Origin of the sequence: Rhodococcus gordoniae, assembly GCF_001646655.1 — a bacterium.
Taxonomy (GTDB): domain Bacteria; phylum Actinomycetota; class Actinomycetes; order Mycobacteriales; family Mycobacteriaceae; genus Rhodococcus; species Rhodococcus gordoniae.
This window is the reverse complement of record NZ_LPZN01000071.1, coordinates 1-42,810: the sequence shown is the minus strand read 5'-3', so window position 1 is coordinate 42,810 and position 42,810 is coordinate 1. Positions and strand designations below refer to the sequence as shown.

Genomic DNA, 42,810 nt, shown 5'->3' with positions numbered 1-42,810 from the left:
CGGCGCCATGGCTATCCCGATCACCACCGCCGGTGCCCTGACCGACATCCCCGCCACCGAGATCGCCGCCGTCGTGGGCCGTCAGACCCCGGTCCTGGCGCTCTTCGTGCCGCTGTTGCTGCTCTTCCTGGTCGACGGTCGTCGCGGTGTCCGGCAGGCCTGGCCGATCGCGTTGGTCACCGGCACGACGTTCGCGCTCGCCCAGTTCTGGTGCTCGAGCCACTTCTCGTACGAACTCACCGATGTCGTCGCCTCGCTCGCCGGTCTCACCGCCGCCGTGCTGATGCTGCAGGTCTGGAAGCCGCGGACCCCCGAGGACCAGCTCTCGCGTACCCGCACCGATGTCATCGCTGTCCAGGCCGGCAAGGAGGGCCCCGGAGCCGCTCGTGCGCCGCAGCGTCCCGTCGCCGACGAGTCGCTGACCACCTCGCGCGTCGTCATGGCGCTGTTCCCGTACCTGCTGGTCATCACCGTGTTCGGCATTGCGAAGCTGTGGACCGTCGGTGTCGATCTGCCGGAGCGTCTCGCCGCCACCGACGTCGAGATCGAGTGGCCCGGCCTGTACGGCAATCTGCTCACCGGCGGGGGCGACGCATCGAGCAGCGCGGTCTACACCTTCTCGTGGCTGTCGTCGCCGGGCACACTGCTACTGCTCAGCGGCGCGATCGTCACTCTCGTCTACGCGCGGCGGGACAGCGGCGGCATGTTCCCGCTGACCGTCCGCCGAGCCGTGGCCACCTTCGGCACCACCGTCGTGCGTATGAAGCTCGCCATCGCCACGGTGGCCACCGTGCTGGGTCTGAGTTATGTGATGAATCAGTCCGGCCAGACCGTCGCGATCGGCACCTGGCTCGCCGGCACCGGTACGATCTTCGCCTTGTTCTCCCCGATCCTGGGCTGGCTCGGCACCGCCGTCACCGGCTCGGATACCTCCGCCAACGCCCTGTTCGCCCGCCTGCAGCAGGCAGCCGGGCAGACCGCCGGCATCGACCCGACCCTGCTGGTCGCGGCGAACACCTCCGGTGGTGTGGTCGGCAAGCTGATCAGCCCGCAGAACCTCACCATCGCCGCCACCGCGGTCGATCAGCCGGGCAGCGAATCGGTGTTGTTGCGCAAGGTGATCGGCTACAGCGTCGCGATGCTCGTCATCCTCTGCGTGCTGGTCTACCTGCAGTCCACACCGGTGCTGTCCTGGATGCTCCCCTGATCCGGAATCGACTAGGCTCTGAAGTCATGTCGTCGTCCGAGGGTCGTGCGTGGGAGCAGGTGCTGAACCACCTGGAGCAGATGCTGGTCTCGGGAGAACTCGGCCCGGGCCAGCATCTGCCCCCGGAGCGCACGCTCGCCGCACAACTCGGCGTCGGCAGGTCTTCGGTTCGTGAGGCACTGCGCGTGATGGAGGCCCTCGGACTGCTCAGCACCCACACCGGTTCCGGGCCGAACGCCGGCGCAATGATCGTCTCGCGACCCACCGGCGGGATGTCGATGCTCATGCGCCTGCAGGTCGCGGCGCAGAACTTCCCGGTCTCCGACATCGTCCGCACACGTCTGGTACTCGAGACGGAAGTGATGCAGACACTGGCCAACCGAACCCCGGCACCGGAACTCACCCAGGCCGAGGAACTCCTGGACGCGATGGACGCTCCGGAGTTGGCCGCACCCGAGTTCCTGGTTCTCGACGCCCAGTTCCACGTCGCGATGGCCGACGCGGCCGGCAACCTCGTCGTCGCGGCGATGATGGCCGGTCTGCGCGACTCCATCGAGAGCTACGTCCTTGCGGGCGCGCCGCACACCGACTGGCCCGCGACCTGCGTGCGGCTGCGTCACGAGCACCGCGGTCTCGTCGACGCGGTCCGCGCCGGCGACGCCACGCTCGCACGCAAGCGCATCGTCGAGCACATCCGCGGTTACTACGCTCGAAGTTTCGGCGCCGACGCGTTCTGACTCCGCTCCCGCACGCCTGCACGGTCGACCCGGTCCGACGAGACAAACTGTCGGGCCGGGCTTTTCGGATGTTCGATCACTGCTCTTGCAACTGCCGGATGGCGTCGACCAGCGGCGCCAGGACGGGTTCGGTCGCGGCCTCGTCGAGCGCCTCCCGCAAGGCGGTGTTGTGGGTGGGCCGGGCCTCTTCGAGCAGGCGCCGACCGGCGTCGGTGACGTCGGTGTAGATGCCGCGACGATCGGTAGGACACAGATAGCGCGAGAGCAACCCACGATCCTCGAGCCGCGTGACCAACCGCGTCGTCGCGCTCTGACTGAGAACCACAGCATCGGCGACCTGACGCATCTGCAGGTGCCCGCCCTCCCCGTCGTGCTGACGGTTGAGCACATCCAGCAGCGAGTACTCACGCACGCTCAACCCGTGGCCGGACTGCAGGGCGCTCTCGATCCGGTTCTCGATCCGCCCGTGCAGGAGCGACAGCGCCGACCAACTGTTGGCCAGCGCGGTCATCGAGGGGTCCGTGGCGGTCATGGTCGGCTCCTGGGTCGGCTCGTACGAACAGGTGACGCCGACGACATGCCGACGTTGTCGCAACGCTCACTATACCCGCGCTTGCAATTAGTCGGCGCCTGCAATTATTGTCTACGCCAGTAAAGCGCGTCTGCGTCTCTTCTCGATCGAAGGATCGTTCTCATGCCACTCGCTCTGCTGGCCCTGGCCATCGGCGCCTTCGGGATCGGCACCACCGAGTTCGTGATCATGGGGCTGCTCCCCCAGGTCGGATCGGATCTCGGCGTGTCGATCCCCACGGCCGGATATCTGGTCACCGGCTACGCCCTCGGCGTCATGATCGGCGCCCCGATCATGACGGCGCTCGGCACCCGGATCTCCCGTAAGAACATGTTGATGCTGCTCATGGGCCTGTTCGTCCTGGGCAACGCCGTCTCCGCCCTCGCGCCCACCTTCGCCGTCATGCTGATCGGCCGCGTCGTCGCCTCCCTCGCCCACGGGGCCTTCTTCGGCATCGGCTCGGTCGTCGCCGCCGAACTGGTGGCACCGCAGAAAAAGGCGGCTGCCATCTCCCTGATGTTCACCGGACTGACGGTGGCCAATGTCGTCGGCGTGCCGCTGGGCACCTTCGTCGGCCACACCGCGGGCTGGCGCGCGACATTTCTGATCGTCGCCGCGCTCGGCGTCGTCGGCCTGGCCGGCGTCGCGAAGCTCGTTCCCGACGTCCCCCGACCCGCAGGCGTGCGGCTGCGCCACGAGATCGCCGCGTTCAAGAACGTCCAAGTCGTACTGGCCATGACCATGACGGTCCTCGGCTTCGGTGGCGTGTTCGCCGCGATCACCTACATCGCACCGATCCTGACCGATGTCAGCGGTTTCGCCGAGTCCTCCGTCCCCTGGCTGATGGCCGTGTTCGGAACCGGCATGGTGGTCGGCAACCTCGTCGGCGGACATTTCGCCGACCGCAATCTCATGCCGATGCTCTACACCGCCCTGGCCGGCCTGGCCATGGTGCTCGGACTGTTCACCTTCCTGTCCTCCGACAAGACCGTGTCCGTCGCGGCGGTCTTCCTGATCGGCGCCCTCGGTTTCGCGACCGTGCCGCCCCTGCAGAAGCACGTCCTCGACCATGCGCACGGCGCCCCGACCCTGGCTTCCGCCGCCAACATCGGTGCCTTCAATCTCGGCAACGCCCTGGCCGCCTGGCTCGGCGGCACGGTGATATCCGCCGGATTCGGGTACACGGCACCCAACGCCGTCGGGGCCGTCCTGGCCGCGTCCGCTCTGGTCCCGGCGGTCCTGTCCCACCGACTACAGCGAAAGGACGACCACACCAACGCAACTCACACATCCACAGAACCCGACCTCCACAGCACCTCCCGTGCTGCCGTCGACCCCGTCCGACTCTGATCCCGAACTACGCGAACACCCCCGAAGGAGCACCATCTCGTGACATCGTCCACGATCCCCACCGTCACCCTGAACAACGGCGTCGAGATCCCCCAGCTCGGCTTCGGCGTCTTCCAGATCCCCGAGGACGAGACCACCGCGGCCGTCAGCGCCGCACTCGAGACCGGCTACCGCCACATCGACACCGCCGCGATCTACGGCAACGAAGCCGGCGTCGGCCGCGCGCTGGCGGATTCCGGACTGTCCCGCGACGAGCTGTTCATCACGACGAAGGTGTGGAACTCCGATCAGGGTTACGACGCCACCCTCCGCGCCTTCGACACCAGCCTCACCGCGCTCGGCCTCGATCGTCTCGATCTCTACCTGATCCACTGGCCGACCCCGGCCCGCGATGTCTACACCGACACCTGGCGTGCCCTCGAACGCCTCGTCGAGGAAGGACGCCTTCGCGCTGCGGGCGTGTCGAACTTCCAGCCGGCCCACCTCCAGCGCCTGCTGGACGGCAGCTCGCTCGTCCCGACGATCAACCAGATCGAACTGCACCCCGGTCTGCAGCAGAGCGAGCTGCGCGCCTTCCACGCCGAGCACGGCATCGCCACCGAGGCGTGGAGCCCGCTCGCCCAGGGCGCCGTGCTGGACGACGAGGCGATCACGTCGATCGCCGGGCGCACCGGCAAGTCGCCGGCCCAGGTGGTGCTGCGCTGGCATCTGCAGCTCGGCAACGTCGTCATCCCGAAGTCGGTCACGCCGTCCCGGATCCGGGAGAACTTCGAGGTCTTCGACTTCGAGCTGACCGACGAGGACATGTCCACCATCACCAACACCGATCGCGATCTGCGCACCGGACCCCATCCGGACCAGTTCAACTGACAGACCTCACCACTCCGGTTTCTCCGCCCGGGATCGGATCCGGACGCAGATCCTGGCTCATGGTGGATGCCTCTTTTCACCCCCATCCGTTCCCAGTACACCACCGGTATCGGGCGGCATACACCCCTGACCAGGGTGAAACCTGTCGTCTCACGGGTGAATGACGCAGCCGAATCCGATATGGCACGTCGCGGTCTCCTCGGTGTCACCCTGGCGGGCCGCGGGTCGGTACCGCAGACAGTAGTTCGGGGCGCACAGGTGCGAGCCGCCCTTGATGACGCGGCGCGGATACGCTTCGCGCGGATCGTGTTCGGCCTCGTCGACGCGGGGATTCGTCGGGATGCACCACGATGAGGCCGGCGCGACGTTCCTGCCGCTCGAAGCATGGTTCGCGGTGAAGTAGTCGGCGGTCCACTCCCACGCGTTGCCCGCCATGTCGTGGAGGCCGTATCCGTTCGGCCGGAAGTGTCCGACAGGTGAGGTTCCGGCGAATCCGTCCGTTTCGAGGTTCTGCCACGGGAATTCGCCCTGCCAGACGTTCCCGCCGGGCCGGCCCTTCGGTTCGCGCTCGTCGCGCCATGTGAAGGCCTTGCGGTCGAGTCCGCCGCGGGCGGCGAACTCCCATTCGGCCTCGGTCGGCAGTTCCTTGCCGGCCCACTCTGCGTAGGCGCGGGCATCGAACCACGAGACGTGGGTGACGGGATGGCGTTCCCGCCCGCCGACGGTGCTCCCCGGGCCTTCGGGATGACGCCAGTCCGCACCCGGGACGAACGACCACCACCTCGTGTAGTCGTCGAGCGGTACCGGCCCCGGAGGAGGAGTGAACACGAGCGAGCCGGGCACGAGCAGGGACGGATCGGCGCCGGGATAATCGGCCGGGTCCGGCGCGACCTCCGCGGTGGTGACGTGTCCGGTGTCCTTCACGAAGCGCCGGAACTCGGCGACGGTCACCGGGTGCGTGTCCATCCAGAACCCGTCGACCGTCACCTGGTGGACCGGTCGCTCCTCCGGATAGAAATCCTCCGACCCCATCCAGAACGTGCCCCCGGCGACGAGAGTCATGTTCTGTGTCGCAGCACGCCTCATGACGTCAGCCTCGCACGGCCCGGGTCGGGGCGCGAAGGACGCACCGCCGCGAGGAGACCGCGCATTCACCGGTCCCGTCCCGCCCCCGTACCGCAGACTCGGGACATGCCCTCCACGACGACGGAACTGTCCCCGATGCTGGCGACCCTCGGTCCGCCGCCGACCGGGAATTGGGCGTTCGAGATGAAATGGGACGGCCAGCGCACCCTCGCCACGGTGACCGACGGACAGTGCCGGCTGACCAGCCGCACCGGCAACGACATCACCCGGAGCTTCCCCGAGCTCCCCCACCCGCTCACCACTGCGACGGACGGCCGGGACTGCATCGTCGACGGCGAGATCGTCACGCTCGATTCCGAGGGTCGGCCGTCCTTCGCCCGGTTGCAGCGCCGGATGCACGTCCACCGCCCCACCGAAGAGCTACGTGCCGAGCTACCGGTCCTGATCTACCTGTTCGACGTCCTCGCTCTCGACGGAGAATCCACGACGGAGCTGTCCTATCTGGAGCGCCGGGCCGTCCTCGAGGACCTGATCGTCCCCGGACCTCGGGTTCAGCTGTCGCCCTACTGGACCGATGTCGACGCACCGACCATGCTCACGGTCGCGCGCGAACACGGCCTCGAAGGGATCGTCGCCAAGGACCCGGACGCACCGTATCTACCCGGGACCCGTAGCGACGGCTGGATCAAGACGCCGCTGCGTCGGAACACCGAGGTGGTCGTCGTCGGGTGGCTCCCCGGATCCGGCAAGGCTGCCGGCGGCATCGGTTCGCTACTCCTCGGAGCGCACGACGACGAGGAACGGTTGGTGTTCATCGGCCGGGTCGGGACGGGATTCACCACCGCGACCCGCCGCGAGCTGCGATCGCAGTTGCGTCCGCTGGAGCGGCCCACCACCCCACTGGCGGTCGCTCCGCCGGCACGGGAGACCCACGGCGCCCACTGGGTGGAGCCCATCCTCGTCGGAGAGGTCGAGTACCGGGAGTACGCGGGCGGAAGCCTCCGGCATCCGAGCTGGCGAGGACTACGCACCGACAAGACGGTGCCGGAGGTCGATCTCCCGGGCCGACACTGACCGTCCGGTTACCGTGAGGCGCATGGACGTCCGTCGCAGTGTCGCCGATGCCCGAGTGGCCCGCCTCGCCACCGCCGACGGGTCCGGCGAGCCACACCTCGTCCCCATCGTGTTCGCCCTCGACGGCGACGTGATCCACACCTGTGTCGACGACAAGCCGAAATCCACCCGGCGCCTGCGTCGACTCGCCGACATCGCCGAGAACCCGCGGGTGTGCGTGCTCGTCGACCACTACAGCGACGACTGGTCGCAGCTGTGGTGGGTCCGCATCGACGGCATCGCCACGGTCCACGACGCCGACACTGCCGAGGGAACTGCGGGCATCGACGCGCTCGTCCGCAAATACCCGCAGTACCAGGCGAAACGACCACCGGGACCGGCCATCACCATCGACAGGCTGCGCTGGCGATCCTGGTCGGCGTGAGCAACTACCGGTCCAACGTGAGCATCGCCTCGGCGATCTCGTCGACCACCGCAACAGGGACCGCGGTGCCGGCATCGTCCAGGACGAGCAACCGCGCTCTCGGGATCTCGCGTGCGATGGCTTCTCCGTTGCCGACGGGGAAGAACGGATCCCGGCGGCCGTGCACGACGAGGGTCGGGACGTCGATCTGGCGCAAGCGTTCCCGCCAGCGGGGCGTGCAATCGAGTCTGGCGAAGACCATTCCGAGCTGATTCGCGGACTGGACCGACGGCTCGTCGTTCGGTGTGCGGTCCCAGATGCGCTCGGCAACCACGCACGCGGCGTCGGGATCGTCCCCGAGGACCGCGGCGCGAGCGGCCGCGAATTCCGCCACGGCCGTGCGATCGGCCCAGTCGGGCATCGGGAGCGCGAACATGCGCTTCATCGTCGCCGCGCCGTGATCGGGAAGGTCGGGATCGCACGGGCCCGGTGCGACCGGACGCGTCCCGACCAGAGTCAGGGCCCGGAACGCGGCTGGATGGTCGAGCGCAGCGACCTGGGCCACCATCCCGCCGACACCGATGCCCGCGAGATGCGCCGGCCTGCCATCGAGCGCGTCGACGAGGGCTGCCGCATCGTCGGCGAGGTCGCGCAGGGTGTAGCCGGGCGCGTCCGGGTCCTTCGTCGTCGACTCCCCACAATCCCGCAGGTCGTATCGCACGACACGACGCCCACCCGCGGCGAGCCGTGTGCACAGTTCGTCGGGCCACGAGAGCATCGTCGTGCCGCCGACGAGCAGGACGAGTGGTGCGTCATCGTCGCCGAAGAACTCGACGCCGAGGTCGACCCCGTTGGCGCTGATGGTGGTCATGGCTCACTCGAGCTTCCGGTGTGCAAGGTCGAGTCCTCGTAACGGGTGCCGTCGAGCCGTGGTCGATGTCCCATGTTCTCGTCTCCTTCTCGATCGGGTTCGGTCTTCTCCGAATCTGCGTGAACGAAGTCCGCGACAGTGGCCACGAGTGGTGGCGTTGAAAGGACAGACCGGAGCAACTCCCCGATCTCATCGGTCCGGCCGTCCAGATCCCCTTGCCGACGAGGACCTGGTCGAGACACAGTGGGTCGCACTGCGCCTCGCCGAACGCTCCGACGGTTCGCCAGCGCTTCCCGCACTGCTCCACGACACCACCTACGTACCGGACACTGCGGAGGTCGTCGATTCCCTGATCGCTCGGAGCCTGATCCGCGACGACCGGCTCAGCGAATCCGGACGAGAAACCGTGGCAAGGATCGAACATCGCATCGAGGAGCTGACGTCCGGTATCTGGGAGGCCGTCCATCCGGCCGACCGTGTCGCCGCCGAACGTGCGCTGAACACTGTGCTCGACCGTGCCCGAGCGGTCCTTGTGAGTCGGTAGTTGTCAGCGCATCAGTCCTGTCGATTGCCGCGAGCGAGGCACCTTCTCGACGAGTTTGCAGGACGGCCCGTCGACGTCGAGAGCCACGATCGAGATCGTCCTGGATGTGCTGTTGTCGGTCGTCGGTGTCCGGCAATGGTTCACCTCCTCCGTTCGAGCGTCGGACCCTTCGAGGGTGTCTTCCACCTTGACACGCCCGACCTACCCGGAGGGCACATACCGGGGTGCGACAGCGGTCAGTTCACGTGTGCGCGCAGCACATCCACCACCCGGCGGACCGCCGGCGCCGGGTTGTCACGACGCCACGCGAGCGCGATCGGCAGCACCGGACTGTTCCGCAGCGGGACGTACCGAACGCCCGTCACAGTGATGTCGGTGGTCGACGCGACGACGACCGCAACCCCCACCCCGGCACCCACGAGGGCCAGCAGGCTGTAGGGGTCCGGTGCCTCCCGGGCGATCACGGGGGTGAATCCGGCGGAGTGGCACACCGTGAAGGTCATCTCCCGCACGCTCGACCCGTGGGCGGCGGGATAGACGACGAACCGCTCGCCGGTCAGATCGGCGGCGTCGAGTTCCTCCCGGGTCGCCAATCGATGATCCGCCGGCAGCGCAACCATGAGCGATTCCTGCCGCACCGTCTCGGTGGCGACGTCCCGGGGCACCGGGAGGCCGACGATCCCCATGTCGAGCAGTCCCTGCGAGACGAGATCGAGCACTTCCCCCGTATAGGTCTGCGGACGCAGATCCAGCTCGATCCCGGGACAACGCTCCTCGAGGCGCCGGGCCAGCTGTGAGATCACCGTGTAACCGCTCGCGCCGCCGAATCCGACGCTCACCACGCCGGTGACACCCGAGGCCGTCGACCGCACGACCGTCCGGGCGATCTCGATCTGGGCGGCGATGACGCGCGCGGGACCGAGCAGCGATTCACCGGCGGCGGTGAGCTGCACCGAACGGGTGGTGCGGGCGAACAGCTCGGCGCCGAGGTCGCGTTCGAGGGCGCGGATCGTCTGGCTGAGCGGCGACTGGGCGATGTGCAGTCGCTCCGCCGCGCGTCCGAAGTGCAACTCCTCGGCCACCGCCAGGAAGGCCCGCAGCTGCCGAAGTTCCATGCCGACCTCGACTTTATAAGTTGATCTACACAATCGTGCTCGATTAGGTCTTGGACTTTACACGGTTGCGCCGGTGATAGTGATCCACGACTCATTCATCCGCGGATCGACTCCGCTCGACGCCCTCGGAAGTGCAGCGTGAATACTCCTCCAGAGCACACCGCGACCCCGCCGCCACGTCCGATGCACGACACCCGGGCCGCACGCCGCGCCGGTGTGACCGCCTTCGTCGGCACCACCATCGAATGGTTCGACTTCTACATCTACGGCACGGCCTCGGCTCTCGTCCTCGGGGCACTGTTCTTCCCCGACGCCTCGCCCGCGGTCGGCACACTCGCCGCCTTCGCGACCTTCGCCGTCGGTTTCATCGCCCGGCCTCTCGGCGGGATCGTCTTCGGCCACTTCGGCGACCGCTTCGGACGGAAGAACGCGGTCATCATCACCCTCGCGCTCATGGGCGCCGGCACCGTCGGCGTGGGCCTGCTGCCCACCTACGACCAGATCGGAATCTGGGCGCCTATCCTCCTCGTCGCCCTGCGAGTGCTGCAAGGCATCGCGATGGGCGGCGAATGGGGCGGAGCAGTCCTCATCGCCACCGAGTTCGCCCCACCCGGCAAGAAGGTTCTCTACGGTGCCTTCGCCCAGCAGGGTTCGCCGGTGGGCAATCTCCTTGCCACTCTTTCCTTCCTCGGACTCACCGCGATGTCCGATGCCACCTTCGAAGACTGGGGCTGGCGCATTCCGTTCCTCGCATCCGCCGCGCTGGTGATCGTCGCCCTCTACATCCGCGTACGGATCCAGGAAACGCCGGAGATGCGCGTGGCCGCCGCTGCACAGGAACGCACGAAACTACCGTTGGTCGAAGTCCTGCGTTCACACCCGGCGGCGCTGCTCCTCGGTGTCGGTGCCGTGGTGGCGGGCGTGGCGATCACCTACGTCAAGACGACCTTCGCCCTCGCCTGGGCCACCACCGACCTCGGGTTCACCCGATCGGACTTCCTGCTCGTGATCACCCTCGCACTGGTCGCGCAGGTGCTCGTCCAACCCTTCGGTGCGGTTCTCGCCACCAGGATCGACGCGCGGCGCGCCGTGCTGTGGATGCTCGGACCCGAGCTCATCGTCCTGCCGCTGATGTTCGTGCTGATCCGCACGGGCTCGCTCACCTGGGCGATCATCGGCATGGTGCTCGCCACCGCGCCGCACGCGATGTACTACTCGGCGCTGGCCGGCATCCTCGCGCAGGTCTTCCCCACCCACGTGCGCTACACCGGCATCTCGTTGTCGTATCAGATCTCGACGGCGATCTTCGCCGGCACCGCCCCGATGGCGAGCCAGTTCCTCCTCGAGCGCGCCGGCTCGATCTGGCCGGTCGTCGGACTCGGGATCGGATACGTGCTGATCTCCCTGATCTGCATGACCGCGCTGCTCAAACGCTCACCGACCAGCACCGAGCCCGACGAACCACGCCCCGCCCCCGCCCGGACGACGGCCGACGCCTCCTGACACCGAACGGATGAAAATGAACTACGCCCATACCGACCCGGCTCTGGATGCGGTACTCGACCGCTGGATCTCCGACGCCGACCGGCCGCTCACCGACCGTCTCCTCGCGTGCCTGGGTGCCGATGCCGCCGACCGTCTCGACGCGCTCGCGGCCACGGCGAACGCCCATCCGCCGGTGCTGCACCGGTACGACCCCGACGGCGAGCGCATCGACCGCATCGAGTACCACCCCGCCTATCTCGAACTGTGCCGCGCCGCCTACAGCGAATACGGTCTCTCGGCACTGTCGCACCGCCCGATCCACGGTTGGACGGACACGCCCCCGCATCTCGTCAAGTACCTCGCGTCATATCTGTTCGTGCAGGCCGAGTTCGGCCTCGCCTGCCCGGTGTCGATGACCGATGCCGCCGCGCGCACCCTGCGGATGTTCGGCGACCCCGAGGTGTTCGGCCCGTGGATCGACGGCCTGACCTCCACCGATCCGGCCACCGCTCTGACGGGGGCGATGTTCATGACCGAGACCCAGGCGGGCACCGATATCGCGAAGACCGAGACCCGCGCCGAATTCGACGGCAACGCATGGCGCTTGACCGGACGCAAGTGGTTCGCCTCCAACCCGGACGCCGATGTCGTGATCACCCTCGCCCGGTTCCCCGGCGGCGACGAGAACTCGACCCGCGGCGTCGGAATGTTCATGCTGCCCGAGCGGCTTCCCGACGGGAGCCGGAACTCGTACACGATCGACCGTCTCAAGGACAAGCTCGGCACGCGATCGATGCCCAGCGGCGAGGTCACCCTGCACGGGGCGTACGCGCTGCAGGTCGGCGACCTCGACCGTGGATTCCGGCAGATGACGGAGATGCTGAACACCTCCCGCCTGTCGAACGCGATGCGCTCGAGCGCCCTGATCCGGCGCGCCGTGCGCGACGCCGTCGCTCACACGAGGGATCGGGTGGTCTTCGGGAAGTCCCTGTTCGACCAGCCGCTCATGCGCGCCACCCTGCTGCCGCTGCTGCTCGACGCCGAGGCCGCTCTCGCGCTCGTCGCCTACAGCGGTGCGACCCTCGATCGCGCCGACCACGGTGACGCGCAGGCCCGCAGTGTCGTCCGGATCCTCACGCCCGTCGCCAAGCACTACATCTGCAAGCGCGCCCGCACCGTCACCGGTGAGGCGATGGAGATCCGGGGTGGCAGCGGCTACATCGAGGACCGGGTGTTCGCCCGCCTCGTGCGCGACTCACACCTCGGATCGATCTGGGAGGGTTCGAGCAATGTCATCGCGCTCGACGTGCTGCGGTCGATGCGCAAGAACGGCGCGCACCGGGTCCTGGCCGACGCGCAGCGCACACTGCTCCACGCGGCGCATCCGGAGTGCGCCCCGGTCGTCGCGGCACTGCGGGAACGCTGGGATGCGCTCGAGGCGCGCGGCGAAGACCTGCTCGCCGGCGACGACACGCACGCGCAAACCCGCTGCGCGACCTACACCGACGATCTCGCACGGACGGTGATGGCGACCCTGCTCGTGGACCTGGCGTCGCACCGCATCGCGCGCGGTCGCGGCCACCGGTCGTTGCTCGTCGCCCATGCCTACCTCGACGGCCTGGCCGGTGAACCGAATGCCGTCGCTCTCGACCACCTCGCCGTGATCGCCGACGGCACGGACGTCGACCCGTCCGTCGCGGCCGCCGCGGCGCCGAGCACCGCCGCCGATGCGGCACCGACTGCACTGACAGGAGCCCGCTCATGAGCACGCATCCCACCGGCCCGGCCCCGCTCGCCGGCATCAAGGTCCTCGACCTGTCGAAAATCCTCGCCGGACCGTACGCGACCATGTCGTTCTCCGACCTCGGCGCCGATGTCACCAAGGTCGAGCACCCCCAGGGCGGCGACCCCACCCGGGTGTGGGGGCCACCCTTCGTCGGCGACGACGCCACCTACTACCTCGCGGTCAACCGCGGCAAGAAGTCGGTGACGATCGACCTCAAGTCGGAGGAGGGACAGCGGATCGTGCACCGGATGCTCGCCGACGCCGACGTCGTGGTCGAGAACTTCAAACCCGGCAGCGGCCTGCAGAAGATCTTCGACTACCGCGCTCTGTCCGAACAGCACCCGCACCTGATCGTCCTGCACATCTCGGCCTTCGGTGACGAGGGACCGCTGGCCGACCAGCCCGGCTACGACATGGTCGCTCAGGCCGCCGGCGGTCTGATGTCGCTGACCGGTGAACCCGGTGGCGCGCCGATGAAGGCCGGATACGCGATGGGCGATCTCGGTGCAGCACTGTTCGGGGTGATCGGGGTACTCGCCGCGCTGGTCGAACGCACTCGCACCGGTCGCGGCCAGTACGTCACCACGTCGCTGTTCGAATGCCAGCTGGCGATGCACGTCAACTGGGCCACGAACTATTTCGCCACGCGGGAGCGACCGCACGCTCTGGGCTCGGCGCACCCCAATCTCGCTCCCTACCAGGCATATCCGGCGAGCGACGGATACTTCGTCGTCGCGGTGGGGAACGACGGGCTGTGGGAGAAGCTGTGCGTGGCGCTGGGCCGACCCGAGCTCGTGACCGATGCACGGTTCCTCCACAACCGTGATCGCATCGAGCATCGCGACGAACTCGACGAGGTCCTCACCGAGGCATTCGCCATCGGGACGGTCGAATATTGGTGCCGGGTCCTCGAGGAACATGGCGTGCCGGTATCCCCCATCCGGCATCTCGACGAGATCTACAGCGATCCGCACACCGCCGCGATCGGCATGGTCGGCACCGTCGACCATGCGTCCGGGCCTCTCGAACAGATCGCGTTCCCGGTCAATTTCGGGGGGGCACGACCGCCGCTGCGGTCGGCACCGCCGCTGCACGGAGAACACACCGACGAGATCCTCGCGGGATATCAGGAGGTCTCCGTTCCGTCCTAGCGACGAACGCCTCGAATATCGCTGACCTACGGCCGTTTCCGATCGATCGGGAACGGCCGTAGGTCTGTCCGGCCATGGACGGCGGTGGCGGCATCCCACTGCGGTGTTGCCGGGGTCACGCAGTGCGGCAGCACTTCTGAGGTCGATACGTCCGGATTTCTCCGCGATACGCGGGGGTAACGTCCGCGAAACAAGAGCCGCGCATGATCGGCATCGAGTGCACGACCGCCGACTCGCACGAAAGAACGACATATGCAGCTGACTCCCGCCGATACCGAGAAACTCCTTCTGGCCGTCGCCGGCATGGTGGCGCGCGACCGGCGGGACCGCGGCGTCCGACTGAACTACCCCGAAGCCGTTGCCCTGTTGTCCACCTGGGTGATCGAACGGGCACGCGAAGGCGCCGACGTCGCCGACCTCATGGTGAAGGGCCGCGAGCTCCTCGCCCGCGAAGAGGTCATGGACGGCGTCACCGAAATGCTGACCGACGTGCAGGTCGAGGCCACTTTCCCGGACGGACGCAAGCTCGTCACGATCCACCACCCGATTTCCTGAAAGGAGCCCGACATGGCATCCGGACCGACTTCGGGACCCGGAGCGATTCGCGTCGCCGAGGGCTCCCTCACCCTCAACGCGGACCGCTCCGACGACGAGCGCATCACCCTCGTCTTCCTCAACACCGGTGATCGTCCCATCCAGATCGGCTCACACCTCCACCTGCCGGACGCGAACGCGGCCCTCGAATTCGACCGTGAACGCGCGCAGGGCTTCCGCCTGGACATCCCGTCGGGGACGTCGCAGCGATTCGAACCCGGCAGCAGCCGCGAACTGGACGCCGTCGCCCTGCGCGGGCGACGCGTCGTACCCGGTATCCAGGTGCGGAAGCAGGAGGACTGAGAACGTGGAGATCACACGCGCCGAGTACGCGGCACTGTACGGACCGACGGTCGGCGACCGGGTACGCCTGGGCGACACCGACCTGTGGATCCAGATCGAGGAGGACCGCACCTTCGGCGGCGAGGAAGCCGTCTTCGGTGGCGGCAAGTCCATCCGCGAATCGATGGCCCAGGGCGTGACGACGCGGGCCGAAGGTGCTCCCGACACCGTCATCACGAACGTGATCGTGCTGGACTGGTGGGGCATCGTGCGCGCCGACGTCGGTATCCGCGACGGTCGCATCGTCGCCCTCGGCCGCGCCGGCAACCCGGACATCGCCGACGGCGTGCACCCGAAGTTGCAGATCGGCCCGTCCACCGACGTCATCTCCGGTGAAGGCCGCATCCTCACTGCCGGCGCGTTCGACTCGCACGTGCACCTGCTGTCGCCGTCGCAGATCGTCGAGGCACTCGCCACCGGCATCACCACGATCGCCGGCGGCGGAACCGGTCCGTCCGAAGGATCGAAGGCCACCACCGTCACGCCGGGCCCGTGGCATCTGATGCAGATGCACCGCGCGCTCGACGCGCTGCCGGTGAATGTGCTGCTGCTCGGCAAGGGCAACACCGTCTCCACCGAAGGGCTGCGCGAACAGGCCCTCGCCGGTGCCGCCGGGTACAAGGTGCACGAGGACTGGGGCTCCACACCGGCCGCGATCGATGCGGCGTTACGCGCGGCCGACGAGCACGGACTGCAGGTCGCGCTGCATTCGGACTCACTGAACGAGGCGGGCTTCGTGGAGAGCACCTTGGCCGCGATCGGCGGCCGCTCGATCCACGCCTTCCACGTCGAAGGCGCCGGAGGTGGGCACGCCCCGGACATCCTGAGCATCGCCGGGTTGCCGCACATCATTCCCGGCTCGACGAACCCGACTCTGCCGCACACGGTGAACACCGTCGAGGAGCACCTCGACATGCTGATGGTCTGTCATCACCTCAACCCGGCCGTCCCGGAGGACCTCGCGTTCGCCGAATCCCGGATCCGGGCCACCACCATCGCGGCCGAGGACATCCTGCACGACATGGGTGCCCTGTCGATCACCTCGTCCGACGCCCAGGCGATGGGACGGATCGGTGAGGTGATCACCCGCACCTGGCAGGTCGCGCACGTGATGAGGAACCGCCGCGGGGCGCTCCACGGCGGCATGCCCGCCGACAACGAACGGGCCCGTCGCTACGTCGCGAAGTACACGATCAACCCCGCGATCGCGCACGGCATCGACCACGAACTCGGTTCTGTCGAGGATGGCAAGCTCGCCGACCTCGTGCTGTGGGACCCGAAGTTCTTCGGCATCCGGCCGTCGCTGGTCATCAAGGGCGGATCGATCGCCTGGGCCGCGCTCGGCGACCCCAACGCGTCGATCCCGACCCCGCAGCCGGTGCTTCAGCGTCCGGCGTTCGGCGATGCGCTGGCCCCCCACACGTCGGTGTCGTTCGTCTCCCCCACCGCCCTCGACGACGGCCTGGAGGAACGACTCGGGTTGCGCCGCAGGTTGTTGCCGCTGCGGCCGACCCGGCACATCGGCAAGGCCGACATGAAGCAGAATGACGCGTTGCCGCGCATCGGGATCCGCCCCGACACCTTCGACATCGACATCGACGGCGAGCGGGTCGTTCCGGCGCCGGCCACCGAACTGCCGCTCACGCAGCTGTACTCGATGTTCTGATGGTGCCCGGCACTCTCTCCCCCACCACGGTGCTGCTCCTCCTGGCGGACGGGCGCGCACCGGTCGGCGGGAACGTCAACTCGGGTGGGCTCGAACCAGCGCTCCAGGGTGGGATGTCACCGACCGAGGTGCGCCGCTTCCTCGTCGCACGGTTGCGCACCTCGGCGGCAGTCGAGGCCGGCGTCGCCGTGGTCACCCGACACGCGGTCGACTCCGATGCCGGAGCCGCCCTGTCGCTCCGGATCGACGAGATCGAGGACCACTGGGCGGCGCGCACTCCGGGCCCGGCCCAGCGCGACGCGTCCCGGTTGCTGGCCCGCGGTTATCTGCGACTGGCCCGGAACCTGTGGCCCTCCACCGTTCTCGACGACCTCGACGCCCGGACCCCGCGACCGTCGCGGGGACTGGTGGTCGGGGCCATCGCGGCGCTCGCGCGCATCCCGGCGATCGACACCGCGCGACTGGTGCTGTACGAGGAGGCGCAGGCGATCGTCGCGGCCTTCCTCAAACTGCACCCCTCCGACCCGGCCATCGGTTCGCGATGGACGCTCGAGGCCTGCGCCCATCTCGAACCGCTCATCGCCGAGCTGTCCGCTCTCACCGACCCGGCGGGCATCCCGGCGACCGGTGGTCCCCAGACCGAATTATGGGCCGAAGCCCACGCATCCGCTCCGGAAAGGCTGTTCCGTGCCTGAACACATCACCACCCGTTCGCTCCGTCTCGGCGTCGCCGGTCCCGTCGGCACGGGCAAGAGCTCGCTGATCGCGACCATCTGCCGCACCCTCGCGTCCGAGCTGCAGCTCGGCGTGATCACCAACGACATCTACACCGACGAGGACGCCCGTTTCCTCCGCTCGGCCGGCGTGCTCGATCCCGAGCGCATCCGCGCGGTGGAGACCGGTGCGTGCCCGCACACCGCGATCCGCGACGACGTGACCATGAACCTGCTCGCCGTCGAAGATCTCGAACGCGACTTCGCGCCGCTCGACGTCGTCCTGGTGGAGAGCGGCGGTGACAACCTCACCGCGACCTTCTCCCCCGCGCTCGTCGACGCGCAGATCTTCGTGCTCGATGTCGCCGGTGGTGGCGACGTCGCCCGCAAGGGTGGTCCCGGCATCAGCCGCGCCGACCTGCTCGTGGTGAACAAAACCGATCTCTCCCCCTATGTGGGTGTCGACGTGCCCCAGATGGTCGCCGACGCCGAGAAGGCCCGCGAGGGCGGACCGGTGCTGGCGCTGTCCCGGACCGACGCCGCATCGGTGCAGGCGCTCGGTGACTGGGTGCGCGAGATGCTGGCAGCCCACCGCGCCGGGTCGCACACCCCGGTCGATCCCGGTCCGATGGCTCCGCACTTCCACGCCGACGACGACCACGGCCACAGCCACAGCCACGCCGTCGCACACACGCACGACTGATCATGTCCCGCACCATGATTGGTATCGACCGCGCACCGGGCCGGGCACGCCTGACCCTGCGGGCGGGCATGCTCGTCCCCCGCACCGTCGAGGTCGGTCCTGACCGCGCGCGGGTCGCCCTCGTCGCCGCCGGCGCGTTGTTGCTCGGTGGTGACTCGGTGACCGTCGACGTCCACGTCGACGCCGGGTGCACGCTCGAACTGCAGGACATCGGTGGCACCGTCGCCTACGACGCCGACAACCGGCTGTCCCGGTGGGACGTGCGGATCACCGTCGCCGAGGGCGGCACTCTCGTCTGGGACACCTACCCGTTCGTGATCGCCACCGGCGCCCGCGTGCACCGCGACACCCGGATCGAACTCGCCTCCGACGCCGCCGCGGACATGCGGGAGACGCTAGTCCTCGGGCGCCACGGAGAAACCGGAGGTGCGATCCGCAGCCGCACCTCGGTCACCCTCGATCGTCATCCCCTCTTCGTCGAGGAGTTGTACGCCCACGGCGCGTTCCCCGAACCCGGGATCCTCGGTTCCACGCGGGTGCACGACGTCATCGCGACCTACGGGCGACGCGCCGAGGGCGACGGCGTCGTCCAGCTCGAAGGGCCCGGCAGCCTGCTGCGGTTCCTCGGGGCCGACGCCCACTCCTCGCCGCTCGAATCGACCTGGCGCTCCTGGCGCTCCACACCCGTTCACCCGTCCACCCTCGAAGGGAGTCTCACCCATGCACGTCCCTGACCATTTCCTCCCCATGAGCGCCACCGCGCCCGCTGCGGCGATCGCCACCGGTGCGGTCGTCCTCGCCGCCACGGCCGGGCGGCCGCGCATCACGATCCGGGACACCCTTCTCGCCGGCACCACCGCCGCCATGATCTTCGGCGCTCAGATGGTCAACTACCCCATCGCCGGCGGCATCAGCGGCCACCTCATCGGCGGCGCTCTCGCGACCGCGCTCCTCGGGCCCCGGCTCGCGCTTCTCGCGATGACCGCCGTGGTCGGCGTGCAGGCATTGCTGTTCGGGGACGGCGGGATCAACGCCCTCGGGGTGAACGTGCTGCTGATGGCGGTGCTGCCCGTCCTCGTCACCGCCGCCATCCGTACCGGCGCCGAGCGACTCGGCCTCGGGAAGCTGACGCGGACCACCGCCGCTCTCGGCGCAGGTCTGTCCGTGCCGGTGAGCGCCGCGGTTCTCGGCGCCGCATACTCGGCGACCGTCGGTACGGGCGCCGCCGCAGCGTTCATCGGCGATCTGACCGCAGTCCATCTGGCCATCGGTGTCGGTGAAGCCCTCATCACCGCCGCGGTGTCGAGCGCGGTGATGGCGTTCGCGCCCGGCGTGGCCGTGTGGGACGAGCGGGCCACCGTCACCTCGGTCGCCGTGCGACGGGGAGTCGCGGCACTCGGTGGTCTGGCCGTGACCAGCGCCTGCGCGCTGGCCCTCGTCGCGTCCGGCAGCCCCGACGGTCTCGAGCACATCGTCGGCGCCTACTCACTGCCGGTCGGGGATGCCACCTTCGCCGGTGTTCCCGGCCTCGCCGCCTACGGCACGATCAGCGGCACCGAGTTCCTCGCGGCGCTGGCCGGGCTCGCTGCGACCGCGGTGATCGGCGCCGGCCTCGCTGCGCCGGGCCGCCGCACGCCGGTCCGTCAGGGCGCGTAGCGGTCACGGCACGCGCCTCGTCGAGCCCCTCGGTCGGGACACCTCCGATCGAGGGGCTCGATGAGTTTCGGGCCTGCCCCCGGTCGACATTCGTGAACGGATCCGTCCGACTCCGGGAGACGTCATGACCCAGCAGACCACCCGCGCCCTTCCCCCGATCGTCGACGAGCAGACCTGGCGGTCGGCTCTCGCCGACCTGCGGCGTCGAGAGAAGGCCGCCACTCGCGAACTCGACGCCATCGCGGCACAACGTCGCCGACTGCCGATGGTCGAACTACCCGACTACACGTTGATCGGCGTCGGCGGCCCGATCCGGCTCGTCGATGTGTTCCAGGGCCGCTCGCAGCTCATCACCTATCACCACATGTGGTCCGACGGCGCCGAATGGCAGTGCGGTGGATGCACGAGCCTCACGACACAGTGGACCCGGCTCGGCATCCTCGACAACTACGACGCCCGCATGGTCATCGTCACCGACGGACCGATCGACGAAGCCCTGGCCTACAAGACGAAGGTCGGCAACACGATGGAGTGGTACTCGTCGTCGGAGAGTTCGTTCGGTGCCGACGTCGACGCACCTCCCGGTGGAGGGTTCGCGGTCAACGTGTTCCTTCGCGACGGCGACAAGGTCTACCGCACCTGGCACACCACCGGCCGCGGAACCGAACAGCTCAGCTACACCTTCGCCCTGATCGACCTTCTTCCGTGGGGTCGTCAGGAGGAATGGCAGGATTCGCCCGAGGGCTGGCCGCAGTCGCCGACCTATTCGGGGTGGCTCGATTCGCCCGACGTGGCGCGGCTCTACGGCCCGGGCACCGGCGCGCGGTGAAGGCGGGTGACATGGCGGACGCGACCCCGTCACGCGCCTGGTAGGTGGGAACCGGTGTGTCACAGGAATTCAGTCGGCAAGGTAGCGCAACATCACTGCGGTGGCGAAGTGACGTGTCTCGACCAGGCGCAGATCCACGCGTTTCTCCAGGGGCGGGAACATGGGTGTGCCACCACCGAGCAGGACGGGTGAGACGAACACCTGGTACTCGTCGACGAGACCGTGGGGGATCAGCGACGCGGCGAGGTTCGCCCCACCGACCTCCATGACTCCGTCGCCTTCGGCTTTGAGTCTGCGCACCTCCTCCACCGCGTCGTCGCTGACGAGGCGACTGTTCCAGTGGACTTCGGTAAGTGTGCGGGAGAAGACGACCTTGGGCGTGGTCGTCCACAGTTCGGCGAAGTCGCGCTCGATGGGCGAGGCATCGTCGGGCAGGTGCGGCCAGTACTTCGCCATCAACTCGTACATCCGCCGGCCGTGCAGCGAGAGCTCGAGCTGACGGAACCGGTCGTTGTGGAACCGGTGCAGTTCGTCGTCGGGGTCGGTCCAGTCGATGTTGCCGTCGCGGTCGTTGATGTAGCCGTCGAGGGACACGCCGAAGTCGTAGATCAGTTTTCTCATGATCCGATAGACCGTCGGCGCGCCCCGAACTCATCGGCCCGGTGCGACTGTGTGGCGCTTACGGCTGAAGCAGCACGTCCAGACCACGCTTGAAGTCGTCGATGCGGCGACCGAGCGCGTGGTGACCGCCGTTGACGAGCTCGGACACCCGGACGATCCCCGCGGTGTCCGCGACCTCGTTGAGGTTGCGCGAGGTCCAGTACCAGGCGGCGGTGGTGAAGGCGTTCTCCGGCGCAGCGAGCAGCTCGGGGTGCGCGACGAAGTCGACGCCGACGTGTTCGCTGACCTTCTCGTAGTTGTGACGGCCCGTGATCTGGATCGCGCCGCGCCCCTTGTAGCGTTCCCCGTCGCCGGGCTGGGTGTTGCCGAGGTCGGCTCGCCCCTCGTAGGCGCGTCCGGACGCGTACTCCTCGAAGGTGCGGAAGGAATCGGATTCGACGGCGAGCTGGGCGATGAACGCCGCCTGACGGACCGGGTTGTCGATGCCGCTGCGCGTCATCGCATCGTTCAGCGGCGCGATGTACTGCTCGATCTTCTCTGCCGGGATACCCGGCACGATGCGGGTCAGCTCCTCGGGTGTGACCGCCGGCGGTACAGGAGGCGGAGCGATCTCCGTCGCGACCTCCACCACCTCGGCCGACTCCGTGGAGGTGGCGTCCTCCACGGAGTCCGTCACGGTCCAGCCGTCGGCGGACAGTGCGTCGAAGTCCAGCGCCCGGATCAGAGCGCGGGGCTCCTGGAATCCGGTCGGTGCGGAGGTGGCGGTGTCGGCATCGGCGGCGGACGTACCGACGCCGATGGCGGTGGTGAGAACGGCAGCCGCGGCGAAGGCGGCACGGAAACGGCGCAATGATGAAACGGACAAGGTCGTGCTCCAAAATCGGCCGAATCGTGTCCGGCCCTCAACGGGGCCGCGGGCATCGCCGGCGGGATCTGGACCACCGCACGGAGCGTCATCACGCGACCTTCAGGTCACAACCAGGTAACGTCGCAGCTAGAGAGGTTTTCAAGCGATCGTGGCCGACGCCATCTGAACCGAGGTAAGTGAGTCACGCCATACTCGAAAGTCGATCATTGCGGCCCTCGCGTTCGGCCGGCCCGATAAGAACCTGCCGTAACGGCACCTGGCCGATCCTGCCCCTCGTCCACGGAGGATCGACGTGCTCTCACCGAATTCCTTGTGCATCAATACCTTCGATGACACGACCGCACGCGCCGAAGGTTCGCCTCACAGATGATCGAATCAGGCAGCGATGGGTCGCCCCCTCGAGAACAGACCGGTTCGATTCGACCGAGAAGGTGTACACCCCCGAGCCGGGTCGTAATCATTTCGTGTCCGACGACACACCTCGATAACGCGCTGCCGCAAGCAGAGGAGTCCATCCGCGTTCACGGTGTAACGGACCCGAAGGGGAAGTACCGACCGGTATGTTGACGCAGGTCGAAGGCCCCAACCATTCGGTCGGGGCCGTCCATGATCAGCGCGCCGAAACGGGGTCGACGCGGCGCGTTGCGGTAGCGAGCCCCGGTTCATCGCGCGACCTGCACTGAGGGGTACCGACCGCCCTGTATGCCGCGCCGAGAACTTCAACGGTCGCGGTAATACGCCCGGATCGCGCGGCTCATCACCTTGATCTCGCGGGTCCGCTCGTGCCGCAATCGGGCATCGGACCGGGCCGCGATCCGCTCGTTCTCACGCCGCAGTTTGCGATGGCTCTCCACTCGCCGGGCATCGAGGTCGCCGCGGTCGACGGCGGCACGCACCGCGCATCCCGGCTCGGTCTCGTGCGCACAGTCCGTGAAGCGGCAGTACTGCGCGAGCTCGTCGATCTCGGGAAAGGCGGACGCGATGCCGGCATCGGCATCCCACATCCCGACGCCCCGCAGGCCCGGCGTGTCGATGAGGGTCACGCCGCCACCCAGAGGGAACATCTCCCGATCGGTCGTGGTGTGCCGACCCTTGCCGTCCCCCTGCCGCACCGGCGCCGTCGCCTGGATGTCGCGACCGCACAGCGCGTTGACCAGCGTCGATTTCCCGGCGCCGGACGCTCCGACGAACACGACGGTGCCGTGGAGCAGCGCGCGCAGTTCTCTCAACCCGGATCGGTCCGGCGCGCAGACCTCGACCACACTCGCTCCGGGTGCGAGCACGGCGACCTGCTCGAATACCGGTTCGGTGGCGAGGTCGACCTTCGTCAGGGCGACCACCGGCTGCGCGCCGCTGTCCCAAGCCAGCGCCAGCAGACGTTCCACGCGACCGAGGTCGAGAGTGTCGGCCGCGACCGTCACCACGACCGTGTCCACGTTGGCGGCGAGGACCTGCTCTTCCGAACGGCCCGACGCGTCGGCACGACGAATCGCGCCGGTACGCGGCAGCACCGCACAGACCGTGCCGGTCATATCGCCTTCGGTGGGCGGTTCGCGCACGATCACCCAGTCGCCGGTGCAGACGTGGTGGCCCGCTGTCCGTACCCGCAGCGGACCGGCGGAGGTCACGGCGTCACTGTGACCGCGACCGACCCGCACGATCCTGCCGGGGGATTCCTGGATGCCGTTGTCCGCGAACCGTTCCGCGATCTGCTCGGACCAGCCGTACTCGACCAGCGGATCGGTTCCGGGTGGGACATCGGGGTGCACGGTGACTCCTGGATCATGACGAGGCGCGGGTGGTCCGCTCCGACAGATCCGATGGTGAACTTCGCACCCCGGCAATGCAATCGAATTTCCGCGTGCACCCTCAACCGCGGTGGGCCGACAGCAACCAGGCCGGGAGCATCGAACGGCCCTTGTCGTCGCGTTGCCACGCGGCAGCCTCTTCGTCGCCGAGAAATGCGTGGATGAAGGCCGGCCGCACGTCGTCGACGGTCCAGAACTCGGCAACCACGTCGCGCAACTCGTCGTCCGTCACGGGATTCGGTCCCTGGCCCTCTTCGGGGAAGGCGTCCTTCGAGAAGGCAAGGACGAAGAAGGACGCACTCGGTGCAGCGGCACGGGTGACGGCGCTCAGGTAGGCGCGGCGCCGGTCCACGGGCAGCGAATGGAACAGGGTGCTGTCGACGATCGTCGCGAACCGGCCGTCGAATCCCGTGAACGACGTGATATCGGCGACCTGGAAGGTCGCGGTCGTCAGACCCCGCTCCGACGCCGCGGCTCGAGCTGCCTCGATGGCTGTGGGCGACAGATCGAGACCCACCACCGTGTACCCCTGTGCCGCCAGGTGGAGGGAGGTCTCGGCATGTCCGCAGCCTGCGTCCAGCACATCGCTGCGGAATCCGCCCTCGTCGATCGATCGGGCGATCTCGGGTTGGGGTTCGCCGATGTTCCACGGTACGGGGCCCGAAAACCCTTCGGCGACTCCCCGGTAGATGTCGTCCCACGGTGCAACCTGGCCGTCCTCGGTCATGGATCCGACGGTACGCCCGCCGCCGGATCCGCCGCACCGATTCCGAATTCGACACCGGTAACCGGTTCACTCGACCGGGTTCGTGAGGAAGGATCGACAAGCGCCACCGCTCGAGAGGGGAACTCACTCGTGACCGAAACTGCTGCCTCTGCACCCGCCGGCCCCGGCCGGGAACGTCAGGGGGTCGTGTACCGCAACGGAGCGTTGGGCCGGCGTCCGGCCGTTCCGACCTCCTTCGGCGACCTCGAACGCGCCGCGCGGCGTGCGAGTTCGAAGCGGGCCTGGGCGTATGTCGCGGGCGGTGCCGGCGAGGGACGCACGATGCGCAACAATCGGCGTGCGTTCGACCGCTGGGCGATCGTCCCGCGTATGGCCCACGGCGTCACCGAACGCGACCTGCGTACGACTGTGGCGGGCACCTCGCTCTCCTCGCCGCTGTTGCTGGCCCCGGTCGGAGCGGGAGCGTTGATGGCCGCCGACAGCGACCTGGCGATAGCGCGGGCGGCCGCCGCGACCGGCGTGCCGTACATCTTCTCCAATCAGGGCTGCAATTCCATGGAGGACTGTGCTGGCGCGATGGGCTCTGCGTCCCGCTGGTTCCAGCTGTACTGGAGTTCCGACGAGGATCTCGTCGACAGCCTGCTGCGACGGGCCGAAGCAGCCGGCGCCGAGGCCGTCGTCGTCACCCTCGACACGACGATGCTGGGATGGCGTCCGCAGGACCTGAATCTCGGGTCGTTGCCGTTCGCGCGCGGCGAGGGCATCGCCCAGTACACCTCGGATCCTCGCTTCCTCGACATCGTCCGGCAGCGGATCGACGCCGCCCGCGAGATGGTGACGGAGCGACCCGATGTCACGTTCGGCGCGATCCGCACACTGGTGTCGATGACCCGTAACCATCCGGGCCGATTCCTCGACAACCTCCGTTCCCCCGTGCCGCGCGCCGCTGCGGAGACCTTCCTCGACATCTACTCCAATCCGGGACTGAGCTGGGGGCATCTGGCGACGTTGCGTGAGCGGACGCGCCTTCCCATCGTGCTCAAGGGAATTCTGCATCCCGACGATGCGCGTCGCGCCGCGGATCTCGGCGTCGACGCGATGGTGGTGTCGAACCACGGTGGACGCCAGGTCGACGGGTCGATCGCCTCGCTCGATGCTCTGCTCGACATCCGTGCCGCGATCGGCCGGGAGCCGACCGTGCTGCTGGACAGCGGGATTCGCAGCGGTGCCGATGTCTTCGTCGCGCTCGCGCTCGGCGCGGACGCCGTGCTGCTCGGCCGGCCCTACATGTACGGCTTGGCGATCGCGGGTCGGCGCGGTGTCGAGGAGGTGGTCCGCAACGTGATCGCCGAGTTCGATCTCACCATGGCGTTGACCGGCGCCCGATCGGTCGCCGATATCGACGAGCGGTTCGTCCGGCCGAATCCCTCCTTCTGAGACAGGATCAGCCCTTGCGCGCACGCACCTTGCGGTACGGGGTCTCGTCGATGCGCGTGGTGATCTCGGCGACCATCTTGTCGTACGACTCGTTCTTGCGGGCGATGCCGATGAGCCGCTCGGTGGTGCGCGCGGCGCGGAGGTTCATCGGGCGTCCTTCGACGCCGTACATCAGGCGCGCCACTCCGGCAGGCGCGACAACATGCCGTCCTGCACCACGACGAAGGTGAACACCTTCACCGGATTGCCCCACAGGCTCGGCTTCCGGAGCGCGTGCGTCGCCTCGGCGACAGCGACAACCAGTGGCGCTGCTCGTCGACGTACGCCACGAGGTCGGTACGGGTCGCGGGCGGTCCGGAACTGCGCGACGAGTTCTGCGGCGATGCGCTGTTCCCGCCATGCCCGCGACGCGAGAGGACGGATCGGCGTACACCCTCCACGAGACGGAGCCGGGGCCGCAGTAGCCGTCGTCTTCACGCGGCGCGTTCCGGGCAGGGTGGGGGGTAATTGCGGTTACGGGTAGGGCTCCTTCAGCACCGGGGGAAGTGCATATCGGGAGAATGTCATTTCCGTGTGCGAAGTTTCGCGCGCCGCTCAGACCCCTCACCCCACACTCACCCCGGAAGATCACCTCATGTCTTCAGGTACGCCAACGCCGACCGGGCGGCGTGGTACCCACACATGCCGTGCGCCCCGGCACCCGGCGGAGTCGCCGCCGAGCACAGGTACACGCCGGAAACGCCGGTCGCGTACGGGTCCAGAGCCGGGCGGGGCCGGAGCACGAGCTGCACCGCACTGTTGGCTCCGGTGACGATGTCCCCGCCCACGTAGTTCGCGTTGTGGACCGACATCTCGGTCGTCGTCCGCACGTGCACCGCACGGATCGTGTCGCGGAAGCCCGGGGCGAACCGTTCGATCTGAGCGGTGATCAGCTCGGTCGCGTCGCCGGTGTACCCGTGCGGGACGTGCGCGTAGGCGTAGAGCGGGTTCAGGTTCCCTGCGGAGCGCGACGGGTCGGCGAGGAACTGCTGGCCGACCAGGACGTAGGGGCGATCGGGCATGGTCCCCCGGTTCACCTGACGCTCGACCGCCGCCGTCTCGGCGTACGAACCGCAGACGTGGACGGTGCCGGCGCGGCGGGACGGTTCGTGCTCCCACGGCACCGTGCCATCGACGGCGTACTCGACCTTGAACGCCCCAGGCCCGTGCTTGTACCGACGGTAGGCGCGGGCGGTGCGGCGAGGCAGCCTGGCGCCGACGATCCGCACGGCGTCGGCGGGTGAGGTGTCGAGGAGCACCAGATCGGGGTTGCCGAGTTCGTCGAGGGACTCCACGCGCACCCCGGTTTCGACGGTGCCGCCGTTCTTCTCGATCAGCGACGCCATCGCTGCGGCGATCGCGCGCGATCCGCCCTGCGCGACCGGCCACCCGTAGGCATGCGCGGCCGTGCCCAGCGCGATGCCGATGGCCGAGGACATCGGCGAGCCGAAGGGCCGCAGCGCGTGCGCTGCGACCCCACCGAACAGGGCGCGCGCCTCGGGTGTCGACCAGGCGCGCGCGAGCACGTCGGCGGGCATCGCGGCGAACATCCCGAACCTGGCGAGCAGCACCGGATGGACGGGCACGTGCAGCATCGGGCGCAGGAAGTCCTCGGTGATGCCGCCGAATCGTTCGGTCAGCGCACCGAAGATCCGGCGCCACACGGCCCCGTCCGTCCCGAGCTCCGCGGCGGTGTCGTCCACCGATCGATAGGCCGCGCCACCACGTCCGCCGTCGAGCGGATGGGTGTACTGCACCTCGGGCCACGACCAGATCAGACCGTGTTCCGCGAGGTCGTACCGCCGGCTGAAGGGTGTGTCCACGGCCAGCGGGTGGAAGCCGCTGCATTCGTCGTGGAGCAGACCCGGCAGGGTCAGCTCGCTGCTGCGCGTACCGCCACCGATCGTCTCGGCTGCCTCGAGCACTCGCACCCGTACGCCCTCGGAGGAGAGGACGACGGCGGCAGCGAGCCCGTTGGGTCCGCTGCCGACTATCACCGCGTCGGTCATGCTCCAACCTTGACACGATCGGGCCGGACCTGCGGGTGGAGGTAGGCCGTCCCGGCCGGTTCGTAGCCGGCCATCCGCCAGGTGACGGTGTGCGGGATCGGGCCGTCGGGCAGCCACGGCTGCGCCGAGACCGCGTCCTCGATGTGATAGTGACCGCGCTCGACGACACCGAGCGCCGCGTCGATCACCTTGTAGTCCAGCGTCTTCCGATGGATCGGCTGGGATTCTATCCAGACGATGACGCATTCTCCCGGTTCGAACCGGCACCGCGCCTGGACCGCACTGATCGTCTGCTCGTTGTGGAGGTGGCCGTCGCCGAACTGCCAGCCCACCAGGGTGGTGCAGGTGAACTCACCTTCGCGGATGCGGTAGTTCTCGAGCTTGTCGAGGTGCCGCATCATCAGCGACATCAACCCGCGGCCCTGGCTGTGCATGGTGCGCCATGCGACCGCCTTCTGCATGAAGATCTCGGCGACCTCCTTGCCGAACGCCCCACTCAGCTGGTCGATCTGGTTGTCGTTGAACTTGGTGAGGTTCTCGTTGAGCTTGTTCTCCGCCTCGTCACCGCGGAAGGCCCACAGCGCCGACGCCCAGTTGCCGGCGTACTGACGCATCGACGGCAGGAAGGAGACGAGGTCGGGGCGCACGTTGCCGAGGATCGGGAACAACAGGAAAGCGACGAGGATCGGTGCGAGGATCCAGACGGAACTCACGTCGCCCACCCCGTAACCGGCGCCGGTGGGGAATCCACCGAAGAGCCAGACCGCGGCGAACATGTAGAAGACGTTCCACTCGAGCGGGACCGCCAACGGGAAGGTCGAGGTGATGAAGATGTGGAACATGACCATGCCGATGATGGCGAGCCAGGTGATCGCCGTGTTCGTGGAGAACAGCAGCACCAGCGGGACGACGAGTTCGACGACGGTGCCGCAGACATGGGCGAGGAACCAGCTGACCTTGGACGGACGCAGGTCCTGCGGGAAGTTGCGGTAGAGCGAGCGCTTGAACCGCTTCGAAGTGATCCACGGGGTGTTGCTGAGCATCGGCGGGATCACATTGGTGAAGTGGTGGCCGAACTTGGAGACACCTGCGCCGAACCACACGGTGACCAGCGCGATCTTGGCTGCCAGGATCATATCGACGTGGTTGCTGAAGATGCCGAAGAAGAACATGACTGCGACGTACTGTTCCGAGCGTGCGGCCAGGAAGACCACGCGGTCGCGCAGGCCCATGACGATGATGAGGCCGACGTAGGTCAGCAGCGCCCACTGCGGGAGCAAGCCGACCTCGCTTCCCGGCAGGGCAGCGGTCGTGACGCCGGGTCCGAGCAGCAGGAACAGCAGCGTGGCCAGGAGCGCGAAGTAGATCGCGACGTCGACGACGGTGCGATGGTCACCGCGGGTGAACGGCACCACCTTCGGCCAGGGTGGGAGCCGCAGGGTGCCGCGGCGGGTCCAGTAACGCCAGCCACCGGTGAACGGCTTGAACTTGAACGCCAGCGGTCCGGAGGACGACGCGTAGCCGGTGATCTCGAACAGGATCGTCCACACCATCAACTTCTGGTAGACGATCGGCTCGCCCCACCAGCCGGCGAGATCGGCGAAACCCAGTCCGGGCGTGGTGAGTCCGACGACCGCCACCCCACCGAGAACGTAGAAGATCAGCTTGCACACGTACAGCATGTGCATCTGTTTGGGGCTGCCGAAACCGTATTCGGCCCAGTGGGTCGCCAGCACCCGCATGCGCTCCATGAAGGGCATGTCGTCGTAGGTGGCCGGGTCGACCGGTGGCATGTCTGCCGTCTTGAATCCCATTGTTACTCCTGAAGGTGGGCAGGGCTCATCACCGCGAGGGGAACTCGCGTCGAGGTAGGACGAGAGATGGGGTCAGGCGTGTTGCAGTGTGCGCCTGAGCGAGGGCTTGTCGATCTTGCCGACGGGGTTCTTCGGTAGTGCGTCGAGGATGTCGATCCGCTCGGGCACCTTCGCGCGCATCAGGTGCCGCCGGCAGTGCTCGAGGAGGCCCTCGGCGGTCGTCGTCGCATCCGGGTACAGCACCACGTAGGCGACGGGAACCTCGCCGAGGACCGGGTCGGGCCGGCCGACGACCGCGGCTTCGAGAACGTCGTCGATCGAGGTAAGGACGGTTTCGATCTCCTTGGGGTAGATGTTCTCGCCACCACGGATGATCATGTCCTTGACGCGGTCGACGATGCGCAGATAGCCGTCCTCGTCCAGGATCCCGATGTCCCCGGTGTGCAACCAGCCGTCGCGGACGGTCTCGGCGGTCGCATCGGGGCGATCGAGGTAACCGCGCATGACCGTCGGCCCCGCGATGACCACCTCTCCTGTCTCGCCGGACGCCAGCAGTTCCCCGTCCGGCGACATGATCCCGATCCGCTGCCCGGGCAATGCCGGTCCCACCGTTCCGAGCTTGCGGACGCCGTCGACGGGATTGCAGGCGGATGCGCAGGTCGCCTCGGTGAGGCCGTATCCCTCGACCATGACGAACCCGAAGCGGTCGTGGCACCGCTGCAGCAGTTCCTTCGGGACCGGAGCCGCGCCGCACACCACGAACCGCAGCGACGAGGTGTCGGGCCGGACGGTGTCGGGCAGCGCGGCAAGCATCGCATAGATCGCGGGTACAGCGGAAAAGTATGTGGGGCGGAGCTTTTCCACGTGGTCGAAGAATCGGCTCGCGGAGAACGATCCGATCACACTGAGCTGTCCGTGCGAGCGCCAGACCGCCAGTGCGCTCACCATGATCGCGTTGACGTGGAACAGCGGCAGGACCAGCATGCAATGGTCATCGGCTGTGAGACCGAAATGGTGCGCCATCGTCGACGACATGGCCTCGGCATTGTCGTGATCGAGTATCACGCCCTTCGGCCGGCCGGTGGATCCGCTGGTATAGATGACCAGGCTCGGTTCGTCACCGCGCAGGGCCACGGGTTCGGGGCCGTCGCCCTCGACGGCGAGATCGTCCACGGTGATGCTCGACCGGCCGCCGTCGGGCGCGTCGGTTCCGTTGTTGACGACGAGGACAGCACCGGAGTCCGAGATCTGATAAGCCGCTTCCGATTCCGTGAACGCCGGATTGACGGGTGTCGCGGCAGCACCGAGACGCCACGCCGCGAGCATGGCGACCAGCAGTTCGACCCGGTTCGGCAGCATGATCGCGACGACGTCGCCCGCACCGACGCCGTGTCGCGCGAACTGCGCTGCGACAGCGCGGGTTCGGTCGTCGAGCCGGGCGTAGGTGAGTTCGAGCCTGTCGTCCCGGACCGCCGTGCGAGCGCGATCCTCGGCGGGGACATTCCAGGGGAGAAAGGGAAAGCGGGAGAAGGGCATCTACAGCTCCTCGGTCCGACGAGCACGTATCGGTTGTGATGCACGACACTATGCGGCCGGCGTGATCCAAGACACGTCCCCGCGAGACCAACTTCGACGCTGCCGTTGTCGAATCTGCACAAAAATCGGGTCAACGACGGGACGCGCGCTTCCCCATGGGCATCAGCACGGGTCGTCCGAGCACGTGACAGACGTGCAGAGCCAACTCGAGATCCAACCGGTTGTCGGAGATGGGCCGTCCCCGTTCCTCCTCCGCCTTCTGCAGCCGGTACTTCACGGTGTTCCGATGAAGGACGAGTTCCTCGGAGGTCTGCACATAGCTTCCGCCGGTCCGCAGGAACATCCGCGTCGTGTCCCGCAGACGCTCCGCGGCCGGGTTGTCGATCGCGAGTCGGCCCAGCGTATCGGCGACGAAACGCCTGGTCGTCGCGAGGTCGCGTGCCAGCACCGCCGTCGCGGACATGCCGTCCTCTCCGTAGTACACCGCTCGGCTGTGCGGAACGGTCGCGGTGCTCGCGACGATCCGCACCGCTTCGGCCTGCTCGTGGCTGCGCCGGAACCCCGCGACCCCGACCCCCGGCTTCCCGAATGTCACGCGCAACCCGGGGACGGCCTGCACAACGGTCCGGAGGCGTGGCACGTCGACGACCGTGCCACCCGCCGTCGTCGTCCACAACCAGGCCGTGCGGCGATCCACCGGGACGAGCAAAGGCGACCCTCCCCCACCGGCCGCGACCGTGAGGGTCTCCGCTGCCGCCGCGAGGGTCGGGGTCTGGTCCGCTCCCTGGGCCGGGCCTTCGATCCACGCGATCGCACCGAGGTGGGTTCCGTCGAGCCGGTAACCCGTCTTCGTCGCGAACTCCTCGGTATCGAACGCACCGCCGCTCAACACCTGTTCCACCAGCGCCGACGTCACGTTCTCGGACTGCCGGACCAGCACCCGCTGCTCTTCTTCGTGAGCGTCGAGCACGACGCGCGTCATCCAGTCCACATACTTGTGCATCCACCCGGCGAAATGGTGGAGCAGCTCGAGTTTCAGGTCGGGCGCACAATCGAGCTGCTGGATCTCCGCGAACATCTGGTTGAACAGGTCGTCGGAGCCGATGTGGTAGGCCCGGCGCAGCGCAGCCGCAGGAACGCCGTGTCGCGCGAGCCTGACCGCATACTCCGTGGCGGCGGTGATCGGCTGGATACGATCGAGCGGGATGTCGTTGCTGATCATGTGCAGGATGGTGGCGACGTTGCCCTCCACGCTCGCGCGCAGCATGTCGGTCAATTCGGACTCGCCGAGATCTTCGACGGCCGACTCGATCGCCGCGTCCATGCTCGCGACGATCTCGTCGGACCGCCGCTGCATCCGCTCGCCGACCACCACCACGAGTTCCTGCACATCGGCGGCACGCGTGTCCTTCGACGGAGTACCGCGTCCGGCGTCATCGCTCATTGCACTCGTCTACCAGAAAACTCTCGTGCACAGTGTGCGATCACCACACCACCGACGAGGTCCTACACGAACGTCAGCCCGCGGCGTCGTCCTGACATGCCGCACAGCCTCCGGCAACGAAGGCCGACAACGGCATCATGTAGCGCAGGAACAACACCTTCTTCGGCACAGTGGTATCGCCCCACGGCAGTACGGTCACGGTCGGATCGACGACCGAGGGAAGGTCGGACGGCGCGGCGATCGCATACGTGTAGTAACCCGACGCGTCGAGTGCGCGATGATCTGGTCGAAGCCTGCCTGTGCGAGCTGTGCGGCGGGTCCGGTACAGGAAGTTCGGGTCGAACGGCTGCTCGCACGGTTGCCTGAGCATCGTCGCCCCGCCGAGGCGCCTGGTCACCTCGGGGCAACGGCACGCCGTCGCTGAGCGATGCGGCGTCGTCGGGCACGGACACGCGGATGATCAGAAGCCCACCGGGGTGCTCTGCCCCTCCGGAACACCGCGGATCTCGTTGCGCGCGTGGTCCGCCGGACCGGGTACCACAGTGGCATGCCACTTCTGCTGTGACGGACGGCGATTCCGCGCCGCTGATTCCGCGAACGGATTCCCGCTACCCGAATCCGGCACGATCATGTCGTCACGCAGCAAATCGACGGTGTCGAAGTTCGTGCCGTAGGTGTCGAGCGAGAAGTACCGCGCGGCCGGATAGGTGCCGGACACCTCGATCGAGTCGCCCGGGCCCAGCGCAGAAGGCCGGTTCGGCACCGTCGGCCGGGGGCACGGCGAGCGTGACGCTCCCGCACAGAAACGCAAGCGCGGCGACGATACGAGCACAGAGGACTCGGGACGAATTGCGGGACACGGGGACTCCGTTCGTCACATACACGATGAACGCGGGTCACCGCCTGTGAAGCGAATTCCGTGGACGAAATCGTCGATTTCACCCTCGCCGCATCAGGTGAGAAGCGCGGCGTCGAGTACTCGGCGCGCCACCGCGGGATCGTCGACGTGGATCGAGACCCGGCTCACGAGCGCCGGACGGCGGCGGTGTTCGAAGAATGCCGGCAACAGGACGTCGACAGGTTCCGCGAGCATGAGGTCGAGATTGGTGCCGTCGGGTCCGGGCAGGAACAGCACCTCGCCATCCACGCGCGTCTCCGTCGGCCGGAAGCGGTGGCGAGGAGTGCATCGCTGCAGGTTGTCGGCGCCGATATGTGCCACGACCTGATGTCCGGCGCGCAGGACCAGGCCGTCCCGCGTCAGAAGATGCGGATTGACGACACGATCCGCGAGCCACCCGACCAGGGGAAGAAGTGAGCACACCGAGACGATCGACAACGTCCAGCGCAGCCACTCCCAGGGCACGAGTATGTGGACCACCGCGATCTCGATGACCGACGCCACGAGCCACGCGATCGGCACGCTCATCGTGCCGCGGGTGTAGCCGATCGTCGTCACCCCGGGGCCGGCATCGACTCGACGCCCTCGTATCAGCAACCACAGTGCGCGGTAGCTTCTCAGCTCCGCGCGCATCAGGGTTGCGGGCACGCGGCCGACGAGTTCGTCGAGCACCCTCGCCCATGGGGCTTCGGATCGGCGCAGAACTCGGATGCGCACTGCTCCGACGATCAGCACCAGGACCCCGAGAGGTAGCTCGAATCCGAGCCAGACCTTCAGCGCGGTCGCCGGGGCGAAGACGTCCAGCGCAGCAAGGACGGCGTTCGTGCAGGCCACTACTACGGTGAGGACAAGGGCGGCCCGGTGGACGAGCCGGACGGTGCGCTCGGTCATGACCGCGCTCCGTGCTGTTGCGGTCCCGATTGTTCGGCGACGCGCCGGACGAACCCGATCGCGACGGCCTGCTGGGCCGGGTCGGGCAGGAACTCGGCGAGAACGTCGATGTTCGATTCGAGGGCCGTCGCCGCCTCGGCCGCCCAGGAGCCGAGCACCTCCACCATGATCGGGATGTCGTCGAGAAGTGCGGTCATGCCGTCGATCACGGCGGTGATCTCGTCGGCCGCGGCAGCGGAATCCTGTCCGGCGAGTCCGCCGAAACGTCGGTAGACGGCAACCATCGCGTGTCGTTGTCCGGGGTCGTCGAGCAGGGTTCGCAGTGCCTCGAGGTATTCCGGTGGGGCCTGTCCGGTGAGTGCGAGCATCTCCCAGCTGTCGCGCTCGCGCACGAACAGAGTCCGGGTACGCGGGTCGTCCTCGCCGTCGATGAGTTCGTCGAACGCATCGACGATCGGTGACGGCAGGGGCGAGAGCCGGTCGCCTGCGCGATGGCGCTCCAGGATCGCGGCGAGAGCATCACGCTTGACCTGCAGGGTCCGGATCTGGGCATCCGCCGCCTCGAGCAGCGATTCGAGGTCTGCAGTGAGATCGGACCCGGAATCGCGGTCGTCGCCGTCGATGAAGCGGCCGCCGAGAACTGTCGCCACCGAACCCAAGGGAACACCCGACTGGGCGAGCCAGCGGATGCGCAACAGGCGCACCAGGTCGGCGAACCCGTAGTCCCGATATCCGTTGGGTGCCCGTGGGGGTTCGGGCATGAGCCCGAGCCGGTGGTAGTGCCGGACGGCCCGAACGGTGGTTCCTGCGGCCTGGGCCAAGTCGCTGATCCTCATGGCTCCAGCATCGACCCTGACGCTACGACAGGGTCAAGTCGTGGATGCGGCGCACCTCGGGCGAGAACAACCCGAGGAGGACGGCGGTTGAGTGCAGTAAGGTAGTTGACAAATCAACTACATGACCGAGAGGGGTTACCGTGCCCGCCGTAACCGTCGACAACGTTCTCGCTCTTCCCCGCGTCGAAGAGCCCACACCCGGCGCGCTCTCGCGTCCCGTCCTGTCCGTGACCACCGCCCCGCGCGGCTTCGAAGGCGAAGGCTTCCCCGTCCGCCGTGCGTTCGCGGGCATCGAGACGAAGCACCTCGATCCGTTCATCCACATGGATCAGATGGGCGAGGTGAACTACGCGCCCGGCGAACCGAAAGGCACACCCTGGCATCCGCACCGCGGATTCGAGACCGTCACCTACATGATCGACGGCGTCATGCAGCATCGCGACTCCCACGGAGGCGGGGGCACGATCGGTGGCGGCGACACCCAGTGGATGACCGCAGGCAGCGGCATCCTGCACATCGAAGCGCCACCGGAACACCTGGTGGTCAGTGGTGGGCTGTTCCACGGCGTGCAACTGTGGGTGAACCTGCCCGAGGCCGAGAAGTTCGTCGCTCCGCGGTATCAGGACATCGGTGGCGGCGAGGTCGCCTTGTTGTCCTCGGCCGACGGTGGCGCGCTCATCCGGGTGATCGCCGGAGAACTCGACGGGCACCGCGGCCCCGGTTCGACGCACACACCGATCACCCTGTTGCACATGACCGTGGCGCCGGGAGCGAGCGTCACGCTGCCGTGGAACCCGGAGTTCAACGCGCTGACATACGTACTCGCCGGCGATGGCGCGGTCGGACCGGAAGACCGTCCGATCCGAACCGGGCAGACGGCCGTCTTCGGCAGAGGTGAGAGCCTGACCATCTCTGCTGCCGCCATGCAGGATTCGCGTACCGACGCGCTCGAGTTGTTCGTGCTCGGCGGCAAGCCGATTCGTGAACGCGTCGTCATGGCAGGTCCGTTCGTCATGAACACCCGGGCCGAGATCATCGAGGCGATGGACGACTTCCACGCGGGGCGTTTCGGGTCGATTCCTGCCGTGCGCGGCTCGGACGAGAAGGCCTAGACGCACCGGTCGCCCAGGGCCTCGCCCGCCGGAATGAAGATCCGGCGGGCAGGCAACCGGTACCGGCAACACCTCCGCTGGATCGACACCCGCCAGGGTTTCCCGTTCGCCGGGAACTTCGATCTCGCGATCCATGCGCACGCTCCGTTGACGGTGCACCTCGTCCAGATGTGGATTCCGCCGGACACCGCCGGTATCGAACCGAGTTACGAGGAACTGCCCGTCGCGGAGGAACTCGCGAGGGTAGGACCGGGCTTCACGGAGACGTTGCCCTCCGCGGCACTCGACGGACGAGACCGATCAGCAAATCGTGGCGAGCACACCTCCGCCACCTTCCCACGTGCCCATGAGGCCGGGACCGGCAAGCTCCACGACCGTCGGCAGGTGATGCACAACGATCGTGATACCCGCTGTGCCGATATGCGTCCGACTGTCGCTCTCATCGGTTGCATCGATTGTTGTGACTGCAGGGACCTCGATGCCCTCGGCACCACTTCCCCGAACGCGAACAGTTCCGGCGACCTTCCTCGGTTTGCCCCCGTCGACGTGGACATAGTGTTCGGCTTCGCTTCCGCCACTGCAGATCGTGACGAGTAATTGCCGGACGTAGACGGGATCGGTGGTCGCGTCGTAGACGAATCGGTGTCCCAGCACCGAATGTTCCGTCTCCCCGACCGATCGACCGTCGGGTAGTGGCGCCGAACGATAGGTCCAGGGCACCTGATAGACGACGCCTTGGGTGTCGCGCACGAGGTGGGTTTCGATACCGACCTCACCGGCCGGATCATCGAAACGAAACGCGCCGAGCCGGTCGACGTCGGAGTCGCCACCCCGGTAGAAGGACGTACGTGGGAGCCAATCCCGCAGCAATCGGCTCTTGGTGGGAGACAGTTCGGCGTCGTACAGGAGAGCCATGCCGTCGACAATAGTGCCGGCGCAGAGCGAATGGCCCCCGCACCTACGCCAGTGCCAGCGCCACGAGCGCGACCAGCGACGGCACACTCTGGCACAGCGACCCCACCACTCCGGATCCACGTGGGCGACTCATCGCCATCCGGTCCGAGACGAACAGCGCGACCCCGGCCGAGAACATGAACGCACATGTATAGACGACGAGCGTGCGACCCGGGGTCTCGTGCCCGGTCCACCACACGATCACCCCTGCGATGGCTCCGGATCCGAGGAACAAATTGTAGAAGCCGACGTTGAACGCCCACATCCGTACCGGCGGAACATCCGCAGTAGGGATGCGGAACAGGTCCCGGTGAATGCTCGGGCGGCGGAACAGGATCGTCTCCCACGCGAATGCCAGCACGTGTATCGCGGCGGCGACCAGCGCCGCGAGCTGCGCGATGAGGATCATGTCGCGGCCTCCTCGGCGAACCGGATGTCATAGCGAGCGGCGATCTGCGCGAGTGTGCTCGTCAGCACTTCCTCCGGAAGATGCGCCTCGCCCAGCGCGTGGAGATCGGTGAAGAAGCCTCTCATCCCGGTACCGGGACAGACGAGGAGGAACGCCGCGTCGTCGGTGAGCACCGAGAAAGTGTTCGATGTCCCCGCCTCGATGGTGAGCGTATCGCCGGCAGCGAGTTCACAACCGTAGCCGTCGAGCAGGGCGAGAATCCGGCCGCGCAGCAGGTGGTAGGTCTTGGGCCAGGGCTCGGAGTGCAGCGGCGGTGGAGTGCCGCAGGGCGCCTCGACCAGCATGACCTCGTAAGCGCCGCCGGTATGTTCACCGGACGACAGAACGGTGACGACGGCGTCCGGCACCGAAAGACGCCTACCCGTACCGGCCTGAGTGAGATGAGTGGACACACTGGCGACGCTAGGGCGCCGTCAGTGGCCGAACCATCCCCGAAACCGGGGATGCTCCGGCGGTTGGGGCCGGCGCATACTGGGCTCATGCTCGAAGTGCGGGCAGAGCGGGTCCGCCGTGAGATCCTGGAGTTCGCGGGCACCGGCGCGGGTGCCACCGAACTGCACGAACGTGCCATCGAACTGGTCGATCGCATCGTGCGCAGCGACCTGACGTGCTGGGCGCTGTTCGATCCCCTGACCCTGGCGTTCGGTTCGATGACCAGTGGACGCAACCGCATTCCTTCCGAATACGAGCCACTACTCGCCGAATCGGAATGCGGTGGACACGATCCCGCGACGTTCGCAGACATCGTCCGCAGTGGACGAACGGTGGTGCGGGCCTCGGATCTACCGTCGACCGAAGTCGCCCACAGTCTCCGGCACGCTGCGGTATGGCGCCCGCTCGGACTCGACTGCGAGGTGCGTGTCGTCTTCACGGCTGAGGGATTAGGTTGGGGATCAGCCGGTTTCGTCCGATCGGGTCCGGACTTCACGGATCGCGAACTGGAGTTCCTGGCGATGATCGCGCCGGCGGTGGCGGTCGCGACACGGGCGGCCGCCGCCCACTCCCTGCAGGCACGCCCCGGAGCCGATCCCGGTCCGGCGGTGATCGTGACGGACCCTGTGGGCGAACCGGTCGCGTCGACCGTCGCGGCGCGGGCCTGGGAGGAACGACTCGCCGGTCCTGTGCGACCGGCATTGCTGTTGCGGGCGGCAACGTTCGGAGCACGGGCGAGTTCGACCGGGGTGTTCCGGGCGCGTGTCCGCAACGAGGGCGGAGGCTGGATCGTCGTCCGTGCGGCGCCGTTGAGCGCCGACGGCGACGAGTCCCGCACCGCGGTCACCATCGAACCCGCTGCGGCCAGTGACCTCACAGAGGTGCTGTTCGCCGCGTACGCGCTGACCGATCGCGAGTGTGAGGTGTGCACCGACGTACTGAACGGGCTGTCCACCGCCGAGATCGCTCGGCACCGGGGCATCACGACGAACACGGTGCACGATCACTTCAAGTCCGTCTATGCGAAGACAGGATCGAGTAGCCGCGCGGAACTCGCCGCTCGGTTGGCCGGCCGGCAGATGCCACGGTCGTCGCTGTCGTCCCGGGCCGGCGCAGCGCCACGGAAATCGGTTCGGGGGGCGCGTCGGAACCCGTGAACGCCGGGGTTCGGGGTTGGATGTCCGTGTCCTCGACGTTGCCGGCACGATGCCCGGCCTCCCCGTGCGTCTGGACATCGTCGTAGAGATTCGTCGACCCGAACGACGCACCGTCCTGATGCACACGAGTGCATACAGCATGTATCAGCCGAAACATGCCGGCCCCGATCCGATCGAAGTCGCCCCATTGTTTTTTGCACCTTGTTGCACATAGGCTGCCGTCGAAGGGACCGTCCGGAGACAAGAAGGAGCCACACCATGACGCTGCCACCGATCCTGTCCGGCCCGCTGAGCGTGCCCCTGATCGCTTCCCCGATGTTCATCGCGTCGGGGCCGGAACTGGTGTCCGCCCAATGCCAGGCCGGTGTCATCGGGTCGTTCCCGGCGCTCAATGCCCGCCCCCAGTCGATGCTCGTCGACTGGTTGCACCAGATCACCGAGAGCAACGCCGACTATGCCGCACGCCACCCCGAGCAGTACGTCGCGCCGTTCGCCGTCAACCAGATCGTGCACCGCTCCAACGAGCGGCTCGAGCAGGACCTCGAAGTCATCGTCGAGCACCGGGTGCCGATCGTGATCACCTCCTTGGGGGCGCGAGAAGAGGTCAACGAGGCCGTCCATTCCTATGGAGGCATCGTTCTCCACGATGTGATCTCCAACGAATTCGCTCGTAAGGCGATCGACAAGGGTGCGGACGGAATCGTCGCCGTCGCCGCGGGAGCAGGAGGACATGCCGGCGTGCAATCACCGTTCGCCTTGCTCCAGGAGATCCGCCGGTGGTTCGACGGCCCACTGCTGCTGTCGGGATCCATCGCGCACGGCCGCTCCATCCTCGCCGCCCAGGCCGCCGGCGCCGACCTCGCGTACGCCGGCACCGCCTTTCTCGCCACCGAGGAAGCCCGCAATGCCGCCGATTACAAGAATATGATCGTCGACAGCACCGCCAAGGACATCGTCTACAGCAACCTGTTCACCGGGGTGCACGGCAACTACCTGCGAGGCAGTATCGTCGCCGCCGGCCTCGACCCCGACGACCTCCCCGAATCCGATCCGTCCGCCATGAACTTCGGCTCCGGCGGCGGCACCGACGCCAAGGCCTGGCGCGACATCTGGGGAGCCGGCCAGGGCCTCGGCGCGATCGAGTCCGTCGTCACCGTCCGCGAACTCGTCCAACGGCTCCGGGACGAGTACGAGCAGGCGTGGGGGTCCCTCGAACGACGCCGAGTCGTCATGATCGACGCCGGATAACGTGACCTAGGCTGACCCGATGTCACTCAGGTTCGCCATCCTCACCGCACTGGTCGAGCGCGACAGCACCGGACTGGAACTCGCTCGACGCTTCGACCGGTCGATCGGTTACTTCTGGCCGGCGACCCACCAGCAGATCTACCGCGAACTGGACCGGATGCGCACCGCCGACCTGATCCGCGAGGTCCCTGCGGACGGCAAACCCGGCCGAGGACAGCCCCGGCGTTTCACCATCACACCCGACGGCCGACGGCTGCTGCGCGGCTGGATCGCCGAGATCGAGGATCCGGACGTAGTTCGGTCCGGCATCTCCGTCCGTCTGCGCGCCGCCGCGGCCCTCGCCGATCCCGGCTCCGCGCGCCCGGCATTGGAACATCAACGCGCGTATCGGACGGCGATGCTCGAGCAGTATCGAGCCATCGAGCAACGCGACTTCGCCGAACTTCGGGGCGACGCGCGGCGTACCCTGCAACACCGCGTGCTGCGCCTCGGCATCGTCCTGGAGGAGACCTGGCTGGCCTGGCTGGACGAGACGCTCGATACGATCCACCGACTCGACACGGCACCGGATACTTCGGACGACCGGAGCGGAACACTGCCGTAGGCCGATCTACGGTAGGCGGTGAGCTCAGAAGTGCTGTCACCAGGGGGGCAACAGGTGTCCCACGCGCGTGTCCTGCCCCGGAGTCGCCCACCGTTCGTGGCAAGGTCGACAGAATGCATCCGTACGACCAGGGGTTCGAGCCTCCGCAAGCGTGTTCGGAGTGGTGCCGGGCGCGCTCGTTCGACCTGCAGGTCCTCGACGAGGGCGTCACCGTCGACCTGAAGTGGTGGAACGGCCATCTCGAGCGTGCCGGGCACGAGATCCGCCTCCGCGGCCGGAATCTCGACGGACGGATCATCGATGACGGTGACGCGATCGTCCAGCGCAACGACCTCCGTTCGGGCAGCGAACTGATCGATGCAGACCACGCCGGACTGGGTCTGCTGTTCCTGTGCGCGGCCTGGCGTAGTGCACACCCGAGACGACGCGGCGCCAGACGCTTTCCCGATGTCCGCGACGCACACGCCCCGAAGGACCGGGACAGGTTCGCCAAGATCAAGGGAGTCCTCGACTACTGCGCGAAGACCAAGTCGCTGCCCGAGACTGCTCGGCAGACCTGGTCCGGATGGCCGGATACCCCCGGGGTCGGCGTGCCGCTACTGGCGACCTATCTGTGGGCGGTCGAGGTCCGGACCGAGGCAGGGCCGGCGCAACTTCTCGATCAGCACGCGGTGTCGACGCTCATCCACGAAGGCTGGCTCGAGGATCCCTCGGTCGCCGACTTCACCTTGCGGCGCTACCACCGGTACGTCGAACTACTCGACATGTGGGCGTCGTTGATCACCACGCGTCCGGAGATGGTGGAGATGTGGCTCGTCGACCGCTGGCACGCCCGGATCTGTGAAGCCCGGGACGGGTCGCACGCGACGCCGCGCTTGTTCTGACACCGCTCGGTTGTGGACGCGAGGCCGCGCGAATCACGCCGTCGAGGTCGTCTTCCGAGTCTGATCGGCGGCAACGCCACGGCTCCGAGGAGCACACCACCTCGCGTTCGTGCCCTCGACATGCTGGTCGCGCTGCCGGGAAGGCGTCATGATGGAGGAGTGACGCCCGCGTCGCCCGGAGACTTCGCGTTCCTCGCCCGGATCCGTACTGGGGATCCGGAATCGCTGTGCGCCAGTTCTGTTCACGCGATCACCCGGACGCCCTTCCG

At 67.8% G+C, this 42,810-nt stretch carries 45 protein-coding genes; 24 read left to right on the top strand and 21 right to left on the bottom strand.

Annotated elements, in window-relative coordinates; genetic code table 11:
* The coding region (locus A8G18_RS21130; protein WP_064065428.1) for an L-lactate permease at window positions 1-1,207 on the top strand (1,207 nt) is incomplete at its 5' end.
* A 26-nt stretch (window positions 1,208-1,233) separates the two neighbouring features.
* A complete protein-coding gene (locus tag A8G18_RS21125) occupies window positions 1,234-1,944 on the top strand; it encodes a FadR/GntR family transcriptional regulator (RefSeq protein ID WP_064065426.1) in 711 nt (236 codons plus the stop codon).
* 76 nt (window positions 1,945-2,020) lie between these two features.
* Here the strand turns inward: A8G18_RS21125 and A8G18_RS21120 are convergent, their stop codons facing one another.
* On the bottom strand, window positions 2,021-2,476 hold the full coding sequence (locus A8G18_RS21120; protein WP_016934049.1) for a MarR family winged helix-turn-helix transcriptional regulator: 456 nt from the start codon (window positions 2,474-2,476) through the stop codon (window positions 2,021-2,023).
* Window positions 2,477-2,638: 162 nt separating this feature from the next.
* Between A8G18_RS21120 and A8G18_RS21115 the strand changes: the two genes are divergently transcribed.
* On the top strand, window positions 2,639-3,865 hold the full coding sequence (locus A8G18_RS21115) for an MFS transporter (protein WP_064065425.1): 1,227 nt from the start codon (window positions 2,639-2,641) through the stop codon (window positions 3,863-3,865).
* Window positions 3,866-3,904: 39 nt separating this feature from the next.
* On the top strand, window positions 3,905-4,735 hold the full coding sequence (locus A8G18_RS21110) for an aldo/keto reductase (RefSeq protein ID WP_064065424.1): 831 nt from the start codon (window positions 3,905-3,907) through the stop codon (window positions 4,733-4,735).
* A 150-nt stretch (window positions 4,736-4,885) separates the two neighbouring features.
* Here the strand turns inward: A8G18_RS21110 and A8G18_RS21105 are convergent, their stop codons facing one another.
* Window positions 4,886-5,821 (bottom strand): formylglycine-generating enzyme family protein, encoded by a 936-nt coding sequence (locus A8G18_RS21105; protein WP_064065423.1) that lies wholly within the window; start codon window positions 5,819-5,821, stop codon window positions 4,886-4,888.
* Between the two features lie 105 nt (window positions 5,822-5,926).
* Here A8G18_RS21105 and ligD point away from each other — a divergent pair, with 105 nt between their 5' ends.
* Both ligD and A8G18_RS21095 read left to right on the top strand, forming a co-directional pair.
* On the top strand, window positions 5,927-6,895 hold the full coding sequence (gene ligD, locus A8G18_RS21100) for a non-homologous end-joining DNA ligase (RefSeq protein ID WP_064065422.1): 969 nt from the start codon (window positions 5,927-5,929) through the stop codon (window positions 6,893-6,895).
* A 22-nt stretch (window positions 6,896-6,917) separates the two neighbouring features.
* Entirely contained in the window at window positions 6,918-7,319 is a 402-nt protein-coding gene (locus A8G18_RS21095; protein WP_064065421.1) for a TIGR03668 family PPOX class F420-dependent oxidoreductase, read from the top strand.
* 4 nt (window positions 7,320-7,323) lie between these two features.
* Here the strand turns inward: A8G18_RS21095 and A8G18_RS21090 are convergent, their stop codons facing one another.
* On the bottom strand, window positions 7,324-8,169 hold the full coding sequence (locus A8G18_RS21090) for an alpha/beta fold hydrolase (protein ID WP_016934985.1): 846 nt from the start codon (window positions 8,167-8,169) through the stop codon (window positions 7,324-7,326).
* 148 nt (window positions 8,170-8,317) lie between these two features.
* Here A8G18_RS21090 and A8G18_RS21085 point away from each other — a divergent pair, with 148 nt between their 5' ends.
* Entirely contained in the window at window positions 8,318-8,713 is a 396-nt protein-coding gene (locus A8G18_RS21085) for a hypothetical protein (protein WP_242496717.1), read from the top strand.
* 236 nt (window positions 8,714-8,949) lie between these two features.
* On the opposite strand, the gene A8G18_RS21075 is transcribed toward A8G18_RS21085, so the two are convergent.
* Window positions 8,950-9,828 carry a LysR family transcriptional regulator gene (locus A8G18_RS21075; RefSeq protein ID WP_064065419.1) on the bottom strand — a complete coding sequence of 293 codons (879 nt, stop codon included), beginning with the start codon at window positions 9,826-9,828 and terminating at the stop codon, window positions 8,950-8,952.
* Between the two features lie 183 nt (window positions 9,829-10,011).
* Here A8G18_RS21075 and A8G18_RS21070 point away from each other — a divergent pair, with 183 nt between their 5' ends.
* The 11 genes from A8G18_RS21070 (at window position 10,012) to A8G18_RS21020 (ending at window position 20,753) form a co-directional block, all read left to right on the top strand.
* Window positions 10,012-11,331 (top strand): MFS transporter, encoded by a 1,320-nt coding sequence (locus A8G18_RS21070; RefSeq protein ID WP_064065418.1) that lies wholly within the window; start codon window positions 10,012-10,014, stop codon window positions 11,329-11,331.
* A 16-nt stretch (window positions 11,332-11,347) separates the two neighbouring features.
* Window positions 11,348-13,078: an acyl-CoA dehydrogenase family protein gene (locus A8G18_RS21065; RefSeq protein ID WP_064065417.1), complete on the top strand. Its 1,731-nt coding sequence runs from the start codon at window positions 11,348-11,350 to the stop codon at window positions 13,076-13,078.
* Complete coding sequence (locus tag A8G18_RS21060) at window positions 13,075-14,250, top strand: CaiB/BaiF CoA transferase family protein (RefSeq protein ID WP_060653369.1); 1,176 nt, start codon at window positions 13,075-13,077, stop codon at window positions 14,248-14,250. The genes A8G18_RS21065 and A8G18_RS21060 overlap by 4 nt, the downstream gene beginning before the upstream one ends.
* Window positions 14,251-14,502: 252 nt before the next feature.
* Window positions 14,503-14,805: an urease subunit gamma gene (locus A8G18_RS23250; protein ID WP_064065416.1), complete on the top strand. Its 303-nt coding sequence runs from the start codon at window positions 14,503-14,505 to the stop codon at window positions 14,803-14,805.
* A gap of 12 nt (window positions 14,806-14,817) precedes the next feature.
* The gene (gene ureB, locus A8G18_RS23245; RefSeq protein ID WP_016933274.1) at window positions 14,818-15,147 is read left to right on the top strand and encodes an urease subunit beta; all 330 of its coding nucleotides are present in this window, start codon (window positions 14,818-14,820) and stop codon (window positions 15,145-15,147) included.
* A 4-nt stretch (window positions 15,148-15,151) separates the two neighbouring features.
* Window positions 15,152-16,852 carry an urease subunit alpha gene (locus tag A8G18_RS21045; RefSeq protein WP_064065415.1) on the top strand — a complete coding sequence of 567 codons (1,701 nt, stop codon included), beginning with the start codon at window positions 15,152-15,154 and terminating at the stop codon, window positions 16,850-16,852.
* Window positions 16,852-17,547: an urease accessory protein UreF gene (locus A8G18_RS21040; protein ID WP_016933276.1), complete on the top strand. Its 696-nt coding sequence runs from the start codon at window positions 16,852-16,854 to the stop codon at window positions 17,545-17,547. Before A8G18_RS21045 ends, A8G18_RS21040 begins: the two co-directional genes overlap by 1 nt.
* Window positions 17,540-18,268, top strand: a complete 729-nt coding sequence (gene ureG, locus A8G18_RS21035) for an urease accessory protein UreG (RefSeq protein ID WP_064065414.1) — start codon at window positions 17,540-17,542, stop codon at window positions 18,266-18,268. The genes A8G18_RS21040 and ureG overlap by 8 nt, the downstream gene beginning before the upstream one ends.
* 2 nt (window positions 18,269-18,270) lie before the next feature.
* Window positions 18,271-19,002, top strand: a complete 732-nt coding sequence (locus tag A8G18_RS21030; protein ID WP_064065413.1) for an urease accessory protein UreD — start codon at window positions 18,271-18,273, stop codon at window positions 19,000-19,002.
* Window positions 18,989-19,924 (top strand): energy-coupling factor ABC transporter permease, encoded by a 936-nt coding sequence (locus A8G18_RS21025; protein ID WP_064065412.1) that lies wholly within the window; start codon window positions 18,989-18,991, stop codon window positions 19,922-19,924. Before A8G18_RS21030 ends, A8G18_RS21025 begins: the two co-directional genes overlap by 14 nt.
* A 124-nt stretch (window positions 19,925-20,048) precedes the next feature.
* Window positions 20,049-20,753: a DUF899 domain-containing protein gene (locus A8G18_RS21020; RefSeq protein ID WP_064065411.1), complete on the top strand. Its 705-nt coding sequence runs from the start codon at window positions 20,049-20,051 to the stop codon at window positions 20,751-20,753.
* Window positions 20,754-20,822: 69 nt separating this feature from the next.
* Here the strand turns inward: A8G18_RS21020 and A8G18_RS21015 are convergent, their stop codons facing one another.
* The 4 genes from A8G18_RS21015 to A8G18_RS21000 form a co-directional block, all read right to left on the bottom strand.
* Entirely contained in the window at window positions 20,823-21,374 is a 552-nt protein-coding gene (locus A8G18_RS21015; RefSeq protein ID WP_064065410.1) for a dihydrofolate reductase family protein, read from the bottom strand.
* 58 nt (window positions 21,375-21,432) lie between these two features.
* On the bottom strand, window positions 21,433-22,239 hold the full coding sequence (locus A8G18_RS21010; protein ID WP_245207981.1) for a glycoside hydrolase family 19 protein: 807 nt from the start codon (window positions 22,237-22,239) through the stop codon (window positions 21,433-21,435).
* Between the two features lie 722 nt (window positions 22,240-22,961).
* Window positions 22,962-24,011: a ribosome small subunit-dependent GTPase A gene (rsgA, locus tag A8G18_RS21005; protein WP_064065408.1), complete on the bottom strand. Its 1,050-nt coding sequence runs from the start codon at window positions 24,009-24,011 to the stop codon at window positions 22,962-22,964.
* A 100-nt stretch (window positions 24,012-24,111) separates the two neighbouring features.
* Window positions 24,112-24,777, bottom strand: a complete 666-nt coding sequence (locus tag A8G18_RS21000) for a class I SAM-dependent methyltransferase (RefSeq protein ID WP_064065407.1) — start codon at window positions 24,775-24,777, stop codon at window positions 24,112-24,114.
* 129 nt (window positions 24,778-24,906) lie between these two features.
* On the opposite strand from A8G18_RS21000, the gene A8G18_RS20995 reads away from it, so the two are divergent.
* The gene (locus A8G18_RS20995; RefSeq protein ID WP_064065406.1) at window positions 24,907-26,214 is read left to right on the top strand and encodes an alpha-hydroxy-acid oxidizing protein; all 1,308 of its coding nucleotides are present in this window, start codon (window positions 24,907-24,909) and stop codon (window positions 26,212-26,214) included.
* A gap of 7 nt (window positions 26,215-26,221) precedes the next feature.
* Here the strand turns inward: A8G18_RS20995 and A8G18_RS22915 are convergent, their stop codons facing one another.
* The 10 genes from A8G18_RS22915 to A8G18_RS20950 form a co-directional block, all read right to left on the bottom strand.
* Window positions 26,222-26,362: a hypothetical protein gene (locus tag A8G18_RS22915; protein WP_157100864.1), complete on the bottom strand. Its 141-nt coding sequence runs from the start codon at window positions 26,360-26,362 to the stop codon at window positions 26,222-26,224.
* Window positions 26,363-26,385: 23 nt separating this feature from the next.
* Entirely contained in the window at window positions 26,386-26,691 is a 306-nt protein-coding gene (locus tag A8G18_RS20990; RefSeq protein ID WP_064065405.1) for a hypothetical protein, read from the bottom strand.
* A gap of 155 nt (window positions 26,692-26,846) precedes the next feature.
* Window positions 26,847-28,262 (bottom strand): phytoene desaturase family protein, encoded by a 1,416-nt coding sequence (locus A8G18_RS20985; protein ID WP_064065404.1) that lies wholly within the window; start codon window positions 28,260-28,262, stop codon window positions 26,847-26,849.
* Entirely contained in the window at window positions 28,259-30,076 is a 1,818-nt protein-coding gene (locus A8G18_RS20980; RefSeq protein ID WP_064065403.1) for a DUF3556 domain-containing protein, read from the bottom strand. The genes A8G18_RS20985 and A8G18_RS20980 overlap by 4 nt, the downstream gene beginning before the upstream one ends.
* A 72-nt stretch (window positions 30,077-30,148) precedes the next feature.
* Window positions 30,149-31,612 carry a class I adenylate-forming enzyme family protein gene (locus A8G18_RS20975; protein WP_064065402.1) on the bottom strand — a complete coding sequence of 488 codons (1,464 nt, stop codon included), beginning with the start codon at window positions 31,610-31,612 and terminating at the stop codon, window positions 30,149-30,151.
* A 130-nt stretch (window positions 31,613-31,742) separates the two neighbouring features.
* Window positions 31,743-33,056, bottom strand: coding sequence for a PucR family transcriptional regulator (locus tag A8G18_RS20970; RefSeq protein ID WP_064065401.1), 1,314 nt, complete (start codon window positions 33,054-33,056; stop codon window positions 31,743-31,745).
* Window positions 33,057-33,129: 73 nt separating this feature from the next.
* A complete protein-coding gene (locus A8G18_RS23715; RefSeq protein WP_016935061.1) occupies window positions 33,130-33,426 on the bottom strand; it encodes a hypothetical protein in 297 nt (98 codons plus the stop codon).
* Between the two features lie 90 nt (window positions 33,427-33,516).
* Window positions 33,517-33,819, bottom strand: coding sequence for a hypothetical protein (locus A8G18_RS23710; protein WP_129976794.1), 303 nt, complete (start codon window positions 33,817-33,819; stop codon window positions 33,517-33,519).
* A 189-nt stretch (window positions 33,820-34,008) separates the two neighbouring features.
* The gene (locus tag A8G18_RS20955; protein WP_016935677.1) at window positions 34,009-34,845 is read right to left on the bottom strand and encodes a hypothetical protein; all 837 of its coding nucleotides are present in this window, start codon (window positions 34,843-34,845) and stop codon (window positions 34,009-34,011) included.
* Complete coding sequence (locus A8G18_RS20950) at window positions 34,842-35,681, bottom strand: MerR family transcriptional regulator (protein WP_064065398.1); 840 nt, start codon at window positions 35,679-35,681, stop codon at window positions 34,842-34,844. The genes A8G18_RS20955 and A8G18_RS20950 overlap by 4 nt, the downstream gene beginning before the upstream one ends.
* A gap of 140 nt (window positions 35,682-35,821) precedes the next feature.
* Here A8G18_RS20950 and A8G18_RS20945 point away from each other — a divergent pair, with 140 nt between their 5' ends.
* Window positions 35,822-36,793: a pirin family protein gene (locus tag A8G18_RS20945; protein ID WP_064065397.1), complete on the top strand. Its 972-nt coding sequence runs from the start codon at window positions 35,822-35,824 to the stop codon at window positions 36,791-36,793.
* Window positions 36,794-37,093: 300 nt separating this feature from the next.
* On the opposite strand, the gene A8G18_RS20940 is transcribed toward A8G18_RS20945, so the two are convergent.
* Genes A8G18_RS20940 through A8G18_RS20930 form a run of 3 tightly spaced genes read right to left on the bottom strand, consistent with a single transcriptional unit; the run spans window position 37,094 to window position 38,608 of the window.
* On the bottom strand, window positions 37,094-37,708 hold the full coding sequence (locus A8G18_RS20940; RefSeq protein WP_064065396.1) for a maltokinase N-terminal cap-like domain-containing protein: 615 nt from the start codon (window positions 37,706-37,708) through the stop codon (window positions 37,094-37,096).
* A 43-nt stretch (window positions 37,709-37,751) separates the two neighbouring features.
* Entirely contained in the window at window positions 37,752-38,156 is a 405-nt protein-coding gene (locus A8G18_RS20935; protein ID WP_064065395.1) for a DUF1304 domain-containing protein, read from the bottom strand.
* Window positions 38,153-38,608 (bottom strand): cupin domain-containing protein, encoded by a 456-nt coding sequence (locus tag A8G18_RS20930; RefSeq protein WP_064065394.1) that lies wholly within the window; start codon window positions 38,606-38,608, stop codon window positions 38,153-38,155. Before A8G18_RS20930 ends, A8G18_RS20935 begins: the two co-directional genes overlap by 4 nt.
* A gap of 87 nt (window positions 38,609-38,695) precedes the next feature.
* Between A8G18_RS20930 and A8G18_RS20925 the strand changes: the two genes are divergently transcribed.
* The 4 genes from A8G18_RS20925 (at window position 38,696) to A8G18_RS20910 (ending at window position 42,541) form a co-directional block, all read left to right on the top strand.
* Window positions 38,696-39,805 carry a helix-turn-helix transcriptional regulator gene (locus A8G18_RS20925; protein ID WP_064065393.1) on the top strand — a complete coding sequence of 370 codons (1,110 nt, stop codon included), beginning with the start codon at window positions 38,696-38,698 and terminating at the stop codon, window positions 39,803-39,805.
* 258 nt (window positions 39,806-40,063) lie between these two features.
* Complete coding sequence (locus A8G18_RS20920) at window positions 40,064-41,053, top strand: NAD(P)H-dependent flavin oxidoreductase (RefSeq protein WP_064065392.1); 990 nt, start codon at window positions 40,064-40,066, stop codon at window positions 41,051-41,053.
* 19 nt (window positions 41,054-41,072) lie between these two features.
* On the top strand, window positions 41,073-41,657 hold the full coding sequence (locus A8G18_RS20915) for a PadR family transcriptional regulator (RefSeq protein ID WP_064065391.1): 585 nt from the start codon (window positions 41,073-41,075) through the stop codon (window positions 41,655-41,657).
* 113 nt (window positions 41,658-41,770) lie between these two features.
* Complete coding sequence (locus A8G18_RS20910; RefSeq protein ID WP_064065390.1) at window positions 41,771-42,541, top strand: 8-oxoguanine DNA glycosylase OGG fold protein; 771 nt, start codon at window positions 41,771-41,773, stop codon at window positions 42,539-42,541.
* The last annotated feature ends 269 nt before the right edge of the window (window positions 42,542-42,810 follow it).

Bases quoted from the DNA above. Each gene is read 5' to 3' on its own strand.
- ureB (WP_016933274.1), top strand. From the start codon at position 14,818: ATGGCATCCGGACCGACTTCGGGACCCGGAGCGATTCGCGTCGCCGAG.
- A8G18_RS23250 (WP_064065416.1), top strand. From the start codon at position 14,503: ATGCAGCTGACTCCCGCCGATACCGAGAAACTCCTTCTGGCCGTCGCC.
- A8G18_RS20985 (WP_064065404.1), bottom strand. From the start codon at position 28,262: ATGACCGACGCGGTGATAGTCGGCAGCGGACCCAACGGGCTCGCTGCC.
- A8G18_RS21075 (WP_064065419.1), bottom strand. From the start codon at position 9,828: ATGGAACTTCGGCAGCTGCGGGCCTTCCTGGCGGTGGCCGAGGAGTTG.
- A8G18_RS20915 (WP_064065391.1), top strand. From the start codon at position 41,073: ATGTCACTCAGGTTCGCCATCCTCACCGCACTGGTCGAGCGCGACAGC.
- A8G18_RS20950 (WP_064065398.1), bottom strand. From the start codon at position 35,681: ATGAGGATCAGCGACTTGGCCCAGGCCGCAGGAACCACCGTTCGGGCC.
- A8G18_RS21000 (WP_064065407.1), bottom strand. From the start codon at position 24,777: ATGACCGAGGACGGCCAGGTTGCACCGTGGGACGACATCTACCGGGGA.
- A8G18_RS20940 (WP_064065396.1), bottom strand. From the start codon at position 37,708: ATGGCTCTCCTGTACGACGCCGAACTGTCTCCCACCAAGAGCCGATTG.
- A8G18_RS21125 (WP_064065426.1), top strand. From the start codon at position 1,234: ATGTCGTCGTCCGAGGGTCGTGCGTGGGAGCAGGTGCTGAACCACCTG.
- A8G18_RS20910 (WP_064065390.1), top strand. From the start codon at position 41,771: ATGCATCCGTACGACCAGGGGTTCGAGCCTCCGCAAGCGTGTTCGGAG.
- A8G18_RS23715 (WP_016935061.1), bottom strand. From the start codon at position 33,426: ATGCTCAGGCAACCGTGCGAGCAGCCGTTCGACCCGAACTTCCTGTAC.
- A8G18_RS20955 (WP_016935677.1), bottom strand. From the start codon at position 34,845: ATGACCGAGCGCACCGTCCGGCTCGTCCACCGGGCCGCCCTTGTCCTC.
- A8G18_RS21120 (WP_016934049.1), bottom strand. From the start codon at position 2,476: ATGACCGCCACGGACCCCTCGATGACCGCGCTGGCCAACAGTTGGTCG.
- A8G18_RS20970 (WP_064065401.1), bottom strand. From the start codon at position 33,056: ATGAGCGATGACGCCGGACGCGGTACTCCGTCGAAGGACACGCGTGCC.
- A8G18_RS20935 (WP_064065395.1), bottom strand. From the start codon at position 38,156: ATGATCCTCATCGCGCAGCTCGCGGCGCTGGTCGCCGCCGCGATACAC.
- ligD (WP_064065422.1), top strand. From the start codon at position 5,927: ATGCCCTCCACGACGACGGAACTGTCCCCGATGCTGGCGACCCTCGGT.
- A8G18_RS21015 (WP_064065410.1), bottom strand. From the start codon at position 21,374: ATGAGAAAACTGATCTACGACTTCGGCGTGTCCCTCGACGGCTACATC.
- A8G18_RS21095 (WP_064065421.1), top strand. From the start codon at position 6,918: ATGGACGTCCGTCGCAGTGTCGCCGATGCCCGAGTGGCCCGCCTCGCC.
- A8G18_RS21115 (WP_064065425.1), top strand. From the start codon at position 2,639: ATGCCACTCGCTCTGCTGGCCCTGGCCATCGGCGCCTTCGGGATCGGC.
- A8G18_RS20975 (WP_064065402.1), bottom strand. From the start codon at position 31,612: ATGCCCTTCTCCCGCTTTCCCTTTCTCCCCTGGAATGTCCCCGCCGAG.
- A8G18_RS20920 (WP_064065392.1), top strand. From the start codon at position 40,064: ATGACGCTGCCACCGATCCTGTCCGGCCCGCTGAGCGTGCCCCTGATC.
- A8G18_RS20925 (WP_064065393.1), top strand. From the start codon at position 38,696: ATGCTCGAAGTGCGGGCAGAGCGGGTCCGCCGTGAGATCCTGGAGTTC.
- A8G18_RS21060 (WP_060653369.1), top strand. From the start codon at position 13,075: ATGAGCACGCATCCCACCGGCCCGGCCCCGCTCGCCGGCATCAAGGTC.
- A8G18_RS20980 (WP_064065403.1), bottom strand. From the start codon at position 30,076: ATGGGATTCAAGACGGCAGACATGCCACCGGTCGACCCGGCCACCTAC.
- A8G18_RS21025 (WP_064065412.1), top strand. From the start codon at position 18,989: ATGCACGTCCCTGACCATTTCCTCCCCATGAGCGCCACCGCGCCCGCT.
- A8G18_RS21030 (WP_064065413.1), top strand. From the start codon at position 18,271: ATGTCCCGCACCATGATTGGTATCGACCGCGCACCGGGCCGGGCACGC.
- A8G18_RS21065 (WP_064065417.1), top strand. From the start codon at position 11,348: ATGAACTACGCCCATACCGACCCGGCTCTGGATGCGGTACTCGACCGC.
- A8G18_RS21040 (WP_016933276.1), top strand. From the start codon at position 16,852: ATGGTGCCCGGCACTCTCTCCCCCACCACGGTGCTGCTCCTCCTGGCG.
- A8G18_RS22915 (WP_157100864.1), bottom strand. From the start codon at position 26,362: ATGAACCTCCGCGCCGCGCGCACCACCGAGCGGCTCATCGGCATCGCC.
- A8G18_RS21070 (WP_064065418.1), top strand. From the start codon at position 10,012: ATGCACGACACCCGGGCCGCACGCCGCGCCGGTGTGACCGCCTTCGTC.
- A8G18_RS21090 (WP_016934985.1), bottom strand. From the start codon at position 8,169: ATGACCACCATCAGCGCCAACGGGGTCGACCTCGGCGTCGAGTTCTTC.
- A8G18_RS21020 (WP_064065411.1), top strand. From the start codon at position 20,049: ATGACCCAGCAGACCACCCGCGCCCTTCCCCCGATCGTCGACGAGCAG.
- A8G18_RS21105 (WP_064065423.1), bottom strand. From the start codon at position 5,821: ATGAGGCGTGCTGCGACACAGAACATGACTCTCGTCGCCGGGGGCACG.